Source organism: Streptomyces sp. JLBJ103 (assembly GCF_058215575.1).
In genome coordinates this window covers 4,668,834-4,725,346 of sequence record NZ_CM177089.1, presented here as the reverse complement: position 1 = coordinate 4,725,346, position 56,513 = coordinate 4,668,834, and the positions used below count along the sequence as shown (strand labels likewise).

General features: G+C 70.7%; 50 protein-coding genes and 1 tRNA gene (2 of these 51 cut by a window edge). 22 read left to right on the top strand and 29 right to left on the bottom strand.

Going from position 1 to position 56,513, the window contains the following annotated elements; translation table 11 throughout:
- Positions 1-373: the 3' portion of a DNA-3-methyladenine glycosylase family protein gene (locus AC4BEG_RS20860; RefSeq protein ID WP_490701264.1), read on the top strand. 533 nt of this gene lie to the left of the window's left edge; only the last 373 of its 906 coding nucleotides appear in the window; the start codon falls outside the window, past its left edge; the stop codon is at positions 371-373.
- Between the two features lie 313 nt (positions 374-686).
- On the opposite strand, the gene manB is transcribed toward AC4BEG_RS20860, so the two are convergent.
- Both manB and AC4BEG_RS20850 read right to left on the bottom strand, forming a co-directional pair.
- The gene (gene manB / locus AC4BEG_RS20855; protein WP_490707150.1) at positions 687-1,718 is read right to left on the bottom strand and encodes a mannose-1-phosphate guanylyltransferase; all 1,032 of its coding nucleotides are present in this window, start codon (positions 1,716-1,718) and stop codon (positions 687-689) included.
- 138 nt (positions 1,719-1,856) lie between these two features.
- The gene (locus tag AC4BEG_RS20850) at positions 1,857-3,191 is read right to left on the bottom strand and encodes a peptidoglycan recognition protein family protein (protein WP_490701263.1); all 1,335 of its coding nucleotides are present in this window, start codon (positions 3,189-3,191) and stop codon (positions 1,857-1,859) included.
- A 128-nt stretch (positions 3,192-3,319) separates the two neighbouring features.
- On the opposite strand from AC4BEG_RS20850, the gene AC4BEG_RS20845 reads away from it, so the two are divergent.
- The 4 genes from AC4BEG_RS20845 to AC4BEG_RS20830 all read left to right on the top strand — a co-directional run bounded on the left by AC4BEG_RS20845 (position 3,320) and on the right by AC4BEG_RS20830 (position 9,025).
- Positions 3,320-4,069, top strand: coding sequence for a TIGR03089 family protein (locus AC4BEG_RS20845; RefSeq protein ID WP_490701262.1), 750 nt, complete (start codon positions 3,320-3,322; stop codon positions 4,067-4,069).
- A gap of 219 nt (positions 4,070-4,288) precedes the next feature.
- On the top strand, positions 4,289-5,407 hold the full coding sequence (locus tag AC4BEG_RS20840) for an LCP family protein (RefSeq protein ID WP_490701261.1): 1,119 nt from the start codon (positions 4,289-4,291) through the stop codon (positions 5,405-5,407).
- A gap of 228 nt (positions 5,408-5,635) precedes the next feature.
- Positions 5,636-7,318 (top strand): LCP family protein, encoded by a 1,683-nt coding sequence (locus AC4BEG_RS20835; RefSeq protein ID WP_490701260.1) that lies wholly within the window; start codon positions 5,636-5,638, stop codon positions 7,316-7,318.
- 72 nt (positions 7,319-7,390) lie between these two features.
- Positions 7,391-9,025 (top strand): LCP family protein, encoded by a 1,635-nt coding sequence (locus AC4BEG_RS20830; RefSeq protein ID WP_490701259.1) that lies wholly within the window; start codon positions 7,391-7,393, stop codon positions 9,023-9,025.
- Between the two features lie 94 nt (positions 9,026-9,119).
- On the opposite strand, the gene AC4BEG_RS20825 is transcribed toward AC4BEG_RS20830, so the two are convergent.
- Positions 9,120-10,139 (bottom strand): glycosyltransferase family 2 protein, encoded by a 1,020-nt coding sequence (locus AC4BEG_RS20825; RefSeq protein WP_490701258.1) that lies wholly within the window; start codon positions 10,137-10,139, stop codon positions 9,120-9,122.
- A gap of 200 nt (positions 10,140-10,339) precedes the next feature.
- Between AC4BEG_RS20825 and AC4BEG_RS20820 the strand changes: the two genes are divergently transcribed.
- The gene (locus tag AC4BEG_RS20820) at positions 10,340-11,776 is read left to right on the top strand and encodes an LCP family protein (protein ID WP_490701257.1); all 1,437 of its coding nucleotides are present in this window, start codon (positions 10,340-10,342) and stop codon (positions 11,774-11,776) included.
- Here AC4BEG_RS20820 and AC4BEG_RS20815 read toward each other — a convergent pair.
- The gene (locus tag AC4BEG_RS20815; RefSeq protein WP_490701256.1) at positions 11,748-12,323 is read right to left on the bottom strand and encodes a hypothetical protein; all 576 of its coding nucleotides are present in this window, start codon (positions 12,321-12,323) and stop codon (positions 11,748-11,750) included. The two genes, AC4BEG_RS20820 and AC4BEG_RS20815, sit on opposite strands and share 29 nt — an antisense overlap.
- A 76-nt stretch (positions 12,324-12,399) precedes the next feature.
- A complete protein-coding gene (locus AC4BEG_RS20810) occupies positions 12,400-12,954 on the bottom strand; it encodes an acyl-CoA thioesterase (RefSeq protein ID WP_490701255.1) in 555 nt (184 codons plus the stop codon).
- A gap of 96 nt (positions 12,955-13,050) precedes the next feature.
- Here AC4BEG_RS20810 and AC4BEG_RS20805 point away from each other — a divergent pair, with 96 nt between their 5' ends.
- Positions 13,051-14,340: an LCP family protein gene (locus tag AC4BEG_RS20805; RefSeq protein WP_490701254.1), complete on the top strand. Its 1,290-nt coding sequence runs from the start codon at positions 13,051-13,053 to the stop codon at positions 14,338-14,340.
- 67 nt (positions 14,341-14,407) lie between these two features.
- Here AC4BEG_RS20805 and AC4BEG_RS20800 read toward each other — a convergent pair whose 3' ends face one another.
- On the bottom strand, positions 14,408-15,514 hold the full coding sequence (locus AC4BEG_RS20800; RefSeq protein WP_490707149.1) for an acyl-CoA dehydrogenase family protein: 1,107 nt from the start codon (positions 15,512-15,514) through the stop codon (positions 14,408-14,410).
- Between the two features lie 219 nt (positions 15,515-15,733).
- On the opposite strand from AC4BEG_RS20800, the gene AC4BEG_RS20795 reads away from it, so the two are divergent.
- Positions 15,734-17,074 (top strand): UDP-glucose dehydrogenase family protein, encoded by a 1,341-nt coding sequence (locus AC4BEG_RS20795; RefSeq protein ID WP_490701253.1) that lies wholly within the window; start codon positions 15,734-15,736, stop codon positions 17,072-17,074.
- An 89-nt stretch (positions 17,075-17,163) separates the two neighbouring features.
- Here AC4BEG_RS20795 and AC4BEG_RS20790 read toward each other — a convergent pair whose 3' ends face one another.
- The 3 genes from AC4BEG_RS20790 to AC4BEG_RS20780 form a co-directional block, all read right to left on the bottom strand.
- Entirely contained in the window at positions 17,164-18,363 is a 1,200-nt protein-coding gene (locus tag AC4BEG_RS20790) for a dipeptidase (RefSeq protein ID WP_490701252.1), read from the bottom strand.
- Between the two features lie 79 nt (positions 18,364-18,442).
- Positions 18,443-18,967 carry a 5-(carboxyamino)imidazole ribonucleotide mutase gene (gene purE, locus AC4BEG_RS20785; protein ID WP_490701251.1) on the bottom strand — a complete coding sequence of 175 codons (525 nt, stop codon included), beginning with the start codon at positions 18,965-18,967 and terminating at the stop codon, positions 18,443-18,445.
- A complete protein-coding gene (locus tag AC4BEG_RS20780; RefSeq protein ID WP_490707148.1) occupies positions 18,964-20,082 on the bottom strand; it encodes a 5-(carboxyamino)imidazole ribonucleotide synthase in 1,119 nt (372 codons plus the stop codon). The genes purE and AC4BEG_RS20780 overlap by 4 nt, the downstream gene beginning before the upstream one ends.
- A gap of 241 nt (positions 20,083-20,323) precedes the next feature.
- Between AC4BEG_RS20780 and AC4BEG_RS20775 the strand changes: the two genes are divergently transcribed.
- Positions 20,324-20,851, top strand: a complete 528-nt coding sequence (locus AC4BEG_RS20775; RefSeq protein ID WP_490701250.1) for a GtrA family protein — start codon at positions 20,324-20,326, stop codon at positions 20,849-20,851.
- A 58-nt stretch (positions 20,852-20,909) separates the two neighbouring features.
- On the opposite strand, the gene AC4BEG_RS20770 is transcribed toward AC4BEG_RS20775, so the two are convergent.
- Together AC4BEG_RS20770 and AC4BEG_RS20765 are read right to left on the bottom strand one after the other, a co-directional pair.
- The gene (locus AC4BEG_RS20770) at positions 20,910-22,160 is read right to left on the bottom strand and encodes an ATP-binding protein (protein ID WP_490701249.1); all 1,251 of its coding nucleotides are present in this window, start codon (positions 22,158-22,160) and stop codon (positions 20,910-20,912) included.
- Between the two features lie 22 nt (positions 22,161-22,182).
- On the bottom strand, positions 22,183-22,863 hold the full coding sequence (locus tag AC4BEG_RS20765) for a response regulator transcription factor (RefSeq protein ID WP_490701248.1): 681 nt from the start codon (positions 22,861-22,863) through the stop codon (positions 22,183-22,185).
- 265 nt (positions 22,864-23,128) lie between these two features.
- Between AC4BEG_RS20765 and AC4BEG_RS20760 the strand changes: the two genes are divergently transcribed.
- Complete coding sequence (locus AC4BEG_RS20760) at positions 23,129-24,658, top strand: peptide MFS transporter (protein ID WP_490701247.1); 1,530 nt, start codon at positions 23,129-23,131, stop codon at positions 24,656-24,658.
- A 92-nt stretch (positions 24,659-24,750) separates the two neighbouring features.
- On the opposite strand, the gene AC4BEG_RS20755 is transcribed toward AC4BEG_RS20760, so the two are convergent.
- From AC4BEG_RS20755 to AC4BEG_RS20730, 6 genes are all read right to left on the bottom strand, one after another.
- Positions 24,751-26,172: a hypothetical protein gene (locus AC4BEG_RS20755; protein ID WP_490701246.1), complete on the bottom strand. Its 1,422-nt coding sequence runs from the start codon at positions 26,170-26,172 to the stop codon at positions 24,751-24,753.
- Complete coding sequence (locus AC4BEG_RS20750; protein ID WP_490701245.1) at positions 26,169-27,227, bottom strand: hypothetical protein; 1,059 nt, start codon at positions 27,225-27,227, stop codon at positions 26,169-26,171. Before AC4BEG_RS20750 ends, AC4BEG_RS20755 begins: the two co-directional genes overlap by 4 nt.
- Complete coding sequence (locus tag AC4BEG_RS20745) at positions 27,224-28,240, bottom strand: COG1470 family protein (RefSeq protein ID WP_490701244.1); 1,017 nt, start codon at positions 28,238-28,240, stop codon at positions 27,224-27,226. The genes AC4BEG_RS20750 and AC4BEG_RS20745 overlap by 4 nt, the downstream gene beginning before the upstream one ends.
- A 48-nt stretch (positions 28,241-28,288) precedes the next feature.
- Positions 28,289-29,095 (bottom strand): LPXTG cell wall anchor domain-containing protein, encoded by an 807-nt coding sequence (locus tag AC4BEG_RS20740; protein ID WP_490701243.1) that lies wholly within the window; start codon positions 29,093-29,095, stop codon positions 28,289-28,291.
- Positions 29,096-29,329: 234 nt separating this feature from the next.
- Positions 29,330-29,839, bottom strand: coding sequence for an ATP-binding protein (locus AC4BEG_RS20735; RefSeq protein ID WP_490701242.1), 510 nt, complete (start codon positions 29,837-29,839; stop codon positions 29,330-29,332).
- A gap of 183 nt (positions 29,840-30,022) precedes the next feature.
- A complete protein-coding gene (locus AC4BEG_RS20730) occupies positions 30,023-30,391 on the bottom strand; it encodes an STAS domain-containing protein (RefSeq protein ID WP_201880873.1) in 369 nt (122 codons plus the stop codon).
- Positions 30,392-30,643: 252 nt separating this feature from the next.
- Here AC4BEG_RS20730 and AC4BEG_RS20725 point away from each other — a divergent pair, with 252 nt between their 5' ends.
- On the top strand, positions 30,644-31,585 hold the full coding sequence (locus AC4BEG_RS20725) for an RNA polymerase sigma factor SigF (protein ID WP_490701241.1): 942 nt from the start codon (positions 30,644-30,646) through the stop codon (positions 31,583-31,585).
- An 85-nt stretch (positions 31,586-31,670) separates the two neighbouring features.
- Here the strand turns inward: AC4BEG_RS20725 and hutI are convergent, their stop codons facing one another.
- The 4 genes from hutI to hutU are packed head-to-tail and all read right to left on the bottom strand — an operon-like array spanning position 31,671 to position 37,178.
- Positions 31,671-32,867 (bottom strand): imidazolonepropionase, encoded by a 1,197-nt coding sequence (gene hutI, locus AC4BEG_RS20720; RefSeq protein WP_490701240.1) that lies wholly within the window; start codon positions 32,865-32,867, stop codon positions 31,671-31,673.
- Between the two features lie 47 nt (positions 32,868-32,914).
- Positions 32,915-34,294, bottom strand: a complete 1,380-nt coding sequence (locus AC4BEG_RS20715; RefSeq protein WP_490707147.1) for a formimidoylglutamate deiminase — start codon at positions 34,292-34,294, stop codon at positions 32,915-32,917.
- Positions 34,291-35,478, bottom strand: a complete 1,188-nt coding sequence (locus AC4BEG_RS20710; protein WP_490707146.1) for an allantoate amidohydrolase — start codon at positions 35,476-35,478, stop codon at positions 34,291-34,293. The genes AC4BEG_RS20715 and AC4BEG_RS20710 overlap by 4 nt, the downstream gene beginning before the upstream one ends.
- Positions 35,479-35,513: 35 nt before the next feature.
- Positions 35,514-37,178 (bottom strand): urocanate hydratase, encoded by a 1,665-nt coding sequence (hutU, locus tag AC4BEG_RS20705; protein WP_490701239.1) that lies wholly within the window; start codon positions 37,176-37,178, stop codon positions 35,514-35,516.
- A 222-nt stretch (positions 37,179-37,400) separates the two neighbouring features.
- Between hutU and AC4BEG_RS20700 the strand changes: the two genes are divergently transcribed.
- Positions 37,401-38,453, top strand: a complete 1,053-nt coding sequence (locus AC4BEG_RS20700; RefSeq protein WP_490701238.1) for a zinc-binding dehydrogenase — start codon at positions 37,401-37,403, stop codon at positions 38,451-38,453.
- Between the two features lie 80 nt (positions 38,454-38,533).
- Positions 38,534-39,919 (top strand): type III PLP-dependent enzyme domain-containing protein, encoded by a 1,386-nt coding sequence (locus tag AC4BEG_RS20695; RefSeq protein WP_490701237.1) that lies wholly within the window; start codon positions 38,534-38,536, stop codon positions 39,917-39,919.
- 149 nt (positions 39,920-40,068) lie between these two features.
- Here the strand turns inward: AC4BEG_RS20695 and AC4BEG_RS20690 are convergent, their stop codons facing one another.
- Entirely contained in the window at positions 40,069-40,947 is an 879-nt protein-coding gene (locus AC4BEG_RS20690) for a MurR/RpiR family transcriptional regulator (protein ID WP_490701236.1), read from the bottom strand.
- 344 nt (positions 40,948-41,291) lie between these two features.
- On the opposite strand from AC4BEG_RS20690, the gene AC4BEG_RS20685 reads away from it, so the two are divergent.
- A complete protein-coding gene (locus AC4BEG_RS20685; protein ID WP_490701235.1) occupies positions 41,292-42,722 on the top strand; it encodes a purine-cytosine permease family protein in 1,431 nt (476 codons plus the stop codon).
- Positions 42,723-42,793: 71 nt separating this feature from the next.
- Here the strand turns inward: AC4BEG_RS20685 and AC4BEG_RS20680 are convergent, their stop codons facing one another.
- Positions 42,794-43,168 (bottom strand): peptidase inhibitor family I36 protein, encoded by a 375-nt coding sequence (locus AC4BEG_RS20680; protein WP_490701234.1) that lies wholly within the window; start codon positions 43,166-43,168, stop codon positions 42,794-42,796.
- An 82-nt stretch (positions 43,169-43,250) separates the two neighbouring features.
- Positions 43,251-44,180, bottom strand: coding sequence for a hypothetical protein (locus AC4BEG_RS20675; protein ID WP_490701233.1), 930 nt, complete (start codon positions 44,178-44,180; stop codon positions 43,251-43,253).
- Positions 44,181-44,540: 360 nt separating this feature from the next.
- Here AC4BEG_RS20675 and AC4BEG_RS20670 point away from each other — a divergent pair, with 360 nt between their 5' ends.
- Positions 44,541-45,365, top strand: coding sequence for an ArsR/SmtB family transcription factor (locus AC4BEG_RS20670; protein ID WP_490701232.1), 825 nt, complete (start codon positions 44,541-44,543; stop codon positions 45,363-45,365).
- A gap of 20 nt (positions 45,366-45,385) precedes the next feature.
- Here AC4BEG_RS20670 and AC4BEG_RS20665 read toward each other — a convergent pair whose 3' ends face one another.
- The gene (locus AC4BEG_RS20665; RefSeq protein WP_490701231.1) at positions 45,386-46,774 is read right to left on the bottom strand and encodes an acyl-CoA synthetase; all 1,389 of its coding nucleotides are present in this window, start codon (positions 46,772-46,774) and stop codon (positions 45,386-45,388) included.
- 105 nt (positions 46,775-46,879) lie between these two features.
- Between AC4BEG_RS20665 and AC4BEG_RS20660 the strand changes: the two genes are divergently transcribed.
- Positions 46,880-47,260 (top strand): hypothetical protein, encoded by a 381-nt coding sequence (locus AC4BEG_RS20660; RefSeq protein ID WP_490701230.1) that lies wholly within the window; start codon positions 46,880-46,882, stop codon positions 47,258-47,260.
- Positions 47,261-47,560: 300 nt separating this feature from the next.
- On the opposite strand, the gene AC4BEG_RS20655 is transcribed toward AC4BEG_RS20660, so the two are convergent.
- Complete coding sequence (locus AC4BEG_RS20655; protein ID WP_490701229.1) at positions 47,561-48,946, bottom strand: cystathionine beta-synthase; 1,386 nt, start codon at positions 48,944-48,946, stop codon at positions 47,561-47,563.
- 191 nt (positions 48,947-49,137) lie between these two features.
- Here AC4BEG_RS20655 and AC4BEG_RS20650 point away from each other — a divergent pair, with 191 nt between their 5' ends.
- From AC4BEG_RS20650 to AC4BEG_RS20640, 3 genes are all read left to right on the top strand, one after another.
- Entirely contained in the window at positions 49,138-50,154 is a 1,017-nt protein-coding gene (locus tag AC4BEG_RS20650) for an SGNH/GDSL hydrolase family protein (protein ID WP_490701228.1), read from the top strand.
- 215 nt (positions 50,155-50,369) lie between these two features.
- Positions 50,370-51,590 (top strand): acetyl-CoA C-acetyltransferase, encoded by a 1,221-nt coding sequence (locus AC4BEG_RS20645; RefSeq protein ID WP_490701227.1) that lies wholly within the window; start codon positions 50,370-50,372, stop codon positions 51,588-51,590.
- Positions 51,591-51,847: 257 nt separating this feature from the next.
- Positions 51,848-52,774 carry a hypothetical protein gene (locus AC4BEG_RS20640; RefSeq protein ID WP_490701226.1) on the top strand — a complete coding sequence of 309 codons (927 nt, stop codon included), beginning with the start codon at positions 51,848-51,850 and terminating at the stop codon, positions 52,772-52,774.
- A 185-nt stretch (positions 52,775-52,959) separates the two neighbouring features.
- On the opposite strand, the gene AC4BEG_RS20635 is transcribed toward AC4BEG_RS20640, so the two are convergent.
- On the bottom strand, positions 52,960-53,286 hold the full coding sequence (locus tag AC4BEG_RS20635) for a hypothetical protein (protein WP_490701225.1): 327 nt from the start codon (positions 53,284-53,286) through the stop codon (positions 52,960-52,962).
- Positions 53,287-53,408: 122 nt separating this feature from the next.
- Between AC4BEG_RS20635 and AC4BEG_RS20630 the strand changes: the two genes are divergently transcribed.
- Positions 53,409-53,639: a DUF4287 domain-containing protein gene (locus tag AC4BEG_RS20630; RefSeq protein WP_037954490.1), complete on the top strand. Its 231-nt coding sequence runs from the start codon at positions 53,409-53,411 to the stop codon at positions 53,637-53,639.
- Positions 53,640-53,918: 279 nt separating this feature from the next.
- Here AC4BEG_RS20630 and AC4BEG_RS20625 read toward each other — a convergent pair whose 3' ends face one another.
- Positions 53,919-54,812 carry a Bax inhibitor-1/YccA family protein gene (locus AC4BEG_RS20625; protein WP_490701224.1) on the bottom strand — a complete coding sequence of 298 codons (894 nt, stop codon included), beginning with the start codon at positions 54,810-54,812 and terminating at the stop codon, positions 53,919-53,921.
- 185 nt (positions 54,813-54,997) lie between these two features.
- Positions 54,998-55,080: transfer RNA gene (locus AC4BEG_RS20620), tRNA-Leu, on the bottom strand.
- A gap of 445 nt (positions 55,081-55,525) precedes the next feature.
- Here AC4BEG_RS20620 and AC4BEG_RS20615 point away from each other — a divergent pair.
- Entirely contained in the window at positions 55,526-56,308 is a 783-nt protein-coding gene (locus tag AC4BEG_RS20615) for an ABC transporter ATP-binding protein (protein ID WP_490701223.1), read from the top strand.
- A gap of 77 nt (positions 56,309-56,385) precedes the next feature.
- Positions 56,386-56,513, top strand: the 5' end (the start) of a protein-coding gene (locus tag AC4BEG_RS20610; RefSeq protein WP_490701222.1) for an ABC transporter permease. The gene runs 2,419 nt beyond the window's last position; the window shows 128 of its 2,547 coding nt (coding positions 1-128); the start codon lies at positions 56,386-56,388; the stop codon falls past the right edge of the window.

The following is a 56,513-nucleotide window of genomic DNA, read 5'->3' as shown; positions in this document are numbered from 1 at the left end:
CTCCAAGCGTTCGGCGACGATCCTGCGGGCCGTCCGGGTCGCCAGGCGACTGGAGGAGGCCGCGGCCATGGACCTCGCCGCCGCCTCCGCCCGCCTCCAGCTGATACCGGGCATCGGGCCCTGGACGGCGGCCGAGACCCTTCAGCGCAGCAACGGCACTCCGGACGCGATCACGGTCGGGGACCTCCATCTGCCGCGCATCGTCGGCTACGCGCTCACCGGTCAGCGCGGTACGGACGACGCGGAGATGCTCGAACTGCTGGCCCCCTACTCGGGCCAGCGCCACCGGGCAGCCCGGTTGATCCTGCTGTCCGGGCGCACCCCGCCGCGCCGCGCACCCCGCTTCGCGGTCAGGGACTTTCGCGCCATGTAATCGGGGAAGTCGGCGACGAGAGGGCTGCCCGGCCGTGGCATCAGCGGCATGCTGCTCTCCGCGTGTCCGTCAGGCGGGTGGTCGGCGACGAGACGGGAGGGGGCGGGGTCGCAGGGGTGGGGTCCTGGACGCTGTCGTGTATTTGTGGCGCCAACCTTGGGTTCACCGAACTTCTCCGGGCACCGGCGCCAAAAATATACGGTCCAGGGCCCTGCCCCGGAGGCCCCGCACCCGCACCCGACCACCCAGCACCCCTGCACCCACAACGCACCCGCACCCGCGCCCGCGCCCGCGCCCCGCACCCACAACGGACCTACTGGTCGGAAGAGAACCGCACCGCCCCCGCCGGAATGTCCGCCCCGCACCACACCCGTACGCCGTCCCGCAGTTCGTTGTCCGCGCCCACCAGCGCGCCGTCGCCGATCACGGCGCCCTGCAAGACCGTGCGCGCCCCGACCCGCGCGCCCGCGCCGACGAGGGAGTCGCGCACCTGCGCGCCCTCTTCGACGATCGCGCCCTCCAGCACCGCGCTGCCCTCGATCCGCGCGCCCGCGCCCACCCGGGCCTGGGGGCCGATCACCGTGCCGCCGGACAGCTTGGCGTCGACCGCCACCGACGCGCTGTCCAGGACCAGTCGGTCACCGCAGCGCCCCGGCACGGCCGGGGAGGGGGCGCGGCCCAGGACCAGGTCGGCCGAGCCGCGGACGAACGCCTGCGGGGTGCCGAGGTCGAGCCAGTACGTGGAGTCGACCATGCCCTGGAGATGGGCGCCCGCCTCCAGCAGCCCGGGGAAGGTCTCGCGTTCGACGGAGACCGGGCGGTCGGCGGGGATGGCGTCGATGACCGAGCGGTTGAAGACGTACGCGCCCGCGTTGATCTGGTCGGTGACGATCTCCTCGGGGGTCTGCGGCTTCTCCAGGAAGGCGGTGACCCGGCCGTCGGCGTCGGTCGGCACCAGCCCGTACGCACGCGGGTCGGTGACCCGGGTGAGGTGGAGGGAGACATCGGCGCCGGCGGTGCGGTGGGTGTCGACGAGGGCGCGGATGTCGAGACCGGTGAGGATGTCGCCGTTGAAGATGAGCACCGGGTCGTCCGGACCGGAGTGCAGCCGGGACGCGACGTTGCGGATGGCGCCACCGGTGCCGAGCGGCTCCTCCTCGGTGACGTACTCCAGATGCAGCCCGAGTGAGGACCCGTCACCGAAGTACGGCTCGAAGACCTCGGCGAGGTAGGACGTGGCGAGCACGATGTGCTCGACCCCGGCGGCACGGGCGCGGGCGAGTTGATGGGTGAGGAACGGCACACCGGCCGCCGGGACCATCGGTTTGGGGGTGTGCACCGTCATGGGTCGCAACCGGGTCCCCTTGCCGCCGACCAGGAGGATCGCTTCTGGCGTTGATGGCGCTGTGGTCACGTATCGTCTCTGCTTCCTACTGGGGCTCCGGGCCGGGCCAGTGTAGGCAGATCCGCGGACCGCGCCTGGTCAGCGCCCCTGGAGCCGGGCCGCGGTGCGGCGTACCGAGCCGAGCTTGTCGTAGAGAAGCTGCCCGGGGCAGTCCGTGGCGAAGCCGTCGCGGTGTCCCGAGATCACGTTGAGCCTCACACTGGTGCCCTCTGTGTACTTGTTCCCGCCACCGGACACCAGGTGGACCACGGCCCTCGGATTCCTGTCATAGAGGCCCAGTTTCCACGCGGTGAGCTCGGCGATCGCGTTCACCGCCTTCTTGGACGGCTGCTCGGCGTCGAAGGTTCCGAGAACGGCGACACCCATGCTCTTGGCATTGAATCCGCGGGTGTGCGCGCCGATCACAGCCTTGGCCACCCCGCCGGCTCGGCCCTCGTAGATGTTTCCGCACTTGTCGACGGTGAAGTTGTAGCCGTAGTCACGCCATCCCATGCTCTTGACGTGGTAGCGGTAGATACCGCGCAAAAGGGTGGGCACGTCCGAGCAGTTGTAGGCATTGCCTGTCACCGTGTGGTGGAGGAAGGCGACTTTGATGGTCCTGCTGTAGGCGTGGTCCTTCTCACGGAGAGTCTCGTCGGCACCCCATCCGGCGCGGGTGATGATGCGGGGCTTGGGGGCGGTGTGCGGTGCGGTGGTGGCGGGGAGCGAGGGGGACGCCGAGGGGGCGGAGGGTTTCGCGGGTGCCGCGGGCTTGAGGGGCTTGAGGGGATTCGTGGGCTTCAGGGGATTCACCGGTTTCACGGGTTTCACCGGTTTCACCGGTTTCACCGGCCTCCGCTTCGGCGAAGGAACCGGTCGCGTCGGATGCGCACGGGGCGCCGCGGCGGGCGCGGTGCCCGCCTCCCCCGGGTTCACCAGTTGCAGCCGCGTCCCCACCGGCAGTGCCGTGCCCGCCGTCCGCATCGGACCGGGCCGGACCCGTGCCTGCACCCCGTCGGCGTCGCCGACCCACAGCGGTGCCGTGCCGCCGTGTGCGCGGGTGCCGCCGCTCTCCGGCGAGGTGGGGTCGGGGGCTTCGTCCCCGTAGGGGGCGAGGTCGCGCCAGGCGGACCACAGACCGGTGCCGGTCGCACGCGTACGGATCTGCACCCGGGCGCCGAGTTCCGCGTCGGCGTTGTCCCAGACGACGCCGACCAGCGAGAACGGCCGTACGCCCTGCGCGGCCACCTCCTGGGCGCCGCCGGGCGCGACCGCGCTCCGCGCGAGTCCACCGCCGAGCGGGCGCAGGGGCAGCGACTGGATGCTGCCCGGCTGGGTACCACGGGGGTGGGCGGAGGCGGTGTGGAGGGCGAGCGGGAGGGCGAAGGCGGCGGTGCACACGAGGCCGATCGAGGATGCAAGAAATGCGCGCATGTGGAAAATCGTGGACATAGCCTGACAGAACTGTCCATTCGGGAGCCGGTCCGGAGCCCGGCCCGGGTGGTGGCCGAACCCTCGCGCACCCCGCTCGGGGCGAGGGGCGGCCGCGTACGCTTGCGCGGGTGAACGCCACCGATCGCACCCCTGCCGACCTGCTGCGATCCGCACTCGCCGCGGACCCGGCCCGCCCGCTTGTGACCTTCTACGACGACGCGACGGGTGAACGCGTCGAACTCTCCGTAGCCACCTTCGCCAATTGGGTGGCGAAGACCGCCAATCTGCTACAGGACGATCTGTCCGCCGCGCCGGGCGACCGGCTGGCGCTGCTGCTGCCCGCCCACTGGCAGACCGCGGTGTGGCTGCTGGCCTGCTCGTCGGTGGGTGTGGTCGCGGAGGTCGGGGGCGACCCGGCCGGGGCCGATGTGGTCGTCAGCGGCCCGGACACCCTGGAGGAGGCGCGGGCGTGCTCCGGGGAGCGGATGGCGCTGGCACTGCGCCCGATGGGCGGCCGGTTTCCGCAGCCGCCACAGGGGTTCGCGGACTACGCGGTGGAGGTGCCGAGCCAGGGCGATCGCTTCACGCCGTACGCCCCGGTGGACCCGGACGCGCCCGCGCTCACCGTCGGCGGGCTGGAGCTGACGGCGGCCGAGCTGGTGGAGCGGGCGCGCGCGGACGCGGCCGGGCGGGGGCTCGGGCCCGGTTCCCGGGTGCTGTCGGGGCTGGCGTACGACGGCTGGGAGGGGCTGTCGTACGGCCTGTTCGCGCCGCTGGCCTCGGGCGGCTCGGTGGTGCTGTGCCGCCATCTGGACCAGCTCGACGAGCGGGCGCTGGCCGAGCGCCGGGAGAGCGAGCGCGTCACCGAGAGCGCCTGATGGAGGGCCGGGCGGTCCTCGGGGACCGCCCGGACGTCCCCTGACCCGTCCGGCGGACTGCGGGCCGAGCCCACGGGCCGCGCCGCCCACCCCGCGCGATGATCGACGGATACGTACAACCATGTGCGGGGTTCGCATGTCTGTCCCAATAATTCGGGAACCCAGCACGCGACGCCGGTCCGCCCCACCGGCGTGGACCACGGGTGGGAGGACGCGGACGTGACGACAGACAGCCCGGACACGGTGCCCAGAGACGGGCGGCGATGGCTGCGTGTGCTCGCGCTGGGCGTGGCCGTGCTGGTGCTGTCGATCGCCGGGACGGGCTGGTGGTTCTACGAACGCCTCGACGGCAATATCCGCACCGACACCCGGACCGCGGACGAGTTGCGGAAGTACGAGGCGGAGCGGCCGGCGTCGATGGTGCGGGACGCGCAGAACATCCTGCTGATCGGCTCGGACAACCGCGGCGGCAAGGGCAACCGCAAATACGGCCGGGACACCGGCACCCAGCGCTCGGACACCACGATCCTGCTGCATCTCCAGGCGAACGGCAGGGGCGCCACGGCGGTCTCGATCCCGCGCGACCTGATGGTGGACATCCCCGGCTGCGACCGGGCGAGCGGAAAGCGGATGGCGGCCCGGTTCGCCCAGTTCAACTGGGCGTTCGAGTACGGCGGGGCGGCCTGCACGATCCGCACGGTGGAGAAGCTCACCGGGATCCGCGTGGACCACCATGTGATCGTGGACTTCACCGGCTTCAAGAAGCTGGTGAACGCGGTCGGGGGCGTGGAGGTCTGTCTGAAGGAGTCCGTCGACGACACCGATGCGCATCTGCGGCTGCCCGCGGGGCGTCAGGTTCTCCACGGTGAGCAGGCCCTCGGTTATGTACGGGCCCGGTACAGCATCGGTAACGGAAGCGACACCGAGCGTATCGGCCGCCAGCAGGAGTTCCTGGGCTCGCTTGTGAAGAAAGTGCAGAGCAATGGTGTGCTGCTCAACCCGCGGAAGCTCTATCCCGTGCTCAACGCTGCCACCTCGTCACTGACCACGGATCCGGGGCTGGATTCGCTCAAGGACCTGTACGACCTGGTCCGGGGGGTCCGGAACATCCCCCGGGAGAAAATCCGTTTCCTCACGATTCCGCGACAGCCCTATACGTACAACAAGAACCGTGATGAGCTCGTCCAGCCCGACGCCGATCACTTGTTCCGGCAGTTGCGGCTCGACCAGCCGGTCTCCGTGACACGTTCCGTCACGTCCACGACGGAGGAAGATCCGAAGGCTGTGGACCGCAGCCCCTACCAAGGAACGACGGCGGCCCGTGACATCTGCGACTAAGTACACAAAGCCTGGGGCACGGACTCGTGAAGGGCGGGGAAAGGATTGGGCAGAATGCCCAGTTGTAGGGAAGTGGAATTTGTCACCGGCGTCGCTTGGCGCTGAACTGGGCGGATAGTGTGAGCGATCCGGTGCGCTCTACGAGGTGGCCGCGCACTGTGAGGAAGACGGATGGGAGCGCCTTGAAGGGGAGGCGCCGCGTGGCACCAACGGAGGACACAGGCGACCGTGGACGCGCAAGGCGATGGGCGGGCGGACGATTTCGACGCCGCCGATCAGTGGGTGTTCGACCCGAACACCGGGAGCTACGAACTGCGGCTGAACAATGCCGCGACACCGGCTGATTCCGCCGGGACACCGCAGGCCCCCAGATCCGCGAGTCGGCGTCGTACGCCCGAGTCCGAGCAGCGGGGGCGCCGGCGGGCGGACAAGCGGGAAGAGGCCCCGTCGGGGCCGGCCAGTCGGCGCAAGCCGAAGCCGAAGAAGTCCAAGGGGAAGAAGATCCTCTTGTGGACCAGCGGCTCGCTGGCCTTTCTGTTGGTCGGCGGTGCGGCGGCGGCGTACTTCGTCTATCAGCAACTCAACGGCAACATCAAGAAGGTCGATGTCGGCGAGAACAACGCCGCGGTCGCCGACGGCCCGATGAATATCCTGCTCATCGGTACCGACCGGCGTGACGGCAAGGGGAACAAGGGCTACGGCGACGCGGGCAGCGTCGGCCACGCCGACACCACACTGCTGTTCCACGTCTCGGAGGACCGGTCGAACGCGACCGTGCTGAGCTTCCCGCGGGACATGATCACCGATATCCCGGACTGCAAGACGAAGCAGGACGACGGCTCGTTCAAGAACATCCCGGGCGAGAAGGAAGTGCGCTTCAACACCAGCCTGGGACAGGAGGAGCGGGATCCCGGCTGTACCTGGCAGACGGTGGAGAAGATCACCGGCCTGAACATCAACCACTTCATGATGGCCGACTTCAACGCGGTCAAGGAGTTGTCCACGGCGGTCGGCGGAGTGGATGTCTGCCTCGGCAAGGACATCAACGACCCCAAGTCCCATCTGAACCTGAAGAAGGGCCGGCACACGGTCGAGGGCGAGGAGGCCCTGGCGTTCGTCCGGACCCGGCACGCGGTGGGCTTCGGCGGCGATCTGGACCGGATCAAGCTGCAACAGCAGTTCCTCAGTTCACTGATGCGCAAGATGAAGTCGAGCGGTTCGCTCACCAACCCGGCCAAGACCTGGAAGCTGGCCCAGTCGGCCACCAAGGCGCTGACGGTGGACACCGGGATCGGAACGGTCAGCAAGCTGGCCGAACTGGGCAAGAACCTGAGCAAGGTCGATCTGAAGAACATCACCTTCGCGACGGTCCCGGTGGTCGACAACACCGACGGCGCCACGGTGCTGCTGGACAAGACCAAGGCCGAGCCGCTGTTCCAGATGGTGCGGCAGGACGTCTCGCTGACCGAGGTCAAGAAGAAGCAGAAGGCGGCCAAGGACAAGCAGGCGGCCCGGCTCAAGGGTCCCAAGGCCGAGCCCGCCGACGTCCGGGTCAAGGTGCTCAACGGCAGCGGGAAGTTCGGCGCCGCGCAGGAGACCGTCGACTGGATGCAGAACACCGAGGGGATGCTCCGCACCAGCAACGGCGGAAACGCTCCTTCGGAGCTGAAGAAGACCACCCTGGAGTACGCGCCGAACCAGGCCGACCAGGCCCGGCGGCTGGCCGACAGCATGGGACTGCCCGCCTCCGCGATGAAGGAGGGCACCAAGGACGCCGAGCCGATGGCCGAGATGAAGCTGACGCTCGGGGGGGACTTCAAGGGCGCGGGTACACCGATCGCCGCCCCGTCGAAGGCGCCGAAGGACATCCAGAGGGTCGAGGCCGACGACAAGAACATCTGCGCCAAGTGACCGTCGCCGGCCGGCGGAGCAGGCTCGCCCCTCGGACCGGCCCACAACTGAAGCAGGAGCCGGGGAGGCCCGATGCGGCAGAGCAAAGTGCGGGGGGAGAGACAGCGGCACGCCGCTGTGCCCGAACCCCGCGATCCGCGCGATCCGGGTGAGGATGACAGCCCACCGGAAGGGGAGGGCCCCGCGCCGGACGGCGCGGGGCACCGCCGGGGCGGCGCGCGCCGCCCCAAGCGCAGCCGGGGCGTGCGAATACTGCGCTGGACCGCGTTGACCCTCGCCGTGCTGGTGCTCGGCGCGGCCGGTGCCGGATATCTCTACTACCAGCACCTCAACGGCAATCTGCGGAAGGAGGAGCTGGACCTCGGCGACAGCAAGATCGGCAAGCCCGAGCCCAACGCCGCGGGCCAGACCCCTCTGAACATCCTCCTCATAGGCTCCGACAGCCGGAACAGCGCGGAGAACGTCAAGCTGGGCGGCGCCAAGCAGGACGCCGACCGCAAGCCGCTGGCCGATGTGCAGATGCTGGTGCATGTCTCGGCCGACCGCAGCAATATGTCGGTGGTCAGCATCCCCCGTGACACCCGGGTGACCATCCCCCGGTGCACCGACCCCAAGACCGGTGAGGTCTATCCGAAGACCGAGGCGGCCATCAACCAGTCGCTCCAGCACGGCGGTCCGGGCTGTACGGTCGCCGCCTGGAAGGCGCTGACCGGGGTCTACATCGATCACTTCATGATGATCGACTTCTCCGGGGTGGTGTCCATGGCGGACGCCGTCGGCGGCGTCCCGGTGTGTGTCCGGGACAACGTCTACTCCCACGACAGCAAGGGCCATGGCTCCGGTCTGCGGCTGACGAAGGGCACCCACAGCGTCAAGGGCGTCCAGGCCCTCCAGTGGCTGCGCACCCGCTACGGCTTCGAGGACAACACCGACATCGGCCGCGCCAAGGCCCAGCACATGTATATGACCTCGATGATCCGGCAGCTGAAGGCGGGCACCAAGCTCAGCGATCCGGGCAAGCTGATGGACCTGGCGGAGGCCGCGACCAAGGCGCTGACCGTCGACCGCGGCCTGGGCACCGTCAAGCACCTCTACGACCTGGGCAATGACCTCAAGCGGGTGCCGACCAAGCGGACCACCATGATCACCATGCCCTGGGAGTACGGCGGCGGCGGTGAGTATGTGAAGCCCAAGCCGGGCGATGCCGAGCAGACCTTCTCACTGCTGCGCAACGACATCGCGATGGACGGCAAGGACAAGAAGAAGCCCGACCACACCCCGGCGCCCACCGCCCCCAAGGGCGAGCTCCCGGTGGTGGTGCAGAACGGCACGTCCAGCACGGTCCTGGGGCCGGTGTCCGGCCGGGCCGGTGTGATCACCTCCGAGCTGGTCCGGCTCGGCTACGCCAAGGCCACCGCGAGCACCGTCCTCACCTCGCAGGCCGACACCACCGTGCGGTACCCCGACGAGGCCCGGCAGGGCGACGCGCTGGCCGTGGCCAAGGCGCTGAAGCTGCCGAAGTCCGCGGTGAAGTCGTCGAAGTCGGTGCAGGACGTGACGCTCGTGGTGGGCAACGACTGGCGTGAGGGCACCGTCTACCCCAAGCCGGCGAAGGAGGACGACGGCAAGACACCCGAGAGCGCCGACGCCCTCAACGGCGAGGACAAGGGGGCATGTATGAAGGTGAATCCGCAGTACACCTTCTGATCCGCTGCTCATCCCGCGCGAACGACGAGGGGGCCGGACCCGGTCCGGGTCCGGCCCCCTAAGGCGGTTCGGCTGCGCCCCGAGGCGGAGCGGCTCAGCTCTCGGCCATGACCGCCGGGCGGCGGCTGGCGATGACCTTCTTGGCGAGCGACCGCGGGCTGGTCAGAAAGCCCCAGCCCCACGACATGTGCATGGTGGCCAGCGCGACCGGGATCCGCAGCCGGGCCGCGAGCGGCAGCCCCTTGCCCGCCGGGACCGAGCCCGCGGTGATGGCCGCCAGATAGCCCCCGGGGATCACCAGACCCCACGGAGTGACGGCCGCGCCCACGACCAGGCCCGCCGCGATGGCGATCACGGCGGTCGGCGGGGCCAGATAGCGCAGATTGATCGAGCCCTGGTGGAAGCGGGCCACCACATGGCGCCAGCGCCCGTAGTCCTTGTACTGCTTGGCCAGCGCCCGCACGCTGGGCCGCGGCCGGTAGGAGACCTTCAGGTCGGGCGAGAACCAGATCAGCCCGCCCGCCTCACGGATGCGGAAGTTCAGCTCCCAGTCCTGGGCACGGATGAACTCCTCGTTGTAGCCGCCCTGTTGCTCCAGCGCCGCACGGCGGAAGACGCCCAGATAGACGGTCTCGGCCGGGGCCGCCTCGCCGCCGGTGTGGAACGCGGCGTTGCCGACCCCGATCTTGGAGGTCATGGCGGCTGCGACGGCGTGCTCCCAGTCGTTCTCGCCCTCGGCGTGCATGATGCCGCCGACGTTCTGCGCGCCGGTCTCCTCCAGGAGCCGCACGGCCGTCGCGATGTAGTCCGGGGACAGCATGCCGTGGCCGTCGACGCGGACCACCACCGGATGACGGGACGCCTTGATCGCGGCGTTCAGCGCGGCGGGAGTGCGGCCCGTGGGGTTGGGCACGGTGTGCACCCGGGGGTCCTCGGCGACCAGCTCGGCGGCGATCTCGTCGGTGCGGTCGGTGGACGGGCCGAGGGCGATCACCACCTCCATCTCACCGGCGTACTCCTGCTCCAGGATGTGCCGCACGGAGTTGCGCAGATGGCGTTCCTCATTGAGCACCGGCATGATCACGGAGACGGCCGGGAGCTGATGCGGGGGCATGGCACCTCGGGGTTTTTGGGGGTCGACCCCCGGAAGACTGCGGGTATCGGGCCCACGTTACCGCGTATGGGGGATACCGGAGCGCGCCGCCCGGGTGGCAGCGGGCGGCACCGGCGGCGTGGGGCCGCCAAGGCGCTCATCGTATGGGCCTACGGTGAGGCGATTCCGCTCCGCCCGCCTGTCACGGAGGTCTTGCGCCAGTGAGAGCACCGGCCCGTATCCCTCGCCCGCCGCGCCCCCGCTCCGGCCACCGTCCCCGCTGGGGGCTGCGGATGGCCGCCGGGGCCTCCGGTCTGGTGCTGGCCGTCAGCGGTATCGGACATCTGCTGGTCCGGGAGCTGGAATCCGGGATCCACCGGGTCGATGTCTTCGACGACCTGGACAACCGGCCCAAGGGCGGTGGCGGGGGCGTCAACTTCCTGGTGGTGGGCACGGACGGCCGGGACCGGATCACCCCGCAGGAGAAGACGCTCTACCGGCTGGGCGGCGAGCCCTGCCACTGCACGGACACGATCATGCTGGTGCATCTGTCGGGCGACCGCCGCCGCGCCAGTGTGGTCAGTCTGCCCCGGGACTCCTACGCCGAGATTCCCGCGTACACCGACCCCACCGGCAGACGGCACCCCACGCATCCGCAGAAGCTCAACGCCGCCTACGCCGAGGGCGGCCCCGGTCTGACGGTGCGCACCGTCGAGCATCTGACCGGTGTCCATGTGGACCACTACCTCGAGGTGGACTTCACCAGCTTCATGAAGACGGTGGACGTGGTGGGCGGGGTGAAGGTGTGTACGGCACGGCGGCTGAAGGACGACCACACCGGTCTTGACCTGCCGGTCGGCAGCCATGTGCTGAACGGCGGCCAGGCGCTGCAATACGTCCGCTCCCGGCATATCGACGGCACCTCCGACCTGGGCCGGATCCAGCGCCAGCAGCGGTTCATGGCATCGGTGATCGACCAGACCACCACCGGGGGCGTCCTCTTCAACCCGGTGAAGTTCAACAAGGTGGCCACCACTCTGCTGGGCTCGGTCCGAGCCGACCATGGTTTCGGAGCGGAGGACCTGGTGGAGCTGGGCCGGGCGATGCACGGGTTCACCCCGGCGTCGTCGGAGTTCGCCTCGGTGCCGGTGGATCTGCCCGGCATCCCGGTCAAGGGGGTCGGCTCCACGCTGCGCTGGGACGAGGAGAAGGCGGCACGGCTGTTCACGGCGATCCGCGAGGACCGGCCGCTGACGGTGCACCACACCAGGAAGCCGAGCGGTGTCCCGGTCGATGTGGCTCCCGCCCGGGTCAAGGTGCATGTGCTCAACGGCACCACCGAGTCGGGGCTGGCCCGGCGCGCGGACCGCGCGCTGCACGCCGCCGGTTTCGCCACCACCGGCTCCCCGGCCGACGCGGCGGTCTCGGGCGTCAAGCGCACGGTGATCACCTACGACCCGGTCTGGAGCCGTTCGGTGCGCTCGCTGGCAGCCGCGCTGCCCGGTGCCAAACTGCGGCCGGTCGCCAAGCACGGTGCGGTGATGCAGGTCACGGTGGGCCAGGACTACAAGGGCGTCCGCAAGGTGCGGCCCGAGGGGCCGCGTCCGGCCGAGAACGGCATCGAGGCCGTCACCGGCGACGAGGTCGCCTGCCCCTAGGCGGCTGGTTGGCCCCCACAACCCGGGCCTGCCGACCCTGCCGTCCGCCGCGCTCCGCGGTCTCCGGCTCGGCGGTCCGGCTCTGGCCGCGGCCCGCGGAGTAGACCCCGACCAGCGCCGTGACCAGCCCCATGAGCTGGGTGATCAGGCCGAGCCAGGTGGTCGTCAGGGCCGGGGAGTTTCCCGTCACGTCCTCGGCGAGCTGCCGCCCGGCTGGCCGAGGCGGTCCGGAGGCCCCGGGCGGGCTCTCGCCGGGGGTTCCGCCAGGGCCGGAGGTGACCGGCGAGGTCGGCGGGCTGGTGGGCGGCGACGGGGGCGAGGTGGGCGGGGAGGTGATCGGAGAGGTGGTGGGCGGGGACGGTGAGGTGGTTCCGGTGCCGGTGTTACCGGGCTTGGGGGTGACCGTCCGCACCGGATTCACCGTCAGCACGGTCAGCCCGCCCGCGGAGAGCAGGGTGCCGGCGAACAGCAGCCCGATGGCGGCCAGCAGCACGGTGGCCTGGATCTTGAGGACGGCGAGGGTACCGCGTTGCGGAGGGCGCCACATGGGCCCCACTGTAGAAACGAAACGCGCGCGGCGGGTAACTCTCCGTTACGCCTGTCGGGGCACAACGTCCGCCCGGTTACAGCTCCTCGGCGGTGCGGCGGGCGCGCAGTTCCCGGATCGCGCGGCGGCGGGCGAGCCGGTGGGTGCGCCGGATCTCGGCCTCCTGGTAGCGCCGCTTGTCGCGTTCGGACTCGGGTATCACCGGGGGTACCGCCCGGGGCTTGCCGTCGGCGTCGACCGCGGCGAAGACCAGATAGGCGCTGCCGACCTGGGTGGCGGGGGTGGATTCGTTCCACCGCTCGGCCAGTACCCGCACCCCGACCTCCATGGAGGACCGCCCGGTCCAGTTGACCTGGGCCTTCACATGGACGAGGTCGCCGACCCGGACCGGCTCGAGAAAGGCCATCTCGTCCATCGACGCGGTGACCGCGGGGCCCTCGGAGTGGCGTCCGGCGACCGCTCCCGCCGCGTCGTCCACCAATTTCATGATCACGCCGCCGTGCACGGTGCCGAGGAGGTTCGTATCACTGTTGGTCATGATGTGCGACAGCGTGGTACGGGAGGCGGAGGTGGGCTTACCCGGAAGCTCCGCTTCCGCACCCTGGGCCTGAATGGTCATGCCGTCCACCATATGCGGGGCGGGATTCTTATCAGCTCTGCAACAGAGGTGCCCCGATACGGCACCCGGCCTGTATGGGCACCCACCCGACCAGGCACACTGCCTTGCATGAGCGATTGGCCCCAGGGATGGACCGGCGACCGCAACGACCGGTATGGACGTGGCAGCGGCAGCTCCGAACCGGAAGGGGCCCGCGCGATGCCGCAGGTCAGGCGTGCGGTGCCGGGTGCGGGCGGCCCGCCGTCGGATGAGCCGCCGTTGCCGCCGAGCATGTCGCCGCGCGGCAGGGTGCCGCAGCAGCACGCGTCCCCGGGCTACGACGACTACGACGACGGTTACAACACCGGACAGGTCTACGGCGGCGGCAGGGGCGGACCCGGAGACGGCGCCCCCGGCCCGGCCCGGCCCAAGAACTGGAAGCGCCGGATAACCATCGGCCTGGTGACCTTCCTCGTCCTGCTGCTGGCCGTCGGTATCGGCACCTACTTCTGGGCCGACTCCAAGCTGCGCCGCGAGGTCGACCTGAGCAAGGTCGAGGACCGGCCCGAAGGCGGCAAGGGCACCAACTACCTGATCGTCGGTTCCGACAGCCGTGAGGGGCTGTCCGCCGAGGAGAAGAAGAAGCTGCACACCGGCTCCGCCGAGGGCCGCCGCACCGACTCCATGATCCTTCTCCACGTCGGTGACAACGGAAACACCATGATCAGCCTCCCGCGTGACTCCTATGTCACCATCCCGGCCTTCACCGGCTCGGAGAGCGGCAAGCGGATCCCCCAGAGCCAGAACAAGCTGAACGCGTCGTACTCCTCCGAGGGCCCCTCGCTGCTGGTCCGGACGATCGAGTACAACACCGGTCTGAAGATCGACCACTACGCGGAGATCGGCTTCGACGGCTTCGCCAAGCTGGTCGACGGGGTCGGCGGGGTGGAGATCGACATCCCGCAGGACATGAAGGAGAAGAACTCCGGGACCGACCTCAAGAAGGGCAAGCAGACGCTGGACGGCCAGCAGGCGCTCGCCTTCGTCCGGCAGCGCTACGGCCTGGCGGGCGGCGACCTGGACCGCACCAAGAACCAGCAGAAGTTCCTGTCGGCGCTCGCCAACGAGGCGGCCTCGCCCAGTACGCTGCTCAACCCCTTCACGCTCTACCCGACGATGAGCGCCGGTCTGGACAACCTGGTCGTCGACAAGGACATGAGCCTGTGGGATGTGAAGGACATGTTCTTCGCGATGAAGAGCGTCTCCGGCGGTGACGGCAAGCAGATGAACATGCCCGTCTCCAACCCCGGCCTCTCCACTCCCCAGGGCAGCGCGGTGCAGTGGGACATGCCCAAGGTCAAGGAGCTGGTGAGCCAGCTGAAGAACGACGAGAAGGTCACCGTCTCCTCGAGCAACTGAGAAACATGACGAAGGCGGGGGCATCGCGTGTGCGATGCCCCCGCCTTTGTCGTGTCCGCCGGGCGCCTTACGGCAGGTTGCGCGCCATCACGATGCGCTGGACCTGGTTGGTGCCCTCGTAGATCTGCGTGATCTTGGCGTCCCGCATCATCCGCTCGACCGGGTAGTCACGGGTGTAGCCGTAGCCGCCGAGCAGCTGGACGGCGTCGACCGTGACCTCCATGGCGACGTCCGAGGCGAAGCACTTGGCGGCGGCGCCCTGGAAGGTGAGGTCGCTGTCCCCGCGCTCGGACTTGGCGGCCGCCGCGTAGGTGAGCTGGCGGGCGGCCTCCACCTTCATCGCCATGTCGGCCAGCATGAACTGGACGCCCTGGAAGTCGGCGATGGCCTTGCCGAACTGCTTGCGCTCCTGGACGTACCCCTTGGCGTAGTCCAGCGCGCCCTGGGCGATGCCCAGCGCCTGGGCGGCGATGGTGATGCGGGTGTGGTCCAGGGTCTTCATCGCGGTGGCGAAGCCGGTGCCCTCGGCGCCGATCATGCGGTCGGCGGGGATCCGGACGTTGTCGAGGTAGACCTCGCGGGTCGGGGAGCCCTTGATGCCGAGCTTCTTCTCCGGGGCGCCGAAGGAGACGCCCTCGTCGGACTTCTCCACGACGAAGGCGGAGATGCCCTTGGAGCGCTTCTCGGGGTCGGTGACGGCCATCACCGTGTAGTACTCGGAGACCCCGGCGTTGGTGATCCAGCGCTTCACACCGTTGAGCACGTAGAAGTCGCCGTCGCGTACGGCCTTGGTCTTCATGCCCGCCGCGTCCGAGCCCGCGTCCGGCTCGGAGAGGCAGTACGAGAACATCGCGTCGCCCTTGGCGAGCGGGCCCAGGTACTTCTTCTTCAGCTCCTCGGAGCCGGAGAGGACGACGGGCAGCGAGCCCAGCTTGTTGACCGCGGGGATCAGCGAGGAGGAGCAGCAGACCCGGGCGACCTCCTCGATGACGATCACGGTGGCCAGGGCGTCCGCGCCCGCGCCGCCGTAGGACTCGGGGACGTGCACCGCGTGCAGGTCATTGGCGACGAGCGCCTCCAGCGCCTCCTGCGGGAAGCGGCCCTCCTCGTCGACCTCGGTCGCGAACGGGGCGATTTTCGCCTCGGCCAGGGAGCGGACGGAGTCGCGGAGCATGTCGTGCTCCTCGGACGGCCGGTACAGGTCGAAGTCATTCACCGAGGACCCCAAGTTCTCCACTCCCCTGAACGTGCTAACTACCGTTAAGTAACTGAATTCTAGGGGCGTCGCGCCAACAGGTATACGTGAGGTTGCCGACAGCCTCGGCTGGGGCTCGGTCCCCTGCCCCGACTATGCTCAGTCAGCGCATCTGTGACCGAAGCTCTGGAGCCCCCCATGCCCCTCAAAATCACAGTGATCGGTACCGGCTACCTCGGCGCCACGCACGCCGCGGCCATGGCCGAGCTGGGATTCGAGGTACTGGGTCTGGACATCGTCCCCGAGAAGATCGCGATGCTCTCGGCGGGCAGAGTCCCGATGTACGAACCGGGCCTGGAGGACCTGCTGCGGCGTCATGTCGCGGGGATCGAGGGCGCGACCGGGCGGCTGCGCTTCACCAGCTCCTACGAGGAGGCGGGTGAGTTCGGCGATGTCCACTTCATCTGTGTGAACACCCCGCAGAAGCACGGCGAGTACGCCTGTGACATGAGTTACGTCGACTCCGCCGTGGAATCGCTCGCCCCGCATCTGCGCCGCCCGGCGCTGGTCGTCGGCAAGTCCACGGTGCCGGTGGGCAGCGCGGACCGGCTGGCCGCCCGGCTGGCGGAGCTGGCCCCGGTGGGCGGCGACGCGGAGCTGGCCTGGAACCCGGAGTTCCTGCGCGAGGGCTTCGCCGTCCAGGACACCCTGCACCCGGACCGGATCGTGGTCGGCGTCACCAGCGAGCGGGCCGAGAAGCAACTGCGCGAGGTGTACACCACGCCCATCGCCGAGGGCTCGCCGTTCGTCGTCACCGACTACCCGACCGCCGAGCTGGTGAAGACCTCGGCGAACTCCTTCCTCGCCACCAAGATCTCCTTCATCAACGCCATGGCCGAGGTCTGTGAGGCCGCGGGCGGCGATGTGGTGAAGCTGGCCGAGGCCATCGGCCATGACGAGCGCATCGGGAAGAAGTTCCTGCGCGCCGGGATCGGCTTCGGCGGCGGCTGTCTGCCCAAGGACATCCGGGCGTTCATGGCGCGCGCCGGTGAGCTGGGCGCCGACCAGGCGCTCACCTTCCTGCGCGAGGTGGACTCGATCAACATGCGGCGCCGTGGCCATATGGTCGAGCTGGCCCGCGAGGCCGTGGGCGGCAGCTTCCTCGGCAAGCGGGTCGCGGTGCTGGGCGCGACCTTCAAGCCGGACTCGGACGACGTACGGGACTCCCCCGCGCTCAACGTGGCCGGACAGATACAGCTCCAGGGTGCCCAGGTCACCGTCTTCGACCCCAAGGGGATGGACAACGCCCGCGCCCTCTTCCCGACCCTGGCCTACGCGCCGAGCGCGCTGGAGGCGGCGCGGGGCGCCCATGCGGTGCTGCACCTCACCGAGTGGCGCGAGTTCCGTGAGCTGGACCCGGCCGGGCTCGGCGAGGCGGTCGCCGAGCGCCGCGTCCTGGACGGACGGAACGCCCTGGACCCGGACCGCTGGCGCGAGGCGGGCTGGCTCTACCGGGCACTGGGCCGCCCCCTGGCCTGAGGGCCTTGAGCGGAGCGCCACTGCGGGCGTACGCGTTTTCTGAACGTCCTTGCGGCGCCGCCGGGTTCGGTCCCGGCGGCGCCGTCCGGCTATCCGGCCGCCGGGCCGTCCAGCTGCTCGATCGTGGCCACCGACGGGCCCCGGGACTCCCGCAGCCCACTCGCCACATCCTCCGCGGAGCGCAGCGTACGGACCGCGTTCTGCCAGGTCAGCTTGGCGAGATCGGCGGGTGTCCAGCGGCGGTCCAGCAGTTCGGCGATGAGGTTCGGATAGCCGGTGACATCGGCGAGGTCGTCGGGGGTGAAGGCGGTGCCGTCGAAGTCGCCGCCGATGCCGATGTGGTCGATGCCCGCCGCCTCGCGCATATGGTCCAGATGGTCGGCGACATGGGCCGCGGTGGCCCTCGGGCGCGGATTGGCCTCCTCGAAGGCGCGGTGGACCGCTATCCCTGCCTCCGACATCTCCAGCGGATGCAGTCCGTGGGCGCGCATGTTCTCGTCGGCCGCCTGGGTCCAGGCGACCGCCTCTTGCAGGACGAACTTGGGCACGAAGGTGACCATCGCCACCCCGCCGTTGGCGGGCAGCAACTCCAGTACGTCGTCGGGGATGTTGCGCGGATGGTCGCATACGGCGCGGGCGGAGGAGTGCGAGAAGACCACGGGCGCCTCGGTGACCCGGAGCGCGTCGCGCATGGTGTCGGCCGAGACATGGGAGAGGTCGACGAGCATGCCGAGCCGGTTCATCTCCCGGACGACCTCCTCGCCGAAGCGGGTGAGGCCGTTGGCGCGCGGCTCGTCGGTCGCCGAGTCCGCCCACGGGATGTTGTCGTTGTGGGTGAGCGTCATATAGCGCACCCCGAGGTCGTACAGGGCGCGCAGGGTGGCCAGGGAGCAGTTGATGCTGTGGCCGCCCTCGGCGCCCATGAGGGAGGCGATCCGGCCTTCGGCCCGCGCCGTCTCCATGTCCTCGGCGGTGAGCGCCGGACGCAGCTGGTCGGGGTGGGCCGCGGTGAACCGGCGGACCACATCGATCTGCTCGAGGGTGGCGCTGACGGCGGTGTCCCCGCTGAAGTCCGAGCGGACGTAGACCGACCAGAACTGGGCGCCGACGCCTCCCGCGCGCAGCCGCGGCAGGTCGGTGTGGGTGTAGGCGCTCAGATCGGTGGCGATATCGCGTCGGTCGAGGTCGTAGCGGACCTGCTCACGCAGGGCCCACGGAAGGTCGTTGTGGCCGTCGACCACGGGGTGGGTGGTCAGCAGTTCACGGGCTTGCGCGAGACGATCGGTCATCGTCACATCTTGCAATGTTGAATGACCGAAGTCACGCCTCATCAGATCGGCAGCTGATCAGGTGCCGATCAAGTGTTGATCACTTGCCGAAGCCGAAGGAGCCCGCCCCGTTCACCTTGGCCCGCAGCCGCTTGCCCTTCTCCGTGGCCTGCTGGTTCAGCTCCTCCTGGAACTCCCGCATCCGGCCCTGGAGCTCGGCGTCATGGGCGGCCAGGATCCGGGCGGCCAGCAGTCCGGCGTTACGGGCACCGCCGACCGAGACCGTGGCCACCGGCACCCCGGCCGGCATCTGCACGATGGAGAGCAGCGAGTCCATCCCGTCCAGGTACTTCAGCGGCACGGGAACGCCGATCACCGGAAGCGGGGTGACCGAGGCCAGCATGCCCGGCAGATGGGCGGCGCCGCCCGCGCCCGCGATGATCGCCTTGAGGCCGCGGGGTGCCGCGTTCTCCCCGTACGCGACCATCTCGTGCGGCATCCGGTGGGCGGAGACCACATCCACCTCGTACGGGATCTCGAACTCGTCGAGAGCCTTGGCCGCCTCTTCCATGACGGGCCAGTCGGAGTCCGACCCCATGACGATGCCGATCGCGGGAGCGCTCATTCGGTGATGGTCCCTCTGAGGTAGTCGGCGGCGTGGCGGCCGCGCTCACGCACGTCGGCCAGATCGTCGCCATAGGTGTTGACGTGACCGACCTTGCGTCCGGGCTTCACGTCCTTGCCGTACATATGGATCTTCAGCCCTGGATCGCGCGCCATGCAATGGAGATACGCCCCGTACATGTCGGGGAAGTCGCCGCCGAGGACATTGGTCATCACGGTCCACCGCGCCCGCGGGCGCGGATCGCCGAGCGGAAGGTCGAGCACGGCGCGCACATGGTTGGCGAACTGCGAGGTGACGGCGCCGTCCTGGGTCCAGTGGCCGGAGTTGTGCGGGCGCATCGCCAGCTCGTTGACCAGCAGCCGCCCGTCCCGGGTCTCGAAGAGCTCCACCGCCAGATGCCCGACGACGCCCAGCTCGGACGCGATCCGCAGGGCCAGCTCCTGGGCCTGGGCGGACAGCTCGCCGGACAGTCCGGGGGCGGGGGCGATCACCGTGTCGCACACCCCGTCGACCTGGATGGACTCCACCACGGGGTAGGCCACCGCCTGACCGTGCGGGGACCTCACCACATTGGCCGCCAGCTCTCGGCTGAAGTCGACCATCTCCTCGGCGAGGACGGGCACCCCGGCGCGGAACGGATCGGCCGCGTCCGCGGCGTCGCGGACCACCCATACGCCCTTGCCGTCGTAGCCACCGCGCACCGTCTTGAGGACGACGGGGAAGCCGTCGCCCTCCTCGGCGAACCGCGCCACGTCCGTGGGATCCGTCACGATGCGATGGCGGGGACAGGGCACCCCGGCCGCGCGCAGCCGCTCCCGCATCACGCCCTTGTCCTGGGCATGGAGCAGTGCCTCGACCCCGGGGCGGATGACCACCCCGTCCGCCTCGAGGGTCCGCAGATGCTCCGCCGGGACATGCTCATGATCGAAGGTGATCACATCGCAGCCTTGTGCGAACGCACGAAGGGTCTCGAGGTCGCGGTAGTCACCGATGACCACATCGCTGACCACCTGGGCTGCCGAGTCCTGAGGAGTGTCGCTGAGCAGCTTGAACCTGATACCGAGGGGGATGCCCGCCTCATGGGTCATACGGGCGAGCTGACCGCCGCCGACCATGCCGACTACCGGGAATGTCACTCTCCCAGAGTAGCTGCCCCGCCCGGGGCCGCCCCGGGGGTGCCCCTGGACGATCCTCCAAGGCCCCGCGCTCGGCCGCACCGGACGCGGCCGGATAACGGGCTCGTACGAAGACTGTGAGAAAGATTCCGTCCGGAGGCTCCCGCAGGCGGGCCGCCGGGCCGCTGGTTAGCATGGGGGGTCTGTTGACAAAGCCGACGGACGGGGCTGAACGATCACCATGAGCGAACGGCGCACACTCGGCGGGCTACGCGCCCAAGTGGGGCAACTCTCCCGCGAGATCGCGAAGTTCGGGGTGGTCGGCGGGGCCGGCGTCTTCGTCAATCTCGCGGTGTTCAACCTGGTCCGGCACCTCACCGATCTTCCCGTGGTGCGGGCCAGCATCGTGGCCACGGTGGTGGCGACCGGCTTCAATTACCTGGGATACCGCTACTTCACCTACCGGGACCGGGACAAGCAGGGGCGCACCAAGGAGCTCAGCCTCTTCCTGCTGTTCAGCGCGATCGGCCTGATCATCGAGAACGGTGTGCTCTACACGGCCACCTACGGCTTCGGCTGGGACAGCCAGCTCCAGAGCAATGTGTTCAAGTTCCTCGGCATCGGAGTGGCCACCCTCTTCCGCTTCTGGTCCTACCGGACCTGGGTGTTCCGGGCGATGCCCGCCCGGGGGACCGTCGAGAGCGCGGAATCCTTTCTTTCCGGGGCACCGCCCGCCCAGACCACCCGCAAGCAGCCGGTCCGGAAGTAGTCAGTCAGCCCGGACGTCAGCGGTCCGCACACCGCGGCGAGCAGCCCTGACCGGGCGGTCAGGATTCGCCCTGGTCCTCGGCCTCGCGGCTGAGGAAGAGCGCGAAAACCGGTGGATGCTGTTGCAGCAGCTCCAGCCGTCCGCCGTCGGCCTCGGCCAGGTCGCGGGCGACCGCGAGCCCGAGCCCGGTGGAGTTCCGTCCGCTGACCGTCCGCTCGAAGACCCGCGCGCCGAGGTCGGGGGAGACGCCAGGACCCTCGTCGGAGACCTCGACCACGGCCTGATTGCCGGTGACCCGGGTACGCAGGGCGACCGTGCCGTCCCCGTGCATCAGTGAGTTCTCGATCAGGGTGGCCAGCACCTGGGCGACCGCGCCCGGGGTGCCGACCGCCCGCAGCCCCTTCTTGCCCGAGCGCACGATGGCGCGGCCCTCGCTGCGGGAGGCCGGGCGCCACTCCTCGATCTGCTGCTTGACCACCTCGTCGAGATCGAAGGCGACCGCGGAGCCGCTGCGCGGATCACGGGAGTTGGTCAGCAGCCGCTGCACCACATCGGTGAGCCGCTCGACCTGGCTCAGCGCGATGGTGGCCTCCTCCTTGATCGTCTCCGGGTCGTCATTGACCGTGATCTCCTCCAGCCGCATGGACAGCGCCGTCAGCGGGGTCCGCAGCTGGTGCGAGGCGTCGGCGGCCAGCCGCCGCTCGGCGGTGAGCATCCGGGCGATGCGCTCGGCGCTGGAGTCCAGCACATCGGCGACCCGGTCCAGCTCCGGCACCCCGTAACGGCGATGGCGCGGCCGGGGGTCGCCCGAGCCCAGCCGCTCTGCGGTCTCGGCGAGATCGGTGAGCGGGGCGGAGAGCCGCCGGGCCTGCCGTACGGCGAGCAGCACGGCGGCGAGCACCGCGAGCAGCGCCACCGCCAGGATGATCAGCACGGTGCGGCCGATCTCCCGGCTCACTGTGGAGCGGGACTCCTCGACCCGCACCACTTCGCCCTGCTCGCCCTTCTCCTCGGAAGAGATGACGCTGCCGCCGGGCCGCTTGCCGATCTCCACCGTGGGGTGGTCCGGGATCCTGATCACGGCGTAGCGGCCGGGCTCGATCTGCTCGCGCAGCACCTTGGCGGTGACGCCCTCACCGCCCAGCAGTCTGCCGTCGACGATGCTGACCAGCCGCACCGCATCGGAGCTCACGCTCTCCTGGGCGCTGTTCTCGATGGTCCGCGTCTCCACGACGAGCAGCGAAAGACCGAAGACCGCGATGACAACGAGCACCACGGCGAGGGTGGAGTTGATCAGCCGACGGCGCATGGTCCTACCGTCTCAGCCACCATCAGCTCTTCTCGAAACGGAAGCCGACGCCCCGGACGGTGGCGATATAGCGGGGGTTGGCGGCGTCGTCCCCGAGCTTCTTGCGCAGCCAGGAGATATGCATGTCGAGGGTCTTGGTCGAGGACCACCACGTGGTGTCCCACACCTCGCGCATCAACTGGTCGCGGGTGACAACCCGGCCGGCGTCCCGGACCAGGACGCGCAGCAGGTCGAACTCCTTCGCCGTGAGCTGGAGCTCCTCGTCCCCCATCCAGGCACGGTGCGACTCCACATCGATCCGCACCCCGTGGGTGGACGGCGCCTGCGCCGGGGTCTCGACCGCGCCGCGCCGCAGCAGCGCCCGGACCCGGGCGAGCAGTTCGGCGAGGCGGAAGGGCTTGGTCACATAGTCGTCGGCGCCCGCGTCCAGCCCGACCACCGTGTCCACCTCGTCCGCGCGGGCGGTGAGCACCAGAACCGGGAAGCCATGACCCTCGGTGCGCAGCCGGCGGCAGACTTCGAGACCGTCCATCCCCGGCAGGCCGAGGTCGAGGACAATCAGATCGATACCCCCTTGCAGCCCGGCGTCGAGCGCGGTGGGTCCGTCCTCCCGCACCTCGACTTCGTACCCCTCACGGCGCAGGGCGCGTGCGAGCGGCTCCGAGATGGATGCGTCATCCTCGGCGAGCAGTACTCGGGTCATGGGGGTGATGGTAGTCCGCCGAGGTCGGAGCAGGGGGCGCGCACGGGGCTACAGCCGGGGCACGGAGGGTTGCGCACCCCTTGCGTGACGTATGTCTCATCCCCTCCGGGGGGTGGGGGGAGCGTGTGTAGAGTGAACGATCGTTTGCAGCTCTTTCGGGGACCTTTGGCCGCTACGCGCCGCCGAAGGTCTCTGTCGTGTCCTGAGCCGGACAGGGCGACCGAACTGACCACCGAGCGCCTCCTGACCACACAAGGAACCCCCCATGGCGTCCAGCCTCACGAAGGGCGCCACCGCGCAGGGAACCCCTGCCAGCGGTGGCAAGACCTTCTTCGGCCACCCGCGTGGCCTCGCCACTCTCTTCATGACCGAGATGTGGGAACGCTTCAGCTACTACGGCATGAGAGCCCTGCTCGTCGTCTATCTGATCTCCGGCGGCCCGGATGCCAAGAAGGGCAGTCAGGGCGGTGGCCTCGCGATGACCGAGGTCAACGCGGTTGCCATCTACTCGGTCTATCTGGCGCTGGTCTATCTACTGGCCATGCCCGGCGGCTGGTTCGGCGACCGGGTCTGGGGCCCGCGGCGGACGGTGGCCATCGCCGCCGGTGTGATCATGACGGGCCATCTGGCGCTCGCCGTACCCGGTGAGGGGCCCTTCTTCGCCGGTCTCGCCCTGGTCGCCCTGGGGTCGGGGCTGCTGAAGGCCAACATCTCCACGATGGTCGGCCAGCTCTACGACGGTCCCCAGGACCCGCGCCGGGACGGCGGCTTCACCATCTTCTACATCGGCATCAACGTGGGTGGCTTCGCCGCTCCGCTGGTGATCGGCACCGTCGGCCAGAGCTACAACTGGCACCTGGGCTTCGCGCTCGCCGCGCTCGGCATGGCGCTGGGCCTGGCGCAGTTCCTGATCGGCACCCGCCACCTCAGCCCGCAGAGCAGTGTCGTACCGACGCCGCTGGCGGCCGAGGAGCGCCGGGCCTGGCTGCGCAAGGGCCTGATCTGGCTGATCGTGGCCACGGTCTTCTACGGCGCGGTGGTCCTCAGCGGCAACTGGACGCTGAACTGGGCCCTGGTCCCGATCACCCTCCTGGGACTGATCATCCCCACCGGCGTGCTGATCCGGATCAAGCTCGACCGGGAGCTGTCGGCCGTCGAGCAGACCAAGGTCAGCGGCTACATCTGGTTCTTCGTGGCCGCGGCCGTGTTCTGGATGATCTTTGACCAGGGCGGCTCCACGATGTCCGCCTTCGCCGAGAAGAAGACCGCCGACAACATCTTCGGGCTGCACTTCCCGTCCTCGTGGTTCCAGTCGGTGAACCCGCTGTGGGTGATGGCCCTCGCCCCGGTCTTCGCCTGGCTGTGGCTGTGGCTGGCCCGGCGCGACCGGGAGCCCAACACCACGGTGAAGTTCTCGCTGGCCCTGGTCCTGATCGGCGCGTCCTTCTTCGTCTTCGTGGTGCCGATGGCGATGGCCTCGGACGGCAGCACCGTCAGCCCGATGTGGCTGGTGTCGATCTACATGATCCAGACGATGGGTGAGCTGTGCCTCTCGCCGGTCGGCCTGTCGGTGACCACCAAGATGGCTCCGGAGAAGTACGCGAGTCAGATGATGGGTGTGTGGTTCCTCGCGGTGACCGCCGGTGACTGCATCACGGGCCTGCTGTCCATCGCGGGTGTCGACATGAGCGGCACAGGCGTGATCGCGCTGGAGGCGAGCCTCGCGGCGCTGGCCGGATTCGCGGTCTTCATGTACCGCAAGAAGATCGTGGCCCTCATGGCCGACGTGCGCTGAGGCCGTTTCACGGCCCATGGTGTGAGGGGCCCGGCGCGGAACGACCGCGCCGGGCCCCTCAGCCGTTCCCCTCAGCCGTTCGCGGGATCCGGTCAGCGGGTGCCGCGCAGCTTGCGCCACGGGGTGAGGGTGAAGACCGCGCCGCCCAGCAGGACGGAGGTACCGGCGATCAGGGCGAGCGCCTTCAGCCCGCCGTGGTCGCTCGCACCGGTCTCGGCCAGCCCGCCGCTGGTGCCGCCGGACGAACTGCCGCCGGTGCCACCGGACGTACCGCCCGAGGTGCCGCCCGAGGTCCCACCGGAACCGCCGGAGGTGCCACCGGACGTACCGCCGGGCTGGGCCGTGGTGTCCAGCTCCAGCGAGGCGCCGGGGTCCTTGACCGGGGTGCAGGTGGTGGTCGTACCGAGCGCCTTGACCGTCAGCACACCCGGGGTGAGCGTCGACTTGCCGCCGGCGCCCGGCTTGTAGGTGCCGGTGAGGTCCGGAATCTCGATCGGTTCACCGGACTTGATGGGCCCCTTGTTGGTCGGCCCCTCCACGGCGACCGTGCCCTTGTCGGCACCGCCGACCTTCACCGCCATCGAGGGCTTGACGGAGTTGGCGGGGATGTCGGCCGGGCTGTTCATCACGGACTTGCCGAACTTCACGGTGAGGTCGAAGTTCCCGCCCTTCTTGGTGGCGTTGATCTGGACCGGGGAAGTGGCTTCCTTGTCGCCGATGGGGGTCTTGCACTTGTAGTCGACGTCCACCTGCTTACCGGTCTGGGTGTCGCCCCCGCCGCCACCGCCGCCGGTCGTCGAACCACCGGTCGTGGAGCCGCCGGTGGTGGTCCCGCCCGTGGTGGTCCCGCCGGTCGTCGTGCCACCGGTCGTGGTCCCGCCCGTGGTCGTACCCCCCGTGGTGCCACCGGTGGTCGTACCGCCGGTCGTCGTGCCACCGGTCGTGGTTCCGCCCGTGGTGGAGCCGCCGCCGTCCGTCACCTTGATGGTGGCGGCGGCCTTGACCGTCTCCTTGGCCGAGCACTTGGTGTCCGTGGAGATCGGCTTGCTGACGTTGATGTTGTACGCGCCGGGCGTCAGCGTCACCTCCCCGGCCTTCGTCAGCTTCAGCTTGGCCTTCATGTCGGACAGCTTCATCGGACTGTCCTTGGGGATCGGCGGATTCTCCCGCGCCCCCTCCATCGCCAGATCGCCGGTCTGCGCCCCGCCCACCGTGATGGTGCCGGTGGGCTTCACGGTGTCCTTCTCCAGATCGAGGATGGGCGGGTTCTTGGAAGCGGCCTGCACCGTCTTCCACACCACCTCGACCTCGTCGCCGACCTTGGCCGTGGCCGGGGCCTGTACGTCCACGGTCGTGGTGCCCCGCACCGGCGGCATACCGGAGATCGGCGGCGGCAGGCACTCGGTCTTGTACGAGACCTCGGCGCCGTGTGCGGTGCTTGCGCCGAACAGCACGCCCGCACCGCCGAGCACCAGCGCGGCGGTGGCCGCGCCTACTCTTCGTTGCGTACTCACGTCGATCCTTTCGGGGTCGGTCGGTCGTTCTCGGACGGTGCGGAAGGGTGTTGCGTCTGCGACCCCGGCAGCGTGTCCGGGGTGAACCAGGGCAGGGACGGATCGTCGCCGGAGCGGCCGGTACGGGCAGGGTCGGCGCGGGTGCCGTGGGTACGGGAGCGGCGGGTGCGGGCGTGGGCGCCCGCCGTCGCCGGACGCGGCCGCACCTTGTCCACGACGGCCATACCGATCCGGAAGACCGCCGCCGGGATCACCACACAGAGCAGGATCCAGAAGAGCGTGACGCCCCACGGCCGCGCGACCGTCCACGGCTGCTCGACCAGCAGCTTGCTGCCGTACTTCAGCGAGACGACATAGTCGCCATGGGCCCCGGCCGACAGTTCGACCTCCAGCTTGACCTGGGCCTTCTTCCCCGGCTTGATGGTCCCCCGCCACTGCCGCTCCTCCCACGAGGGCGCGAAGACACCGTGCGAGGCACCCACCCGGAAGACCGGGTCGCGGGCCGGAGTCGAGCCGAGATTGGCGACCGTGACCACGAGCTTCCGGCTCGGGGGCGCACCGAACCAGGTCAGCACCCCGCTCGAACCGTCCAGCCGCGCCGAGAGGACGCTGAGCCGTTCACCGCCGGTGCGCTCCTTCGGCAGGGGCTTCACCGGATGTCCGGCGACGCGGAACTCCGCGTCGGCGGAGGCGGCTTCACCGGTGACGGTCGCGGCATGGACGACGCAGGGGCAGGGCTTGGGCGGATCGGCGACCGGCAGTTTTCGTCGGAAGGTTCCGTCCTTCCCGGTGGTGACCGCCCTGCCGTCGGAATTGGCGCAGGAGTTGGTGCCGCCGATCATGTTCTGTCCGCAGATGAGCAGAGTGAGCAGCGCCTTCGGCCGCCAGCCGTGACCGGTCACGGTGATCGAGCCGCCGGTGCCCGCCTCTCGCCGGGAGACCGCGACGGTCGGTCCGTCGGAGGCCGCGGTGGCACGGCCGGTGAACGGTACGACGAGGGTGCCGAGGAGCAGGGCGAGGACCACGAGCGTCGGTCGTGCGCGATGCTGTTTCATTCCTCCGCTCCTGCCCCCGCTCCCGCCCCCGCGACGGCGGCTTCCGGCTCCGGTGCGGCCGACTCCGGTGCCGTCGACTCCGGTAGGGCCGCTTCCGGTACGGCCGCTTCCGGTACGGCCGCTTCCGGTACGCGCCGTCGTCGCCGCCACAGCCACGCGCCCGCGCCGGTGCCCGCGCCCAGTGCCCCGACCGCCGCCGGGACGAGCAGCCACAGCGGTACGGCGGTGTAGGTGGTGGACGCCGCGTCGTACGCTCCGCCGCCCGCGGTGACCGTGAGTTTCACCGCCACCCGGTCGACGGGAGGCGGATCGGGCCACTTCTCGGTGAGCCGCACCCGGCGGCCGGGGGCCAGTTCGACGGGCAGCGTGCGGGCGTCCCGGCGCAGCACCGCGCCGAAGAGCCCCTCGGCGCGTACCGCGAGCCGTGGAGTGAGCGCGGTGGTGCCGCGGTTGACCAGGGCGTAACGGATGGCCGCCACGTCGCCGTGCCGCTCGACGCGGACGTCCTCCACGGAGAGCGCCGTCATGGTGGGCCCGTTGACCCGCAGATGAGTCCGTACCGCGATCTCGCGGCCGCCGCCGGAGACCCGGACCGCGCCGGAGCGCTCGCCGGGTGCCGCGTCGGCGGGGACGGTGACGGTGAGCGGGACATCGGCGCGGGTGCGGGGCGGCACCTTCACGGTGTGCTCGGCGAGTGAGACCCGGATGCCGCCGGTGCCGCGCAGCCGGACGGTGCGGGGCCGGGTGCTCTCGTTGGTGACCGCGAGGGTGTCGTGGAGGACGGTGCCGGGGCCGCCCTCCAGATAGAAGTAGGCCCGGTCGCCCGCGCCCGGCGCGTTTCCACCGCCGGGCGCGGGCGCCGCCGACCAGCTGTGTCCCCCGGGCCCGGCGGGGGCCGCGGTGGCCGCGGTGGCCGCTGCCGTGGGGAAGAGCGCGAGGGTCAGCAGAGGGGCGGTCAGTAGCGCGGCGGCGCGGGTGCGGACGCGGACGACGGTGTGGGTACCAGACGGCATCGGCGGCTCCTTGGGTGCTCGTCCTCGTGCGGCCCGGCCGGGCGGGGCCTAGTGCGTCTGGTGGCGGCGCCGGCTCAGCCAGAGGGCCCCGGCCATCCCGGTGAGCAGCACGGTGCCGCCGAGGGTGCCGAGCGCGATGGCGGAGTCGGCCGGTCCGGTCTGCGGAAGCTGGGAGCCGCCGCCGGAGCCGGAGCTGCTTGTGCCGCCGGTCCCTCCGTTGTCGCTGCCGCCGGAGGATCCACTTCCGCCACCGGAGCCTGAGCCGCCCGAGCCGGAGCCGCCCGAGCTCGTGACGTCCAGCGTCAGCGAGGGCTTCGGGTTGTTGCCGGGGGTGCAGGTGGTGGTCGTACCCAGGGCCTTGATGGTGAGGGTGGAGGCGGTGAAGGTGACCTTGCCGCTCTTCTTCGGCGTGTAGGTGCCCGACAGATCACGGATCTTGATCGGGGTGTTGGCGGGGATCGCCTTGTCGTTGGCGGGCCCCGCGACCGACACCGTCCCGGTCTCCGCGCCGCCCAGCTTGATGAGCGCGTTGGGGTGCATGGCGCCCTTGCCGAGTTCGACCGGGCTGGAGGAGACACCCTTCTCGAAGGACATGGTGAGCTTGTAGCCGCTGCCGCTCTTCACGCTCTTGATGTCGATGGGCGACACCGCGCTCTTGTCGCCGATCGGCGTCTTGCACTTGTAGTCGACATCAACGGTGGTGGCGTGGGCGGACGGGGCACCGAGGAAGACCGCGGAACCGGCCAGGGCCGCGGCGAGGGCGAGGGCGCCGCCGCGTCCGGCCGTACGGCGTTGTGTGTGGGACACCACGAGATCCCCTCTCGTCGAACGCCGCAGCCAAAGAACTGACGGCATATCAGATGGGCGCCGACAGTACGCCGGGGACCGTGGAGAGGGAAGACAAAGAGCACGCCCGATCGGCGCGTAGGGGCTCAAGACCGGGTGAAGCGGGTGGGCGCGGACACGATTGCGGCGGGGGTGACCGCAGGGGCGGCGGGGGTGGCCGCGGGGCGGCGGCATGGCCGCGGCGGATCAGCCGGTCCCGAGGGCGCTCAGCGCGCGGGGGAAGTCGGGCCGGGGCCGTGCTCTTCAGGCCGGGGCGGCGAGCTCGGCCCAGACCGTCTTGCCGGTGCCTTCCACGTTCCGCACAACGCCCCAGTCCAGGCAGAGCCGTTGGACGATGAACATCCCATGGCCGCCGGGGCGCCCGGCACGGTGCGGGGTGCGCGGCGCGGGCGTACCCGTGCCGAGGTCGACGACCTCGAGGCGGAGCACCTTGGCGTTGCAGCTGACGCGCAGTTCCTCGGGTCCTTCGGCGTGCAGACAGGCGTTGGTGACCAGTTCGGAGACGACGAGCAGCACATCTTCCGAGGCCGCGCGCTGATCGGCGGTCGCGGCCGGCAGCCAGCCCCAGTCGCGCAGCGCCTCGCGTGTGAAGTCACGGGCGCGCGGAACGGCTCCGCTGGCTCCGATCAGATGGAGCCTGCGAACCTGGCGGATCCGACCGGCGGGTGGAGCGCCCGGTGGGGTGGCCGAAGCGGCGGGGCCGTCCGGGTCCGGGCTGCGGTCGCCCGGCGGGTACGGCCGGGTGGTGCTCATCAGCGCTTCACCTCACCGATTCACCGATTCAGGGACAAGGGTTACCTGATCTCTTCAACAGTTTCAGCCTGTCTCCTGCCCGGCCAAAGCGTGAGAACACCCACTTCTTCGACACCGGTGATGTGACGCGGGCAACGCCTCGACGCCCCGCTCAGGACTCACCGGGAACAGGAGTGGCGTAGATCACTCAACAAGCGCTGCATCAAGCGAGTCATGCAGCGTGAAGACGGCTTCCGCCCCGGTGATCTCGAACACGCGGGCAACGATGGGCTGCATCCCGGCCAGGTGGACCCCACCACCCTCGGCCTCGGCCTTGAGGCGGGCACCCAGGAGGACATTCAGCCCCGTCGAGTCGCAGAACTCCAGCTTGGAGCAGTCCACGACCAGCCGCGCGCGTCCGCCTTCCACACACCTCTCCAGCGGCTCGCGCAGCACTTCGGCGGTGTGGTGATCCAACTCACCCGCTGGTGTGACGACCGCACTCGCCCCGTGGTGCCGAACCTCGACCTGGAGTCGGCCCTTGCTGGCGCTGCCGACCATCCCGCGGTCCATGTGCGCACCTCTTCTGGCGTCTCGTTGCTTTCGATTGCGCGCATCGAACCCTACGCCTTCTACCCGCCCCTCCGGTAGCCGAACATTTCGCATACTTCGGCAAATATGGACAACGTGGACTTGCCACACGATGGCCAATACGGGTAGGCGTAGTAGTGACCCGCTCGAACACGACCGGCTTTGGAGGCGCCGCTCACCCGAGCAGCACGTTATGGCATCGGCAGCCATATGCCGAGAACGACGGAGGAGACTATGTCCCGCCAGCTCGACGAATCGCGTACTGACCCCTCTTGGAGTACCGGCGCCTCGTCGACCACCGTGCCCCAGCAGTTCACTCCCGACACGGATGTCCAGGCCGGCGCCGGAACCTCGCTGGATGAACTGCCGGAATTGTCCGACCTGCCGGAGATACCCCCGTATGAAACGGTTGGCCCGGTAGACGCACGGGCTCTCTCGAAGACCCTCTTCGAACGCCTCGAGGTGCTGGACGAAGGCACCCACGAGTACGCGTACGTCCGCAACACGCTCGTCGAGCTGAACCTGGCCCTGGTCAAGTTCGCCGCCTCGCGCTTCCGCTCCCGCAGCGAGCCGATGGAGGACATCGTCCAGGTCGGCACCATCGGACTGATCAAAGCGATAGACCGCTTCGAGCTCGGCCGCGGCGTCGAGTTCCCCACCTTCGCGATGCCGACCATCGTCGGCGAGATCAAGCGCTTCTTCCGGGACACCAGTTGGTCGGTGCGCGTGCCCAGGCGGCTCCAGGAGCTGCGGCTCGACCTGGCCAAGGCCGGTGACGAACTGGCCCAGCGGCTCGACCGCGCCCCCACCGTCGAGGAGTTGGCGGAGCGGCTGGACATCACCCCCGGCGAGGTCGTCGAGGGCATGGCCGCGAGCAACGCGTACACCGCCAGCTCGCTGGACGCCCAGCCCGAGGAGGACGACACCGAGGGCACCCTGGCGGACCGGATCGGCTACGAGGACCACGGTCTCGAAGGCATCGAGTACATGGAGTCCCTGAAGCCGCTGATCGCCGAACTGCCGCCGCGCGACCGGAAGATCCTGTCGCTGCGCTTCGTGGCGAACATGACGCAATCGGAGATCGGTGAGGAGCTGGGCATCTCCCAGATGCATGTCTCCAGGCTGCTGTCGCGCACCCTCCGTCGGCTCCGCAAGGGACTGATGATCGAGGATTGACGCTGCCGCAGACGGATAAGGGCCCGCCCCCGCTCAGCCCGGGACGGGTCCTTATTCGCGTCGGCGTCGGCATCCGCCGGGGACGTCAGACCAGGGTGCCGCCGCGCCAGACGGCCGACACCAGCGGAACCCCCGGCCGGTAGGCGAGGTGGACGTGGGACGGGGCGTCCAGCAGCGCCAGATCGGCGCGGGCGCCCGGCGCGATACGGCCCACGTCGGTACGGCGCAGGGCGCGCGCCCCGCCCTCCGTGGCCGCCCAGACCGCCTCGTCCGGTGTCATCCCCATGTCACGGACGGCCAGCGCGATGCAGAACGGCATCGAACTGGTGAAGGACGAGCCCGGGTTGCAGTCCGGCGAGAGCGCCACGGTGACGCCCGCGTCCAGCAGCCGGCGCGCGTCCGGGTACGGCGAGCGGGTGGAGAACTCGCAGCCCGGCAGCAGGGTGGCCACGGTGTCGCTGTGCGCCAGCGCGTCGATGTCCTCGTCCGTCAGATAGGTGCAGTGGTCGGCGGAGGCGGCGCCCAGCTCGACGGCGAGCTGCACCCCGGGGCCGTGGGAGAGCTGGTTGGCGTGGACCCGCGGGATCAGGCCGTGCCGCTGTCCGGCGGTGAGCACGGCCCGCGCCTGGTCGCCGTCGAAGGCGCCCTTCTCGCAGAAGACGTCCACCCAACGGGCGTACGGGGCGCACATGTCGAGCATCGGGCCGGTGACCAGGTCCACGTACGCGGCCGGGTCGTCGGCGAACTCGGGCGCGACGACATGGGCGCCCAGGAAGGTCACCTCGTCGGTGTGGGCGGCGGCGATGGACAGGGCGCGGGACTCGTCCTCGGAGGTCAGCCCGTAGCCGGACTTGATCTCCAGGGTGGTGGTGCCCTGCCGCAGAGTCTCCATCACATAGCGGGCGACATTGGCGTTGAGCTCGTTGTTGGACGCGGTCCGGGTGGCGGCCACGGTGGTGCGGATCCCGCCCGCGCTGTAAGGCCGCCCGGACATCCGGGCGTTGAACTCCTCCGTGCGGTCGCCCGCGAAGACCACATGGGAGTGGGAGTCCACAAAGCCGGGGAGAGCGGCCCGTCCGGCCGCGTCGACCCGGTTGTCGGTGGCGGGTGCTTTGCTGGTCTCACCGACCCAGGCGATCCGGTCGCCGTCGATGACGACGGCCGCGTCCTGGATCAGACCGAGGGGGCCTTCACCGAGGGAGGGGTCGTTGGTGACGAGGCTGGCGATATGGGTGATGGCGGTCGTCGCGGGCGTGGCGGCCGCGTCCGTCGCGGTGGTCATCGTGGGGATGTTCTCCTTCGTGGGCCGCCGGAGCGGCCCGTTGTCGCTCAGCCGTGCAGGGCTGCGATGGACTCGGCCAGCGCCTCGGGCACGCGCGGGACGAGCTGATGGGCGCCGTCCCGTACGACATGGCGGCCGCCGACCACGGTGTGCCGGACATCGGCGCTGGTCGCCGCGAATACGGCCGTCTCGGCGCCCAGCCGGGGCTGGGGCCCCGCGGTGCGCACCGAGTCCAGCGCGATCGTGGTGAGGTCGGCCAGCGCCCCCACCTCGATCCGGCCCGCGTCCTCGCCCCAGCCGAGCGCCGCATGACCGTCCGCCGTTGCGGCGCGCAGCAGTTGGGGCGCGGTCCAGTGGCCGCGGGCGCGAGTGTGCAGCCGCTCGTCCAGCTCCATGGCGCGGGCCTCTTCGAGGATGTCGATCACGGCGTGGCTGTCGCTGCCCAGCGACAGCGGTGAGCCCGCGCGCTGGAGTTCGGCGGCCGGGCCGATGCCGTCGGCGAGGTCCCGTTCGGTGGTCGGGCACATGCACACCCCGGTGGCCGAGTGGCCCAGCAGCCGGATGTCGCCGGGGGTGAGATGGGTGGCGTGCACCGCGGTGGTGCGCGGTCCCAGCACCCCGTGGTCGGAGAGCAGCCGGGTCGGGGTGAGGCCGTGTGCCTCGACGCAGGCGTCGTTCTCGGCGGTCTGCTCGGAGAGGTGGACGTGGAGCGGGGCCGACCGCTCCTCGGCCCAGCCGGAGACGGTGCCCAACTGGTCGGCGGGGACGGCCCGCACCGAGTGGATGGCCGCGCCGATCCGGGTGTTGCCGTTGCCCTTGAGCGCGGAGACCCGCTCGGCCCAGGCGTCGGCGCTGCCGTCGGAGAAGCGCAGCTGGTGCTGGTCGGGCTCGGCGCCGAACCCGGAGGAGAGATAGCAGGTGTCGAGGAGGGTGATACGGATTCCGGCCTCGGACGCGGCCGCGATCAGGGCCTCCCCCATCACATTGGGGTCGCTGTAGCGGGTGCCGCCGGGTGCGTGGTGGAGGTAGTGGAACTCCCCCACGCAGGTGATGCCCGCCATGGCCATCTCGGCGTAGACGGCGCGGGCGAGTTCGAAGTAGCTGTCCGGGGTGAGCCGGTCGGCGACCTCGTACATCACCTTGCGCCAGGTCCAGAAGGAGTCCGGGGTGCCCTGCCGCTGATCGTGGGCGTGCGCCGCGCTCCCGGCCTGGACGAAGCCGCGCAGCGCCCGGTGAAAGGCATGGCTGTGCGCGTTGGCCAGGCCGGGGACGGTGAGCCCGCGCAGGGTGACCGAGCCCGCGGGCGGCACGGGGCAGCCGGGCCGCACCGCGGTGATCCTTCCGTCCGTCGCGGCCACGATCACCACGTCCGACCGTACGCTTCCGCCGAGCCAGGCGTACTCCGCCCAGTACGTCTGCGCCGTCAGTGACACGCCAACCCCTCCAGTACCTGCGCGAGCGCGGCCACACCGGCGTGGCAGTCATCCTCGCCCGCCGTCTCCGCGGGTGAGTGCGAGACGCCGGTGGGGTTCCTTACAAACAGCATGGCGGTCGGAACCGACGCGGACAAAATGCCCGCGTCGTGCCCGGCGCCGGTGGGCAGCACCGGAACCCCGCCGAGCAGGCCCGACAGCCGGTCCCGCAGATCATGGGCGAATTCCACGACCGGGGTGAAGGACTCCCGGGTGACCCGGACCTCCACCCCGTCGCGCTGCCCGCGCTCCACGGCGGCCCGCTCGACCTCCTCGACGACGTCGGCGAGGGTCTTCTCGTCGGCGGCCCGTGAGTCCAGCCAGCCGCGCACCAGGGAGGCGATGGCGTTGACCCCGTTGGGCTCCACGCTGACCTTGCCGAACGTGGCCAGCGCCCCCGCCAGCCGGGCCTTCTTGCGGGCCGCGAGCACGGTGTTGGCGTAGGTGAGCATCGGATCTCGGCGGTCCTCGATCCGGGTCGTCCCGGCGTGGTTGGCCTCGCCGTGGAAGTCGAACCGCCAGCGGCCGTGCGGCCAGATCGCCGAGGCCACGCCCACCGGGTCGTTCGTGTCCGCCAGCGCCCGGCCCTGCTCGACGTGGAGCTCCACGAAGGCGCCGATCCGGGCCAGCCGCTCGGGGTCCGGGCCGATGGCGTCCGGGTCGTAACCGGCGCGCTCCATGGCCTGCGGCAGCGAGACCCCGTCGGCGTCACGCAGCGTATGCGCCTGGTCGACGGTGAGCTGTCCGGCGGTGAGCCGGGAGCCGACGCAGGCCAGCCCGAAGCGGGCGCCCTCCTCGTCGCCGAAGTTCACGATCGCCAGCGGTTTGGCGAGGTGCTTACCGCGGGCGCGGAGCTCGTCGAGGGCGGCGAAGGAGGAGACCACGCCGAGGGGGCCGTCAAAGGCACCCCCGTCGGGCACCGAGTCCAGGTGGGAGCCGGTGACGACCGCGTCCCCGGCGGCCGGGTCGCCGAGCCAGGCCCACTGGTTGCCGTTGCGGTCCACCTCGTAGGTGAGGCCGCGGGTCTCCGCCTGGGCGCGGAACCAGGCGCGGCAGTCGGCGTCCGCGCCCGTCCAGGCGTAGCGGCGGTAGCCGGTGGTGGTGGCGTCCCGGCCGATGGGAGCGAGGTCGCGCCACATCTCCAGGAACGACGGGGACGCGGCTGCGGGTGCGGTCACGCCGTCCCTTCCTCACGCATCGGGACGCGCACCTCGCGCTCGTGCGCCACCTCGTCGGCGCGGTCGTAGCCCGCGTCGACATGGCGGATCACGCCCATGCCCGGGTCGTTGGTCAGCACCCGGCGGATCTTCTCGCCCGCCAGCGCGGTGCCGTCGGCCACCGTGACCTGGCCCGCGTGGATCGAGCGGCCCATGCCGACGCCGCCGCCGTGGTGGAGGGAGACCCAGGAGGCGCCCGAGGCGACGTTGACCATGGCGTTGAGCAGCGGCCAGTCGGCGATGGCGTCCGAGCCGTCGAGCATGGCCTCGGTCTCGCGGTACGGGGAGGCCACCGAGCCGCAGTCGAGGTGGTCACGGCCGATGGCCAGCGGGGCGGCGAGGGTGCCGTCGGCCACCATCTCGTTGAACCGCTCGCCCGCCTTGTCCCGCTCGCCGTAGCCCAGCCAGCAGATCCGGGCGGGCAGACCCTGGAAGTGCACCCGCTCCCCCGCCATCTTGATCCAGCGGGCCAGCGACTCGTTCTCCGGGAACAGGTCCAGGATCGCCCTGTCGGTGGCGGCGATGTCCTTGGGGTCGCCGGACAGCGCGGCCCAGCGGAACGGGCCCTTGCCCTCGCAGAACAGCGGGCGGATGTAGGCGGGCACGAAGCCGGGGAAGGCGAAGGCGCGCTCGAAGCCCGCGAGCTTGGCCTCACCGCGGATGGAGTTGCCGTAGTCGAAGACCTCGGCCCCCGCGTCCATGAAGCCGACCATGGCCTCGACATGCCGGGCCATGGACTCCCGCGCCCGCTGGGTGAAGTCGGCGGGCTTCTCGGCGGCGTACGACGCCATCTCGTCGAAGTCCACGCCCACCGGCAGATACGACAGCGGGTCATGCGCGCTGGTCTGGTCGGTGACGATGTCGATGGGGGCGTTCATCGCGAGGAGCTGCGGGACCAGCTCGGCCGCGTTCCCCAGCACACCGATCGACAGCGGACGGCGGGCGTCCCGCGCCTCGGTCGCCAGCTGGAGGGCGTGGTCCAGGCTGTCGGCCCGGACGTCGAGATAGCGGTGCTCGATCCGGCGCTCGATGGCGCGCGGATCGCAGTCGATGCAGATCGCCACACCGTCGTTCATGGTGACGGCGAGGGGCTGGGCGCCGCCCATCCCGCCCAGGCCCGCGGTGAGCGTGATCGTCCCGGCCAGGGTGCCGTTGAACTTCTTCTCGGCCACGGCCGCGAAGGTCTCGTAGGTGCCCTGGAGGATGCCCTGCGTGCCGATGTAGATCCACGAGCCCGCGGTCATCTGGCCGTACATGGTCAGGCCCAGCGCCTCCAGGCGGCGGAACTCCTCCCAGGTGGCCCAGTCGCCGACCAGGTTGGAGTTGGCGATGAGTACGCGCGGCGCCCACTCGTGGGTCTGCATCACGCCGACCGGACGGCCCGACTGGACGAGCATCGTCTCGTCCTGCTTGAGCGTCCGCAGGGTGCGGACCATGGCGTCGAACGAGCGCCAGTCGCGGGCCGCCTTGCCGGTGCCGCCGTAGACGACCAGCTTGTCGGGGTGCTCGGCCACCTCCGGGTCGAGGTTGTTCTGGAGCATCCGGAGGGCGGCTTCCTGCTGCCACCCCTGTGCGCTGAGCTCCGTACCGCGCGGTGCCCGTACGGGTCGCGGACCTGACATGGGACGTGCCTCCCTGCCGTGGGAATGGATCGAGATATTCACATCTTGGCTCCATTGAATAGAACTAGTCAATAGCGCCGCGTGCGGTGGCCCGCCGCATGCACCCGGGTGGTTCACCGCCCCTTCGGGCGCGGACGCGCGGTGGCCTCACCTCCGGGGCCCGCCGCAGGACTTAGCGTCACGGGGTCGCCGCCCGGCCCGGACCACCGCCGAGGAGCCCCCGTGTCGCAGCCCGCCGCCGGACCGGTCCCGCCGCCCGCCACGCACCGCGCGGTGCGCCTCGCCGCCCGGCCGTCCGACGGGACGCTCACCACCGGCCACTTCGAGGTGGTGACCGCCCCGCTGCCCGCTCCCGGACCCGGCCGGCTGCTGGTGCGCAACCTGCTGATGAGCGTCAGCGCCGCGATGCGCCCGCTGCCCCGGGCCGGCCTGAGCGCCCTCGGTCTGCCGCGGTCGCTTCCGGCGCCCGAACCCGGCGAGCTGATGCGCGGCCCCGCGGTCGGCGAGGTGATCAGCGCCCCGGAGGGTGGCCCCGCCCCCGGCACCCTGGTGCGGCACCCCATCGGCTGGCGCGAGTACGCCGTCGTGGACGCGGCGGAGGCCCGGCCGATCGACAGCGACGGGCTGCCCGACCCCGCCGCCCAGCTCTCCCAGGGCTTCCCCGCCTGGCTGGGCGTGGTGCGCGGGGCGGGCGTACGGCGCGGGGACACCGTGTTCGTCACCGGCGCCGCGGGCGGGGTGGGCTCACTGGCCGGGCAGTTCGCCCGGCTGCACGGCGCGGAGCGGGTCATCGGCTCCACCGGCTCACCCGCGAAGGCCGCCCGGCTGACCGGGGAGCTGGGCTACGACGCGGTGGTGCTGCGGCACGGCACCGGGCCGATCGAGGAGCAGCTGCGGGCGGCGGCCCCCGACGGCATCGACGTCCTCGTGGACACCGTCGGGGGCGAACAGCTCCAGGCGGCGCTGGCGCTGGCCCGCCGCAAGGCCCGGTTCGCGATCGTCGGCGCGCTGGCCGCCCAGCTGTCCGACGGCCTCGTGACCCGCACCGGGATCAGCACCCCGGCCCTGATCGCCCGCGGGGTCACCCTGCGCGGTATCAGCTGCTACGACCACCAGGACGCCCGGCCCGACTACGCGCGCGCCTTCGGCCGCGCCCTGCGCGAGGGCACGGTCGTCTATCCGCACACCCGGCTGACCGGGATCGGCCAAGCGCCGCGCGCGCTGGTCGAGTTGGTCGAAGGACGGCATCTCGGGGCGGTGCTGGTGGAGCTGTGACCGCGGGGCGCGCCACGGTACGGCCCCGGGAGCGAGCGCATCCACTGGCCAGGCCCCTGGACGGGTGGTTGGCTGAGGTCATGACGTCGAAAACGGTTGCGGGGGACGGGCCCGGACAGCGCGCCGCCCGGCGTGAGAGCGCCGTACGGGCCGCCGTGGAGCAGGGTCTGCTCAGCCCCGCGGAACCGGTCGCCGGACTGCTGGACGTGGCCGGGATCCGCGCCGCCGCGGCGGAGCTGCGTACGGCCTTCGACGAGATCGTGGCCCCCGGCACCCCCGTACTGCACGCCTTCGCGGTGAAGGCCGCCGCGCTGGTCCCCGTACTGCGGCTGCTGGCCGACGAGGGGCTGGGCTGCGAGGTGGCCAGCCCCGGCGAGCTGGCGCTGGCCCGCGCCGCGGGCGTACCGGCCGAGCGGATCGTGCTGGACTCGCCCGCCAAGACCGCCGCCGAACTGCGCGAGGCACTGCGCCTGCGGATCGCCGTCAACGCCGACAATCCGCAGGAGCTGGACCGGCTCGACGCGCTGATCGAGCCACGGGGCGGGGCCGCGCCCGCGGCCCCGCACGGCCCGCTCGGGCTGCGGGTCAATCCGCAGCTGGGCGGCGGCAGCATCGACGCGCTCAGCACGGCCACCGCGACCTCCAAATTCGGCTTCGCGCTCCAGGACCCGGGCGCGCGCGACCGCGTCGTCCGCGCCTTCGCGGAGCACCCGTGGCTGACCCGGCTGCATGCGCATGTCGGCTCCCAGGGCATCCCGCTGGAGCTGATGGCGGCGGGCGTCCGGGCGGTCTACGAACTGGCCGAGGAGATCAACGCGGCGGCCGGCCGCCGGCAGGTCGCCACCCTCGACATCGGCGGCGGACTGCCGGTGAACTTCGGCTCCGATGCGTTCACCCCCGGCTACCGGGAGTACGCCCGGCTGCTGCTGACCACCGCCCCCGGGCTGTTCGACGGGCGGTACGAGCTGGTCACCGAGTTCGGGCGGTCGCTGCTCGCCAAGTCCGGCACGGTGCTGGCCCGGGTCGAGTACGCCAAGTCCGCGGGCGGCCGTCCGATCGCGGTCACCCACGCGGGCGCCCAGCTCGCCACCCGCACGGTCTTCGCACCGGAGTCCTGGCCGCTGCGGATCGCCGCCTACGACGCCACGGGCCGCCCCAAACAGACCGCCCCGGGCGGCCTGGTCGCCCAGGACGTCGCCGGCCCGTGCTGCTTCGCGGGCGACCTGGTCGCCCGTGACCGCCCCCTTCCGCAGCTCGCGGCAGGCGATCTGGTGGGCCTCCTGGACACCGGGGCGTACTACTTCTCCAACCACTTCGCCTACAACAGCCTGCCGCGTCCCGGGATCTACGGCTTCACGGTGGACGGCGGCGCGGTGCGCTTCGCGACGGTGCGCTCCCCGCAGACGGTCGAGGAGATCGTCACGGAGAGCGGCGGCGACTACGCCGGCTCGCTGGTGGACCTGTAGGGCCCGTGAGTACGCCCAGTACGAGGACGATCCTCCGCCTTGCGATCCTCCCCCAGCTAACGCTGGGAGGTGCCCCCTGCACCAGACGCCGCTCACGGCCGGACGCCCCCTTCGAAGACGGACCCTAGCGCCCGCTGGCTCAGTCACGGCTACTCCACGAACAGCCCGCGCGCCACCGCCTTCGCGTCGAACTCCTCCAGCCGCGCCTGCGCGTCCGGCAGGGCGTCGCACATCGCCTCCAGCAGCACCCGCCCCAGCAGCATCGGCGCACAGGCGGTGTCGAAGGCCAGGCCGGTGCCGACCGCCCCGGGCAGCAGCAGATCGCTGTGGCGGGCCACCGGGGCGAAGGCGCTGTCGGCGACGGTGACCACGGTCAGACCGGACTCCCGGGCGTACTCCAGACCCTCGACGACCTCGCGCGGATGGCGCGGCAGCGCGAAGCACAGCAGGGCGCTGGCGCCCGCGCGCTGGGCGGCGTCGATGCGGTCGGCGAGCATCGTGCCGCCCTCGTCGAGGAGCCGGACGTCCGGGTGGACCTTGCGCGCGAAGTAGACGAAGCCGCCCGCCTGGGCGGAGGCGGCGCGCAGTCCGAGGACCGGCAGCGGCCGGGACTCCGCGAGCAGCCGTCCGGCGCGTTCGACCGGGGCGGGGTCGGCCAGCAGGGCGGCGAGGTGGCGCAGGTTGTCGATCTCCGACTGCACCGCCTGCTGGTACTCGTTGTACGCGCCCTCGGCCACCGGCGGTTCGGCGGGCGCGACATCGCGCAGATGTTTGCGCAGTGCCGGATAGCCGTCGAAGCCGAGCGCGACCGCGAAGCGGGTCACGGACGGCTGGCTGACACCCGCCAGTTCGGCGAGTTCGACGCTGGACAGGAACGGGGCGTCCGCCGCCCGCCGCACCATGCAGTGGGCGATCCGCCGCTGGGTCGGGGTGAGCCGGTGGCCCTCGAAGAGCGCCTGGAGCCGGGCGGCACCGCCCCCGGCGTCCGCCCCCGCGGTGTCCGGCGCCGTGCCGTTGTCGGTCCTCATCGCGTCCGTCCTCCTGGCCTCGCACTGTCCGGCATATGAGACATCCTCCAGGGCGCTCCGGCCCGAACACGCCCTGCCCCGACGGCAGCCCGGCGTTCCGTCCCATATTGCGAACAGAAGATACCGCCGATCAACGCCGACCTCTTGACTTCTATTCACTCACCCATGACCGTGCATGACTATATGCAGGCAGCGCAAGGGGACGCGAATGTATCGCTTCACCTGCCGCGTCGGCCCTGCTCCCCTGCCTTCCCCCAGAACCACGCAGCCGCGAGAAACGCAAGCGCACAAGAAACCAGAAATACGCCAGGAAATACGCGAAGAACCAGCCGCAGGAGCACCACATGCCCGACTCCCTGGTCGAAAGACGCTCCATCGACGTCGTTCCCGACGCGGAGCGCCACGGCACCGCCTTCAGCCAGTTCACGCTGTGGGTCGGAGCGAACCTCCAGATCACCGCCGTTGTCACCGGCGCCCTCGCCGTCGTCTTCGGATCAGGCGCCTTCCCCGCCATCCTCGCCCTGCTGCTCGGCAATCTCCTGGGCGGCACCGTCATGGCCCTCCACTCCGCCCAGGGGCCGCGGCTCGGACTGCCCCAGATGATCTCCTCCCGGGCCCAGTTCGGGGTGCGGGGCGCGATCGTCCCGCTGCTGCTGGTCATCGTGATGTACGTGGGCTTCTTCGCCAGCGGCAGCGTCCTGGCGGGGCAGGCGGTCGGTGAGCTGACCCATCTCGGCGACACCACCGGCATCATGCTGTTCGCGCTCATCACCGCCGTGACCGCCACCGTCGGCTACCGCCTGATCCACGCGCTCGGCCGGATCGCCGGAGTGATCTGCGCGCTGGCCTTCGTCTATCTCGGCATCCGGCTCCTGGACCGCGCCGACCTCGCCACCCTGTTGCACGACCGGACCTTCGACGTCCCGCTCTTCCTCCTCGCGATGTCGCTGTCCGCCTCCTGGCAGCTCGCCTTCGGCCCGTACGTCGCCGACTACTCGCGCTATCTGCCCCGCTCCACCTCCGCCCGGGCCACCTTCTCCTGGACCCTGGCGGGCACCGTCCTCGGCTCCCAGTGGTCCATGACCTTCGGCGCCCTCGCCGCCGCGGCGGCCGGTGACGCCTTCATCGGCCATGAGGTCTCCTACGTCGTCGGCCTCGGCGGCGGCGCGGCCGTGGTCACCTCGCTCCTCTACTTCGTCATCGCCCTCGGCAAGCTGACGGTCAATGTCCTCAACACCTACGGCGGCTTCATGTCGATGGTGACCAGCGTCAGCGGCTTCCGGGGCCGCACCACCCTCTCCCCGCGCGGCCGCGCCGCCTACATCGCGGCCATCATGGTCGCCGGTACGGCGGTCGCCCTGCTGGGCAAGGACAGCTTCCTGTCGTCCTTCAAGGACTTCCTGCTGTTCCTGCTGGCCTTCTTCACACCGTGGAGCGCGATCAACCTCGTCGACTACTACGCCATCGCCAAGGAGCGCTACGACATCCCGGCGCTCAGCGACCCCAACGGCCGCTACGGCGCCTGGCGCTGGAAGGCCCTGATAACCTACGCCGTAGGCGTCCTCACCCAACTCCCCTTCCTGGCCACCCACTTCTACACCGGCCCGTTCGTGGCACCGCTGGGCGGCGCGGACATCTCCTGGATCGTCGGCCTCGTCGTCCCCGCCGCCCTCTACTGGCTGCTGGCCCGGGGCGACCTCGACCGCGTCCCGGACCGCATGATCCTCGCCCCGGAGCCGATCCCCAGCCGCCCGAACGTCACCGAGTCGGGGTGAGGCGGTCGACAGTGGGCGGGCATGGGCGGTGCCCCGGCGGCGGTTCGGCCGGGGCACCGCTCGTGGCCGGATCAGGTGCAGCCCGGGACCCAGCGGTGGGAGTCATAGTCGTTGTCGTTCATGGCGAAGTCGTACGTCTCCCCGCGGTTGACGCAGACGTCCTGGTTCACGAAGTTCGCGTCGTAGTAGGTCTGCACACTGGTGAGAGATCCGGGCACTCCGTTGTTGTAGAGCGACTCGGCGTTGTCGTGCATTCCGTCGTTCGTCCAGTCGTTGTCGTTCCCGGCCCATTGCGCCATGGCTCCCGAGAAGTCATCGTCGCTCCAGGCGCAGAACGATCCGGGCGGACAATCCGCCGGACTGGCGGAAGCAGTCCCGACCGAGCCCATGAGGGCCGCGGCGGCAATGGCTGTAACGGCACCCGCGGTCGCCAGAATCCGTCGCATGATGCGTTTCCTCTCTGTGGGATCTTTCCTGGGAAATGTGTTCTCTCTCTCGCTCGGTGACTCCCTTGGGCTCACCGAGACATCACCTGCGGCGCAGGACCTCTTCGGCTCGTGGCAGCGCCGACCGTTTCAGCTTCGATAAGGTTTCGTACTCCTTGTGGAAAGTTCTGCGCATTTTCTTTCGGTATTCGTCGTCCAGCGTCCTGGTGGAGCGCGCCATCGAGGTGGAAGTGGCGCACTTCGCCTCGGCGACGGCCGTTGTGATCTCCAGGCGCCGCGCGGTCTTCCGGTTCTCGCCGCGCCGCTCCTCGGCGTACTGCCTCCGCAGTTGGCCGGGATCCCGCACCTCGCGGCCGCCCTTCCGCATGCAGGCGGCCCACGCCACGACCGCCGCCTTGTACCGGCGGTCGTCGCGCACCGCGCGCTGGACGAATCCGTCGATGTTTTCGACGGTCTTCTTGGCCCGGAACCATCCCGGCAGGTCCTTGTAGAGGTGGCGTCGGGCCTGCGCCACACAGCCGTGGCTACTGGTGCTGATACGGGAACCGTCCGCGAGCCGTACCGACAGCTGCTTGCCCGAACCCACCAGGGCGGTGCTCCAAGCGCGCTGCTTCTTCGGCGAGAGGCCCTTGACGTAGGCGAGGTTGGGGTTCACGGTCGCCGGTGCCGGCGCGGCCTTGCTCAGCAGATCGGTTCCGTATCCGTGCCGACGGGCCCACGACACGTTGTCGATGGCGTACGGGAACTGCGGAATCTCCGGCTCGCTCTCCGGTCCGGTGCGTTTCACCTCGTGATAGGAGAATCCCCGTTGTGCCATGCACGTGCGTACCAGGCGCTCTTCGGCGCGGGTCAATGTGCTTTCCGGCTGTTGCGGTGAGGCGCTTCCCGGTCCATCCGCGCATCCCGTCACCACAGCCGCTACCACGGCTGTCGCCGCCACCCCCCTGGTGGTGCGTTTCCAGCGAGACTTCATGTTCCCCCCGTCACTGAACTGACTCACCGTCGCGATCACCACAGTGAAGGCTGCCGAAATCCTCCGCCACACCATTCGACGGTGCTCGAATGCCTGCCCCGCGACCGGAAAGGATGAATGGCCGAAATCAGCAGCCCTGCCGGGAAAAGGTGAAGCGGTCCGTCCACTACGCTTCGTCAGTTGGGAGGAGGGCCGTGGGGGAGCTCTCCCGTAACGGGGGTTACGATCATGCCATTGCGCATTCATTTCAGCAGTGATGATCTGGCGCAGAGCCGAGTGGCTCAGGATCCCGACCCGATGTGGGAAGGACTCCTGAGCCTGCACATGCTCCAAACCCACAATGGAGAGCTGGTTTTCGGCCGGTGGCGTCGGCGGGTCCGGAGCAGGTGCGCCGGCCCCTTGCGCTCGCTGCTCGCGCTGGCTCCACCACGCGGCTACTCACCGGACTTCCTCACCCCCGCCGCCGCGGCGGGCGGACTGGAACTGGGCATCAGCGCCCTGCTGTCCACACCCCGGAAGCGACTGTGCGCCGAAATCGGTGAACTGACCGCGGCCCGGTCGGTTCCGAGCTGGATGTGCCGACTGGCGGACGGCGACGTGGAGACGCTGCGCCACCTCGCGGCGCAGATCCGCGCCTACCACCGCACCGCGCTCGCCCCCTACTGGCCCCATATGCGGGCGCAGCTGGCGACCGACCGCGCGACACGGGCCCTGGGACTGCGCGAGGGCAGCTTCGAGGAGTTGATGGCAGCCTCGCACCCCGGCCTCGACTGGCAGTCCCCCGTGCTCACCGTCGATGGCCCCGCGGTGGACCGGGATGTGTATCTCGACGGGCGGGGCCTGCTCTTGCTGCCGTCCTACTTCTGCTGGCGCACGCCGACGTTTCTGAAAGACCCCGGCCTGCCGCCGGTCGTCGTCCACCCGATCGAGGACATGCTCCTGCGCCCTCCCGAGCAGGTCTCGACCGGCAACGGGCAACGGACGCCGGAGCGGCTGGCGGCACTACTGGGGCGCACCCGCGCGGCCGCCCTGGAGGCCGTCGCCGGGGGCTGCACGACCACCGAACTGGCGCAGAGCGTCGGTGTCTCCCCCGCCACGGCCAGCCATCACGTGTCGGTCCTGCGCGACGCCGACCTCCTCAACACCCGCCGGGTCGGCGGTGCCGTCCACCACAGCCTGACCCCCCTCGGCGCCGATCTCCTGAACGGGCGGCTGGCGAGCTAGGAGCGGCAGCGCCGGGGCCGTCACAGCGGGGGCAGCAGCTTCTTCTGCGGCTTGCCCATGGCGTTGCGCGGCAGGGCGTCCAGGAAGCGGACCTTGCGGGGGCGCTTGTGGACGGAGAGCTGGGTGGCGACGTGGTCGATGAGGTCCTGTTCGGTGACGCCGTCGGCGACGACATAGGCGACGATCTGCTGGCCGAGGTCGTCGTGGGGTGCGCCCACGACGGCCGCCTCGTGGACGGCGGGGTGGTCCAGCAGGGCGTTCTCGATCTCGCCCGCGCCGATGCGGTAGCCACCGGACTTGATCATGTCGGTGGAGGCGCGGCCCACGATGCGGTGGAAGCCGTCCGGCTCGACGGTGGCGATGTCGCCGGTGCGGAACCAGCCGTCCTCGGTGTAGCAGCCGGAGGTGGCCTCGGGGCGGTTCAGATAGCCGTCGAAGAGGGTGGGGCCGGTGAGCTGGAGCTCGCCGATCTCGGCGCCCTCCTCGGCGGCGATCCGGGTGCGGATCCCGGGCAGCGGGGTGCCGACGGAGCCCGGGCGGCGCTCGCCGTCGGCACGGGTGCTGACGGTGATCAGGGTTTCGGTCATGCCGTAGCGCTCGACCGGGCGCTGGCCGGTGAGCCGCTCCAGGTCGCGGAAGACCGGGGCCGGGAGCGGGGCGCTGCCGGAGACCAGCAGGCGGGCGCCGGACAGGGCGCGGGCGGACTCCGGGTCCTGGACGACGCGGTTCCAGACGGTGGGTACGCCGAAGTAGAGGCTGCCCCCGGCCGCCGCGTACGCCGCCGCCGTCGGCCGGCCGGTGTGCACCAGGCGGCTGCCGGTCCGCAGCGCGCCCAGGACGCCCAGCACCAAACCGTGCACATGGAACAGCGGCAGTCCGTGGACGAGGGTGTCCTCCGGCGTCCAGGCCCAGGCGTCGGCGAGCGCGTCCAGATCGGCGGCGACGGCGCGGCGGGAGATCACCACGCCCTTGGGCGCGCCGGTGGTGCCGGAGGTGTAGAGGGTGAACGCGGCCGACTCCGGGGCGGGTTCGGCCTTGCTCCACTCCGCGCGTTCGGCCGGGTCCACCCGTACGGTCTCCACCGGCACCTCGGCGATCTCCGCGGCCGCTCCGGCGAGGAGCAGCGCGGCGCCGGAGTCCCGCAGGATGTGGTCGCGTTCGGCGGGGCCGGAGTCCGGCGGTACGGGGACCACGGGCACCCCGGCGAGCAGCGCGCCGACCACCGCGACCACCGTCTCCGGGGTCGCGGACGCGTGAACCGCGACGGCCGGGGCACCGGCGATGCGGGCGGCGACCGCGCCCGCGGCGCCGAGCAGTTCCTCGCGCGAGAGGCGGTGGCCGCCGACGGTCAGCGCGTCGGGGCGGTCTCCGCCGGAGACGGCGAGGGACGTGAGGAGAGGTGCGGTCACGGATGGGACTCCTTCCACGGGCGGGCCGGGGCACCTGTCACCCCACCTCGGTTGGGGGGCTAGCCCTACCGACACAGCCTCCCCGTGACCGTATCGTCGTCAAGCATGGACCCCCTCGACCCCGAGCCGAAACAGGAAGCCGACGCGACGCTCCGGACCGCCGACCGCCATCAGCGGCGGCAGATGGCCGAGCGGCAGATGGCGGCAGCGCGCGGCCCCCGCCCGTACGGGAGCGACGGCCGGGAGCCGGGCGGCGGGCCGGCCGGCGGGCTGGGCACGGACGGCTTCGGCGAGCGGTTCGCCTTCGTCGGCGTCTCCCTGGTGCTGGCCATCCCGCTGTCGGCGATCGGCGCGGTCAACGAGGGGCTGGCCGGGCTGCTGGTCACCTGGGCGGGGATCGTCGGGCTCAACGCGGTGCACGCGTTCGGCGGCCTCTTCCGGCTGCGCCGCGGCAGGCGCGAGGACGGCGCGGGCCAGCGGGACTGACCTTTCGGCGGGGTGATGAACGCGGGGACCGCCGCACCCCGGTGAGAACACCGAGGGCGGGACGTCGGCGGTCCCCGCGGGGACGCGGGCCGAAGTCAGGTACGGCCACAGCGTCCGGGCGACCATGGAGGTCCGGGAGCCGCTCCGGAAGTCCTGCCGCCGCTGGGGTGTCGGGGTCGTCCGTTTCCCGACAACCCCCAATCTGCCGGAGCCGTGTTAACCCTGTGCTGCGAGCGCGTGACACATGCGTACCAGTTGCCCGAATCCCCATCCCGCCTGCGCCGTGCGGCAGTTGGGGCCCTACTTGGGAGTGCGGGCCAGGTAAGCCAGCAGGTCCTGACGGCTCACCACACCCTTCGGCTTGCCCTCCACCAGCACCACGGCCGCGTCCGCCCGGCCCAGCACCGCCATCAGGTCCGCGACCGGCTCACCGGAGCCGACATGCGGCAGCGGCGGGCTCATGTGCTTCTCCAGCGGGTCGCCGAGCTCGGCGCGGTGCGCGAACAGCGCGTCCAGCAGCTCGCGTTCCACCACGGAACCGATGACCTCGGCGGCCATCACGTCCGGGTGCCCCGCACCGGGCTTGACGATGGGCATCTGCGAGACGCCGTACTCCCGCAGCACCTCGATGGCCTCGCCGACCGTCTCCTCCGGGTGCATATGGACGAGGGAGGGCAGCCCGCCCTCCTTGCCCTGGAGGACGTCGCCGACGCGCACCGCCGGACCGTCCTCCTCGAGGAAGCCGTAGTCGGCCATCCACTCATCGTTGAAGATCTTGGAGAGGTAGCCACGGCCGCTGTCCGGCAGCAGCACGACCACCACGTCGTCCGGGCCCAGGTCCTTGGCCACCCGCAGCGCGCCGACGACCGCCATCCCGCAGGAGCCGCCGACCAGCAGCCCCTCCTCCTTGGCCAGCCGCCGGGTCATCTGGAAGGCGTCCTTGTCGGAGACCGCGACGATCTCGTCCGCGACCTCCTGGTCGTAGGCGGTCGGCCAGAAGTCCTCGCCGACGCCCTCGATCAGATACGGGCGCCCGGAGCCGCCGGAGTAGACCGAGCCCTCCGGGTCGGCGCCGATGACCTTGACCCGGCCGTCACTGACGTCCTTCAGGTAGCGGCCGGTGCCGCTGATGGTGCCGCCGGTGCCGACGCCCGCCACGAAGTGGGTGATCCGGCCTTCGGTCTGCTCCCACAGTTCGGGACCGGTGGTCTCGTAGTGCGAGCGGGGGTTGTTGGGGTTGCTGTACTGGTCGGGCTTCCAGGCCCCGGGCGTCTCGCGCACCAGGCGGTCCGAGACGTTGTAGTACGAGTCGGGGTGCTCGGGGTCCACGGCGGTCGGGCAGACCACGACCTCGGCGCCGTACGCCCGCAGCACGTTGATCTTGTCCGTGGACACCTTGTCCGGGCAGACGAAGATGCACTTGTAGCCCTTGCGCTGGGCGACCATCGCCAGGCCGACGCCGGTGTTGCCGGAGGTCGGCTCCACGATCGTGCCGCCGGGCTGGAGCTCTCCGGACGCCTCGGCCGCCTCGATCATGCGCACCGCGATGCGGTCCTTCACGGAACCGCCGGGATTGAAGTATTCGACCTTGGCCAGGACGGTCGCCCGGATGCCTTCGGTCACGGTGTTGAGCTTCACCAGCGGGGTATTGCCGACCAGCTCAATCATCGATTCGTAGTACTGCACACCTGCTCCTGGTCCGGTTCCGCGGGATCTCCGCGTCGGGGCGGCCGCCGTCGCGGGCCCGTGCAGTCAGCTTATTGCGCTCCCGGACCCTCCGACCGGCGCGTTGCGAGGCACACTCCATAGGGAAACTAGGTGTTAGCAGGCCGTACGAACCGGCCTGCGGCGCGTGCGGACGGAGGTGGGCTGAACCCATGTCGATGTCGAGGGCGAGGGTGGCGCGGCGGATCGCCGCCGCGGCGGCGTACGGGGGCGGCGGAATCGGGCTGCTGGGCGGGGTGGCGGCCGTGCTGGTGCTCACCGAGGTATCTCTGGCGAAGCGGGTGGTGGGCGGCTCCGAGACCGCCCCGCCGCGGGCGGACGGGCGATATGGCTTCGCCTTCGCCCGCAGAACCGGCCAGCCCCCTCTGCGGCTGGCCTTTCTAGGTGATTCCACAGCCGCCGGGCAGGGCGTCCACCGCCCTAGTCAGACGCCGGGCGCGCTGCTGGCCTCCGGGCTCGCGGCGGTGGCGGAGCGCCCGGTGGATTTGCGGAACGTGGCGCTCCCGGGCGCCCAGTCCACCGATCTGGAGCGCCAGGTCACGCTGGTGCTGGACGATCCCGAGCAGTTGCCCGACGTCTGCGTGATCATGATCGGCGCCAATGACGTCACCCGGCGGATGCCGCCCGCACAGTCGGTGCGGCTGCTGTCGGAGGCGGTGCGGAGGCTGCGCGAGCGCGGCTGTGAGGTGGTGGTGGGCACCTGCCCCGACCTCGGCACCCTCGAGCCCGTCTACCAGCCGCTGCGCTGGATCGCGCGGCGGCTCAGCCGCCAGCTGGCCGCCGCCCAGACCATCGGGGTGGTCGAGCAGGGCGGACGTACGGTCTCACTGGGCGATCTGCTGGGCCCGGAGTTCGCGGCGAACCCGCGGGAGCTGTTCGGCCCGGACAACTACCACCCCTCGGCGGAGGGCTACGCCACGGCCGCCATGGCCGTCCTGCCCACGCTGTGCGCCGCACTGGGCCTGTGGCCCGAGGAGGCGCCGGAGACCCGCGACGAGGGCATCCTGCCGGTCGCCACGGCCGCTGCGGAGGCCGCGGCCGAGGGCGGTACCGAGGTCACGGCGGCCCGCGGCCCCTGGGCCCGCCTCCTGCGCCGCCACCGCCCCACCGAGCCGGCTCCCGCCGAGGGCCCCGTCCCGGCCCCCTCACCCCCACCAGTCACCCACTGAGGCCGTCACCCCGGGGCCCCGCCGGGCGCCCATCCGGGTCCGTGGTCCCGAGGTCCGAGGGTCCCGGGGTGCGCGCCCTGGGCCGGTTCCCGGGGGCTGAGCGTACGCTTGGAAAAAAGAGTTCCGCGTCACAGGCCGGACCCCGTGACCACCGGGGTACGTGCAGGTAACTTCCCACACAGTCCAGCCAAGCCCTTCCGCCTCATGGAGCCGTGATGCCCGAAGCTGTGATCGTCTCTGCCGCCCGTTCACCCATCGGCCGAGCCTTCAAGGGGTCGCTCAAGGATCTGCGGCCGGACGACCTGACCGCGGAGATCATCAACGCCGCGCTCGCCAAGGTGCCGCAGCTCGACCCGCGCGAGATCGACGACCTGATGCTGGGCTGCGGTCTGCCGGGCGGCGAGCAGGGGCACAACCTGGGCCGGATCGTGGCCGTGCAGATGGGGATGGACCACCTCCCGGGCTGCACCATCACCCGCTACTGCTCCTCCTCGCTCCAGACCTCGCGGATGGCCCTGCACGCCATCAAGGCGGGCGAGGGCGACGTCTTCATCTCGGCGGGCGTCGAGATGGTCTCCCGCTCGGTGAAGGGCACCTCGGACGGGCTGCCGGACACCCACAACCCGCTGTTCGCCGACGGCGAGGCCCGTACCGCCGCGCGCGCCGAGCAGGAGGGCACCGACTGGCACGACCCGCGTGAGGACGGCCTGCTGCCCGACCCGTACATCGCGATGGGCCAGACCGCCGAGAACCTCGCCCGCCTCAAGGGGATCACCCGCGAGGACATGGACGAGTTCGGCGTGCGGTCCCAGAACCTCGCCGAGGAGGCCATCAAGAAGGGCTTCTGGGAGCGCGAGATCACCCCGGTGACCACCCCCGACGGCACCGTGGTGGCCACGGACGACGGCCCGCGAGCGGGCACCACCCTGGAGGCGGTACGCGGCCTGAAGCCGGTCTTCCGCCCCGACGGCCTGATCACCGCGGGCAACTGCTGTCCGCTCAACGACGGCGCGGCGGCGCTGGTGATCATGTCTGACACCAAGGCGCGCGAGCTGGGCATCACCCCGCTGGCCCGGATCGTGTCCACCGGGGTCTCCGGGCTCTCCCCCGAGATCATGGGCTACGGACCGGTCGAGGCGTCCCAGCAGGCGCTGACCCGCGCCGGGCTCTCCATCGGCGACATCGACCTCGTGGAGATCAACGAGGCGTTCGCCGCGCAGGTCATCCCCTCCTACCGCGATCTGGGCATCGACCTGGACCGGCTGAACGTCAACGGCGGCGCCATCGCCGTCGGCCACCCCTTCGGCATGACCGGCGCCCGGATCACCGGCACGCTGATCAACTCGCTCCAGTTCCACGACAAGCAGTTCGGTCTGGAGACCATGTGCGTCGGTGGCGGCCAGGGCATGGCCATGGTCATCGAGCGGCTGAGCTGAACCGAGCCAGGCCGAGCCGCGCGGAGCAGCGCCACACGGCACCGCGCCGGGCCGCGGCGGGACTGTGACCGAATCTCCCCCAGGATGTGACAAAGGTCCTGGGGGAGGCTTGTCTCCCCAGCTCAGCCACGGTCGTCCAGTCCCTTCCGGCCCCGGATTCCATCCCTTTAGTGACGTTATGCACTGACGCCGAGAGGCGCCGCACGTCAAGCTGAGGTAGGAATTCGGGGGATCCATAACAACCGGGAGTTAAGTCAGTGAGCCCCATGACCCTTGTCGTCCTCCTGGCCGCGGTCACCGCCACGGCCGTGGGCGCCGCCGCCCTGCACACCGCCCGCGGTGTGCGCCGGCAGATCACCGAGCTGCGGGCCGACCTCGCCGCCACGGTCGCCGCCGCCGGCCAGGCGGCCCGGGACGGCCGGGCGGACGCTGCCACGGTGCCCGCTGCCCGCGCCACCCCCGCCGCCGAGATACGCGCCGCCGTGGCGGACGCGCTCGCGGAGGAGCGGGAGCGGGAACTGGCCGAGGCGCGGGCGTTCTGGGCCGCGCAGGAGGCCAGGGACTCCGCGGGGTCCGCCGACGCCCACTCGCTGCTCGGCGGGGTGTCCGGCCCCGGCGACGACTCCGTGCAGGACAACCAGCTCTACGTACCCCGCCAGGCCGATCTGGCCGGGCTCGAGCCGCTGCTCGGCCTGGACGCGCTGGGCCATGACACCCTCGACCCCGTCGGGGAGCCGGAGGCCGAGGCGGAGGTGGAGCTCGAGGTGGCCGCCGAGACGCGCACCGAGGCGGAGCTGGAGGCCGAGTCCGTGGAGTCGGCCGAGCTCGCGGCCGCGCGCCGCCGCCACCCCTCGCACCCCGACTTCACGCCCTCGTCCCCGGTGGCCGACCACGACCGTACGGTGACCCGGCTCACCGAGCTGGCCGACGACCGCGTACCGCTGGCCGATGTACGCCCCGGGCCCCTGGGCACCCTCGATGTGTACGTCTTCGCCGACGGCACCACGATCTGTATGACGCCGGGCCACCGCGAGACCGCGGAGCTGCTGGCCGACGCGCTGCGCGAGGGCACCGCGCCGGTACTGCTCGGCGGCTCGGGCGTCTCCGGCGCCTACGCGCTCACCTTCGGCTGCGGGGCCGAGAAGGTGTACGTCCTCGCCGACCGCGTCATCGCCTCGCTGTAACCGCAGCGCCCCGCTCCAGACATGGCGCGCCCTCCGGGGCCACGGCGGCGCCCCACTGGGCCGCCGTTTCCGCCGGGCCCGCCGCTACCACCGCAAGCGCCGTATCCCCGGCCCCCCGGCCTCCGCGCAACGCCGTATCCCCGGGTCCCCCCGGCCGCGTACTCCCGGCCCGCCGGACGGCCCGGTCAGACCCCGCAGCGCGTGGCCGTCTCCGTCACCAGACCGACCGCCTCGGCGAGCTCCCCCGCACCGCCGCCCGGCGCGCGCTCCAGCGCGTGCACCAAATCGTGGCCCGCCACCGCCAGCTGATCCGCGACCGCGAACATCCCCGCGTCCGGCATGATCCTCGGCGGTGTCGCCGGCTCCTCCAGCCGCTGGGCACGCTGTGCCAATTCCCTTGCCAGCGCCAGTCCTTCCGCCGCCGCGCCCTGCCGCAACCGGGACTGGGGCAGGGAGCGCAGCCGGTCGGCCAGCCGGTCGACGGCGGTGAGCAAGGGGGTCACATCATCCACGGCCGAAGCGTATGCGCCACCGACGGACTGTTGCCAACCGCCGAACACTCAGGCACGGTGAGCTGAAGGACCCCACCCGGGTGCTGCACCCGGGTCCGGCATGGACGCGTCCGGAGGCGCCGATGTCCCAAATCTTCTCCGACGAGACTCACCGGAACCTACTCTCCCGCATTCCCCAGTGCACAGGCCGCGAAGTCGCCGACTGGCTCCGCACGGTCGACGAAGGCCCCGCGTTCTTCCGCTTCGAGGAGAAGGTCAGCTGGCTGCGCGGCGAGCATCAGCTCGCCTACGGCCACGCCAAAGCGATCATCCATGAGCACGACTTGAGGCGCGCGGCACGCAAGCTGCTGTAGCCGCGCCCCCTCCCGGGAGGCACAGGCGTGTATCCCACACGGACCACACGGACCCAACGGGGTGGCTTACGCCGCAGAAGAAGGGCCCGCGGAGGCAATCGCCTCCGCGGGCCCTTCGCCGTCGCCACCGGTGATGACCGGTGGCGACGGCACTAAGCGCTCCGCGGGAAGTGCCGCGAGGTGCCGTCATGCGTCTGCGGCTGCGTCGTGTCTGGTCGCGCAGTTCCCCGCGCCCCTTCGGGGCGCAACCCGAACCGCACCGGACTTCAGCGAGGCTGCTTAGTCCCGGAAGATGGAGATCAGCCGCAGCAGCTCCAGGTAGATCCACACCAGCGACAGCGTCAGACCGAACGCGGCCAGCCAGGACTCCTCACGCGGAGCGCCGTACTGGACGCCGTCCTCGATCTGCTTGAAGTCCATGGCCAGGAAGGCCGCGCCGAGCACCACGCCGATGATGCCGAAGACGATGCCGAGGCCACCGCTGCGGAAGCCCATGCCGTCACCGCCGCCGAAGGCGGCGAAGAGCAGATTGACCGCCATCAGCAGGACGAAGCCGATGGCCGCGGCGAGCACGAAGCGCTGGAAGCGCGCGTTCACCCGGATGAGCCGGGTCTTGTACGCCACGAGCACACCGACGAAGACCGCCATCGTGCCCAGCACCGCCTGCATCGGGATGCCGGACCAGCGGTCGTTGTACACCTGGCTGATGACACCGAGGAAAAGTCCCTCGAAGAGGGCGTAGCCCATGATCAGCGCGGGTGAGGCGGTGCGCTTGAACGACTGGACGAGGCCGAGGACCATCGCCACCAGCGCGGCGCCGAAGCCGACGCCGACCGGGAGGTCGGCGATCCAGGCGGCCGCGGCGGCGACGATGACGGTGCCCAGCGTCATACCGGTGCGCATGACGACGTCGTCCATCGTCATGACGGCGGTGCGCGGACCCGTCGGCGGCGCCCCGTACATCTGCTGGAGCTGCTCGGGCGTCAGATTCTGCTGTGCACCGCCCGCGTAGGGATTCGTCGGCGCCTGTCCTTGCGCGTACGGGTTACCACCGGCGTACGGGTTGCCCTGACCTGCGGCGGGGCTCCCGGCCTGCGGCGCCGCGCCGAAGCCGGCGTAGCCGCCGGTGCGGCTGAACCCCCGTCGCGAGAAGACCGGGTTGCTGCTCCTCATCTCACTCCTCCATGGCCGCCCTGCGCGACCTTGACCTCAGAGTAATGGGTAAGCAAAGAATGCACCCTAGTGCCCAAGGAGGATCTTTTCACGCATGACGCGTACGCGCGAGGCCCTTGCGGGCCCCACGCAGGAGCAGCGGGCGACCGGACGCGCACGCTGAGTGCCGTTCCACGATCTGGAGGTGCCCGGAACCGGACTTGAACCGGTACGCCCGCGAGGGGCAGCGAGGTTTAAGCTCGCCGTGTCTGCATTCCACCATCCGGGCAACGGCTCCCTTGGCCGTACCGTTCGCATACGACCTTCCCCATAGGAGAGCAGCACGAGCCTATCCGGGGACAAGCCCCCGAACAGCGAGTCCCCAGACCGAGGTTGTCTTATTTTATTGGCAACTGAGTGCCCATCAGCGGCGGGGCGGGGTACCTGTGGATGCCGGTCGGCGACCGGACCTGCCCATATGCCGGGTACCGTCGCGATCAGCGGAATGACGCAATCTCGATGCCCCCGTCCGGGGGCCCCTCTCCTACCCAGGGAGGAGCCGGGCGGCGGCTCCTACGACCCAAGGGGCGCGCGGAAACCGGAGCACGGGCTGATCCCGTACGGCCGTGCGGCGAGGACCATGGGAGGACATCCCCACGCCGGGTCCCGCAGTACGGGACCAGTCCCCCCATGGCGCGGGACCGTCCCGTACCGCACGACAGGAGCACTCCACCGTGACCACCACCCCCTCCGGCGTCCAGACCGCCGCCCGCCCCACCACGGCGGCGGCGCGGGCCACGGACCTCTCGAAGGTCTACGGACACGGCGAGACCCAGGTGATCGCCCTGGACGCCGTCTCCGTGGAGTTCCGGCAGGCCGAATTCACCGCGATCATGGGCCCTTCCGGCTCGGGCAAGTCGACGCTGATGCACTGCATGGCGGGTCTGGACACGGTCTCCAGCGGCTCCACCCGGATCGGTGACACCGAACTGACCGCGCTGAAGGACAAGAAGCTCACCCAGCTGCGCCGCGACAAGATCGGCTTCATCTTCCAGGCGTTCAACCTGCTGCCGACGCTGAACGCGCTGGAGAACATCACCCTTCCGATGGACATCGCGGGCCGTAAGGCCGATCAGGCGTGGCTGGACAGGGTGGTGGAGACCGTCGGTCTGTCCGGGCGGCTCAAGCACCGTCCCAACCAGCTCTCCGGCGGTCAGCAGCAGCGGGTGGCGGTGGCCCGCGCCCTGGCGGGCAGGCCGGACATCATCTTCGCCGACGAGCCCACCGGCAACCTGGACTCCCGGTCCGGGGCCGAAGTCCTGGGCTTCCTGCGCAACTCGGTGCGGGAGCTGGGCCAGACGGTGGTGATGGTCACTCACGACCCGGTGGCCGCCTCCTACGCCGACCGGGTGGTCTTCCTCGCCGACGGCCGGATCGTCGACGAGCTGCGCGACCCCTCCGCCGAGTTGGTCCTGGACCGGATGAAGCGCTTCGACGCCAAGGGCCGCACCAGCTGACGGGACGCCACATCCGTCCCGTCCACGCCGCCGTACGCCTCGCCGACCTCTCCAAGACCCCTCAGGACTGACACCTCATGTTCCGTACCGCCTTGCGCAATGTGCTTGCGCACAAGGCCCGGCTGCTGATGACCACGCTCGCCGTGCTGCTCGGCGTGGCTTTCGTCTCCGGGACCCTGGTCTTCACCAACACCATCTCCGACGC

Coding starts and splice junctions, on each gene's coding strand:
- purE (WP_490701251.1), bottom strand. CDS start 18,967: ATGAGCGCTCCCGCGATCGGCATCGTCATGGGGTCGGACTCCGACTGG.
- AC4BEG_RS20780 (WP_490707148.1), bottom strand. CDS start 20,082: ATGGTCGGCGGCGGTCAGCTCGCCCGTATGACCCATGAGGCGGGCATC.
- AC4BEG_RS20685 (WP_490701235.1), top strand. CDS start 41,292: ATGCCCGACTCCCTGGTCGAAAGACGCTCCATCGACGTCGTTCCCGAC.
- AC4BEG_RS20735 (WP_490701242.1), bottom strand. CDS start 29,839: ATGAGCACCACCCGGCCGTACCCGCCGGGCGACCGCAGCCCGGACCCG.
- AC4BEG_RS20690 (WP_490701236.1), bottom strand. CDS start 40,947: ATGAGGACCGACAACGGCACGGCGCCGGACACCGCGGGGGCGGACGCC.
- AC4BEG_RS20630 (WP_037954490.1), top strand. CDS start 53,409: ATGTCCCAAATCTTCTCCGACGAGACTCACCGGAACCTACTCTCCCGC.
- AC4BEG_RS20750 (WP_490701245.1), bottom strand. CDS start 27,227: ATGAAACAGCATCGCGCACGACCGACGCTCGTGGTCCTCGCCCTGCTC.
- AC4BEG_RS20790 (WP_490701252.1), bottom strand. CDS start 18,363: ATGACCGATCGTCTCGCGCAAGCCCGTGAACTGCTGACCACCCACCCC.
- AC4BEG_RS20680 (WP_490701234.1), bottom strand. CDS start 43,168: ATGCGACGGATTCTGGCGACCGCGGGTGCCGTTACAGCCATTGCCGCC.
- AC4BEG_RS20800 (WP_490707149.1), bottom strand. CDS start 15,514: ATGCTCCGCGACTCCGTCCGCTCCCTGGCCGAGGCGAAAATCGCCCCG.
- AC4BEG_RS20625 (WP_490701224.1), bottom strand. CDS start 54,812: ATGAGGAGCAGCAACCCGGTCTTCTCGCGACGGGGGTTCAGCCGCACC.
- AC4BEG_RS20825 (WP_490701258.1), bottom strand. CDS start 10,139: ATGCCCCCGCATCAGCTCCCGGCCGTCTCCGTGATCATGCCGGTGCTC.
- AC4BEG_RS20770 (WP_490701249.1), bottom strand. CDS start 22,160: ATGCGCCGTCGGCTGATCAACTCCACCCTCGCCGTGGTGCTCGTTGTC.
- AC4BEG_RS20815 (WP_490701256.1), bottom strand. CDS start 12,323: ATGTGGCGCCCTCCGCAACGCGGTACCCTCGCCGTCCTCAAGATCCAG.
- AC4BEG_RS20740 (WP_490701243.1), bottom strand. CDS start 29,095: ATGCCGTCAGTTCTTTGGCTGCGGCGTTCGACGAGAGGGGATCTCGTG.
- AC4BEG_RS20795 (WP_490701253.1), top strand. CDS start 15,734: ATGCCCCTCAAAATCACAGTGATCGGTACCGGCTACCTCGGCGCCACG.
- AC4BEG_RS20775 (WP_490701250.1), top strand. CDS start 20,324: ATGAGCGAACGGCGCACACTCGGCGGGCTACGCGCCCAAGTGGGGCAA.
- AC4BEG_RS20830 (WP_490701259.1), top strand. CDS start 7,391: ATGCGGCAGAGCAAAGTGCGGGGGGAGAGACAGCGGCACGCCGCTGTG.
- AC4BEG_RS20805 (WP_490701254.1), top strand. CDS start 13,051: ATGAGCGATTGGCCCCAGGGATGGACCGGCGACCGCAACGACCGGTAT.
- AC4BEG_RS20730 (WP_201880873.1), bottom strand. CDS start 30,391: ATGGACCGCGGGATGGTCGGCAGCGCCAGCAAGGGCCGACTCCAGGTC.
- hutI (WP_490701240.1), bottom strand. CDS start 32,867: ATGACCACCGCGACGGACGCGGCCGCCACGCCCGCGACGACCGCCATC.
- AC4BEG_RS20850 (WP_490701263.1), bottom strand. CDS start 3,191: ATGCGCGCATTTCTTGCATCCTCGATCGGCCTCGTGTGCACCGCCGCC.
- AC4BEG_RS20650 (WP_490701228.1), top strand. CDS start 49,138: ATGTCGATGTCGAGGGCGAGGGTGGCGCGGCGGATCGCCGCCGCGGCG.
- hutU (WP_490701239.1), bottom strand. CDS start 37,178: ATGTCAGGTCCGCGACCCGTACGGGCACCGCGCGGTACGGAGCTCAGC.
- AC4BEG_RS20760 (WP_490701247.1), top strand. CDS start 23,129: ATGGCGTCCAGCCTCACGAAGGGCGCCACCGCGCAGGGAACCCCTGCC.
- manB (WP_490707150.1), bottom strand. CDS start 1,718: ATGACGGTGCACACCCCCAAACCGATGGTCCCGGCGGCCGGTGTGCCG.
- AC4BEG_RS20710 (WP_490707146.1), bottom strand. CDS start 35,478: ATGTGGCGCGACCTCGCTCCCATCGGCCGGGACGCCACCACCACCGGC.
- AC4BEG_RS20810 (WP_490701255.1), bottom strand. CDS start 12,954: ATGGTGGACGGCATGACCATTCAGGCCCAGGGTGCGGAAGCGGAGCTT.
- AC4BEG_RS20725 (WP_490701241.1), top strand. CDS start 30,644: ATGTCCCGCCAGCTCGACGAATCGCGTACTGACCCCTCTTGGAGTACC.
- AC4BEG_RS20745 (WP_490701244.1), bottom strand. CDS start 28,240: ATGCCGTCTGGTACCCACACCGTCGTCCGCGTCCGCACCCGCGCCGCC.
- AC4BEG_RS20645 (WP_490701227.1), top strand. CDS start 50,370: ATGCCCGAAGCTGTGATCGTCTCTGCCGCCCGTTCACCCATCGGCCGA.
- AC4BEG_RS20660 (WP_490701230.1), top strand. CDS start 46,880: ATGGACCCCCTCGACCCCGAGCCGAAACAGGAAGCCGACGCGACGCTC.
- AC4BEG_RS20695 (WP_490701237.1), top strand. CDS start 38,534: ATGACGTCGAAAACGGTTGCGGGGGACGGGCCCGGACAGCGCGCCGCC.
- AC4BEG_RS20765 (WP_490701248.1), bottom strand. CDS start 22,863: ATGACCCGAGTACTGCTCGCCGAGGATGACGCATCCATCTCGGAGCCG.